Here is a 56,724-nt window from a genome sequence, read left to right as displayed (position 1 = left end):
AGTGATCAAGTGGATTTTAAAACAACATCCATCAAAATTGATCCCCGTTTTTTACAAGGAGGCGGCAAGCTCGTACCTTTCGTGTCTCAATCTACTTTTGTACCTGTACGAGGAATGAAGAACTACCTTTCTGTTAGAAATTTAAGAATTGCTGGCGATACTCTTATTTGGGAATATGGTGGGCGTCATATTTTACAGGCTTCTTGGACTATTCCAGTAATTACTGTTTTTAAGGTGATAAATAAATGAATTTATCTTTTGAGGTAGATGGAAATGAGTTGGGTATATTAAGTTCAAAATGTTACGTTTTGGAAAAAGAATACGATCTTAGTGAATATGTGCAGGGTGAATATAAAAACTATTTAGGAAAAAATGTTATACATATTCCTGAATATCCACATCTTCTGTCAAATTACTTGATTTTTTCAAAGCACGTTAAATCTGCAAAAGTAGAGAATTATTTTCACTATGAGATTAAGGCTGGAGAAATAAAACTTATGCTTATTGGTGCAGAAACGAAAGCATATATTTACCGCCCAATCCAATCTGGAGACAGCAATGATACTTATGGATTAAACATGTATAACGAAAATGGTGAGTTGTTTTATTCATCATCTAAAACACCTTTGCGAATAAAAGACTTTGTTAAACTTGAATTTGGTCACCCGCTTGCTAATCCCAAGCCTATTATGGGCTATAAAGATTGTATGGTTTTAAGTATGAATTTTGGTCATCATTATCAATATCCTCTTAAGAGTATATCTTTTCCTGCAATAAATAGCGAAGGAGGGTTATTCGTTGGTTACTTTAATCAGAATTTTGGAGGCGCAGGCATCACTTTTATAAATAATGATCATGCGGTTGTTGCTTATGCCCCTGATTCTATGCCAAGGTGGAAATGAATTGGATAAGCTGAAAACGTTTTTATACACTTCATTGTCTATTATCGCTGTTCTCTTCGCCGCCTATCACATGGGCGGCAGAGCGGCGAGAAAGTCTGTTGAAATAAAACGACGGCAGGAAGAAAATCAACGCCTGCAAACCACATTGGATGTGAAGAAAGAGGTTGAACATGAAGTTCAGCAAAAAGAAATCGGGGTTGCTGCTGCTGAACTTCGCAATGACTGGATGCGTAAATAATACCACTGGTTCGACAGCACCTACCTTTTGTGACACGGCCTCGCCTATCTATATTGGTAAAGAAGATAGCCTAACAGACCCTACGGCAAGAAATATTCTCACCCATAACCTTATCGGATATAGACTTTGTAAGTGGAAGAAATCTTCTAAAGGTTAAATGCTTTTTTAAGGTCTTGTAGCGATATCATCATTGTCATTGGGCGCAAAGGAGACTGGACAAATCCTACGCTAAAATAGAACTGCTTTGCGGGTTCAGAAATAGCGTGTGCAACAAGCGCTTTTGCACCAATGATTTCAGCAACCTGACAACAGCGAAAAGCGGCATCTCTAATTAACCATCTTCCAAAACTACGCCCCTGATAGTCGTAATGAACCGCAAGCCTTCCAAGTAACACTATAGGGATTTGGGCTGGCATGTTTCGAGAAATCCGGCTTGCGGCTTCGTTTCTCATCATTGAACCACTAGACAGACAATAATACGCAATGATCTCATTTCTTTCGTTTGTCATAACAAATGTTTTTGAAGCGTTATTGGCAGAGTTTTTCAATGCTTTTTCTTGAAGCCAAGCATCAAGCATTTTCTCTCCTGAACAGAAATACATGGTCTTATGTGTATTATTCAAAGGTTCAAGATCATTAATCATAATTTCCTCGCTAAAATGGTTTTAGCATATTTGTTGTTTTAGCAAGATTTGTGTTCACAGCAGCAGGGGCATCAAGAGCCTTCATAAACAGATCATAAGCATCGGGAGAAACAACCAAGAAAGATTGCTCTAACAAAGTGTTTTGTGCATCCGAACGCATAGTATCTAGTACATATTCGCTTAATGTTTTTCCCTTAGCCTCAGCCGCCTTTGAAATCAATTCACGGTCTGATTCATTGATCCGCAAATTCAAATTCTTTGCTTTTCGGTTACTTGTTTGAATTTCAGTCATATTCATATCACTACCTTTCGAGTACTAGTGTTAAGTTTTAATTAAGATAATAATTATCAATATTCAATGTAAACAATGCATTATCTGTTGGTGTGTCAGGGTAGTATAGTACACATGAATAATGTAATCACATTCGCGTCACATTGCAAATTGGCTTTATTTTTGTGATATTTTTATAGATAAGAAAACAATATATTTTTCACAATGAGTTTATTTATAGGTTTTCTTCACTTTTTTAAATAAGCCATGTATCTTATGTAAAATAACAATGTCGGCTGACAAACAAATAAGGCGGATGCAATGAACCGAGGTACTAAAATAATACTCGTAGGTGGCAGTAAAGGTGGTCCCGGTAAAAGCACGTTAGCTCAACAGGTTGCAGGGTATTTACTGCTGGTTGAAGGCAAAAAAGTTCACCTACTCGATATCGATGCTCAAAAAACTACCTATCAGTGGTGTCAGGACAGAGTAAGTTTGCCAACAGATAAGCCGGCAAAAGAACTTTCTTTCCACTACCGCTCAAATGAAGTCATTAAGTACCTAGACGGCATTAAAGAAAATTACGACTTCATTGTTATTGACGCAGGTGGTTTTGACTCAGAGGTTCAGCGTGAGGCTATGTTAAAAGCAACACACTTGCTTCTACCTATCCGACCAAAACGCCGTGACGTGCGTTCGTTGGCTGCGCTTGACCGCATCATTGAGAAAGCGCAAATCCTCAATGAAGACCTGAAAGTTTGTGTAGTGATGAACCAGTGCCCGTCATTACCTAACCAATTCCCTCGTATTCAATTTGCAAAAGATGTATGCGAAACATTTGCCATGACCGCTCTCGACACCAACATTTATGCCCGAAATGTTTATGATGATGCTGAAGAAGCAGGTAGAACTATTTTTGAGTTAACCGGTGCGGAAAGAGATAAAAAAGCCGAATCGGAAATTAAGCAGTTGGTAAAAGAATTTGTGTATGGAGAAAAGGTAAATGGCTAGAGATCCAATGGTAGGATTGCGTAAACAAGACAGAGAAGAAGCGGTTCAGGAGTTTTTAAGCAATTCTTCACTAAAAGAGGTTACTGTAAAGCAAAGAGGTCGCCGCAAGAACAGCGACGAGATAATCAAAAGCCGTACCGTCTCAATGGAAGATGAATATCACGAATTAGTTGACCTTCTGCGGATAGCGCCAAGACGCGCTAATCTAAGCCGTTCAGACGTGTTTAGGGCTGCTTTAGTCACTTTGGCATCGTTACCTTTTAGCGATATTAAAGCTGCATTAGAATTGAGCTTGGAGACGAAACCGGAACAGATTAAAGATTTGATTAAAGAGCTGGATAAGAAAATCCCATAAGTAAACTTAAAAGCCGCACCAGCGGCTTTTAAGTTTATAACGGAGATTTACTGATAACAACAAGACGGTGTGTGTGGATGTCACTGTCACTTCCCCAACAAAATTCTTCCCATGTTTTATAGAATTCATCAAGGTCGCCAATGGCGGTCAAAGGCCTGTCTATTTCTGAACCGTCAGATGCGTATACAGAAAATCCTACGTTCAACGCCCAAGAAATCATTGATTCCCAAAAACGTTTGCCGTCGCCAGTTTGTTGTTCGTCGGTCACTACAATGCTGTATTCATCCAGCAAATGTTTAAAGAACAATCTTGGGAAACCTGAAACCGCATGTTGATGTTGTGCTGAAATTGTACGCCACACCTTTATTTGAGTGCAGGTTGATTTGCCTATAACAATGTCGCTGCGAAAATTAAGTTCAACAAGATAAACCGTTTCTGCGTTTTCTTCGATTGTGATCATGCGAAACTGATTTTTCTTTAGAGATTTCACTAAGCGATAACCGTGAGGTATGGCGTATTCCGGCAAGTCATACGGCTTTACACCATTGGACAAGAACGCCTCAGTGTGTTCGGCATTTTTGCCAGGCATACGAAGTTTTCTATTAAAGTCTGCATCGTCAATGATTAAAGGCATACTCTGTTCTTTCCTTACACTTTTTACACTTTCCATAATTGCCCTCCACTGTTGGACAATCTATAAGTTTATTATACACCATTTTTGTGCATAAAAAACAGCCACCTTATTTATACCAACTCAACAACTTTAAATGCCGTGCTCCCATAATATATATATAAGACTTTAATTAGAGAAAAACCACAAAAAAGGCTATTATCAAGATCCTTAATTTGTTTTGTTTGTTTTATTTAAAATCTATTAATATCTTATGGGAGCACGGCATTCGTCTTGCTCTTTTTTTTCTTTCAAAAGTAGTTTCCTCACCTTTCTTAAATTTCAAAAAACCACACTGCGGATTTGATTTCTTTCTTTCTCACTGATATAACGTATTTGATTACTTACATATAATAAGGTTGTTAGTTTTTATGTGCCTAATAATGGAAGATTTCTTATCAGAAGAAGATCCGCAAATGTTTATGTTTTCATGGGCGGCACAAGATAAAGATCAATGGATTGTCGAGCATGTCGGGTTATCACGGACTAAATGTGAAGTCGATTTGTTTCAAACTAAGTGGTTCGACTATCGCCACTTGCACCCGATGGATGCAACGATCCTGTTTTCCGAAGCGTATAAGCGTGAGTACAGCCGAATAATGGGCAGTCACGGTCGAGAAGATTTCCGCAAGGCCCCGTTTAAGACAGGTTTAAAACGCTGCCCTTTTATTCAACTCTCAAAAGCTAACATCACCTCGCTTTGGAAAGCCCGTCAAAAGGCGGATGAACTGGGCGTGGAATATGGCTATTTCGTCATGACCATGTTGTCGATAGCGGCAAAGCGTGAATGGGGCGAATTACCTCGACCGCAGCATCTATGGCAAGACGATTTGCTTGAAATCTTTATTGATAAGAATGAGAAGCGCAAGAGAACACGCTTGTATGGCTCTGAGTTGGATTATTTTAAGAAAGATAGCTACGTGGGTGATGAAATTCAAGAAGCTCACAGGGCGTTTGTTATGGCGCAAATAAACAATGCTCGACCTGACAAACGTCACTTCCTGATTTTCTCGGCGGTATTCTCGCTGGAATATTTAGATCAACAAATTTTCATTGAACAGCACCCTGTCGAATACAAAAAAGCCTGCATGTTTTTGTAGTTACCCGTTTTTATGGTATCAGAATTAATCACGGAATTAAGTAAAAGGAAAAAGAAAATGAGTGATAAATATTCAATAACAAAATCTCGGCTCTCGTGGCTGAAAAGCAATAGCGTTGCGCTTGAAATTATGACAAAGAACGGCCATTTAATCTCAGGCTTAGTGAAGAAGTTTGATGATGAATCGGTGTTGGTTGATGTAAAAGGCGAAGATAATCGTAATGACTTCCAGACAGTATTTTACGGCTCTATTGAAAGTTTCCGTAATAGTGCCTCTAACGCAGTGTGGTGATTAAATGTCGGCGACAGAAATGGAGTTAGAACACACCAGCGTACCCTTGTCGGAAAAGTTCGACGAGGGTTTTCAAACTAACTTAGCGGCGTATTATTGCCGTGACTATCGCTTTGTAACTCAGGCTCACGATTTAGTTGACCCTAGCCAGTTCGATAATCAAGCTATGGGAATTCTGGTTAAGACAGCCGGTAACTATTTTAAGATGTATTGCTCACCTCCGTCTATTGAGACGTTGGTAATGTTGATTAAAACCGATATCACCAAAAAAGCGATCCGCAGTGATTATGCCAAAGATATCATCGAGGCTATTAAAGCGATAAACGCTGTTAAACTGACTGACTCGCAATTCATGGTTGATCAGGTAACGGTGTTTGCTCAATCCGTTGCGTTTGATAACGCTATGATGAAAGCTGCCGAGTTTAAAGACAAAGGTGACTTTGACAAAGCCATGCAGATCATGGACAAGGTGAAGCACTTAGGGGCAAAAGGATCATCGGAAATTTACGACTACTTTGATGAGGCATCAAAGAGATTTGAGACTCGTGAGAAGAAAGCGTCGGGTGAAGCTCCGCCACAAGGGATCACTACGGGCAACCGAGCACTTGATGCGCTTCTTTATCATCGGGGCTGGGGTCGAAAAGAAATGACTCTGTTCATGGGATTTGCAAAATCAGGCAAATCTACGGGGATGGGGGAGTTCTCTATTAACGCAGCATTGGCTGGTTTCAACGTTCTTTATATTTCTTTAGAAGTACACAAAGAAATCGTTGCCGACCGTTTTGATGCCCGTTTATCTGAAACCGAAATGGAGTCATTGATTGACAGCCGTGAAAAAGTCACGAAAAAGTTGAAAGAAATCGGTGCTGGAGAGAAAGTCGGCAAGATGTTTCTCGTTCAGCGTCCATCAGGTTCAGTCAGCCCTAATGATGTAATTCGCATCGTTGAGAGTGTTATCGCAACGGGGATCGTGCTCGATATGTTGGTCGTGGACTATGCGGACTTGATGAAGTCTAACTATCGTAGTGGTGATCCTCGTGAAGATGTGAAGTCTATTTACACCGACCTACGTGCCGTTTTCGATACTTACAATGTTGCTGGAATGACAGCATCACAGACAAATCGTGAGGGTGGTTCGTCAGAGGTTGCGACCATGATGCACGCCGCAGATAACGTTGAGAAAGTCCGTATTGCCGACTTGATTATCACCATCAATAAGACGGAAGAAGAAAAAGCCAAAGGCGAAGCCAGACTGTATATCGCTGGTTCACGTAACCAGAAAGGTGAGGTCAGTATTCGCATCGAACAGAACCTAGATCAGATGCGCTTTATTAAGAGAATCATCGATATTACATAATCGCAATATGTGACTCCCGATCATAAAAAAGTATTTTTATAAAACACACATACTTAAACAGCAGAAACAAATTAAGGTAACAACATGCTTAACCAAAGAAACATAAAACCAATTTTTATGTACTACGAACCCGAATTGGCTGCCCTTATTCAGAAGAATTTAGAAGAAAAAACTGAATCAGTTATGAACCGTTATAAACACGCTGTACCAGGTGAATCAATCGAGTTTCGTAACTTAGGCAAAAACAACGAGTGGAAACAGGCTATTTTTGTTTGTCACACAATAAGCGGTTTTGTTTTGGAATATGAGGGCGTAGAAGCGTTATTTTACAGCAAAACAACCGAACTTCGTCCGTGTCTTTCAACTGAATCACATAAGATTCAGTATTTGGAAAAAGAGCTATACGTTATATCCCAAAATCTGTTTAGTCATCTGCGTTCAAATAATTTCAATGAGCATACAGAACAGATGTTTTTCTCAATGATGAAACAGACATTTGAACAAACCTACTCAGGTGGAAAACGCCCATAACACCTTTTAAAACAAGTCACTAAATGACGGGAAAACGATTCGGCATTTAGTGGCTTTGTTATTATGAGAAAAAGCAAAAGCAAGAGTAGGTTATGAGCAAGAACAGAGAATTAAGGGAAAAATTAGAGTCGTTAGATTTTGAGCAATTTTTGCAAATTGAAGGCGTTACTTTTCGCAGAACAACCGGCAAAAGTGGTCGTGAATTGAATATCCGTGAGTGCCCGACTTGTGGAAACCACGACTGGAAAGTCTACTTCAACCCAAAGACGAACGTAGGCGTTTGCTTTGCTGGTAGCCACCCTCCAGACGAACAATTCAATACGTATCGTTTCCTGAAAGAATATTCAGGGTTGTCAGGTAGAAGCCTTAGCGATTACATCGATTCTCAGTTACTTGAGCAAGGCTGGCAACCAAATAAAAAAGAAGTACACATTGAAAGTAAGGTGGAGCTAAAGCAAGAAGTTCAGTTGCCTATGCACTACATGCTGCCATTGCCTGATGGGAGATTGCCGACTTATCTCGAACAACGAAACATATCGGCGGAGTTAGTGAAGTATTTCGACTTACGCTTTATCGTCAACGCCTCCCATGTTTACCGTGAATACAGCGGAAGAATTGCCACACAAGATTTTTCCATGCGAGTCCTGATCCCCATTTACGATCTGATAGGTGAACTCAGTACGTTTCAGGGTCGTGATGTAACAGGCGAAGCAGATAAGAAATATCTATTTCCGTCAACGCTGCCAGCATCAGGGCGTTTTCTCTATAACGGACATAACGCAATAGGGAAAAGCACGGTTATTCTGCTTGAGGGCGTATTTGACGTATTCGCAACTAAACGAGCCATTTTCAAAGAGGAATCATTGCGGGATCTGGTTGAGCCAGTAGGCACGTTTGGTATGCACTTATCAGGAAATATTAGCGAGAACGGACAAGACCAGTTAGGGAGCTTTCTCACCTTGAAAGCCGCTGGCTTGAAAAGCGTTATATTTCTATGGGACTCAGAGAAACAAGCAATTAAGAACACCGTCAAAGCAGCCAAGAAACTGCAATCCATCGGACTTAACGTAAAAATAGCCGCTTTTGAGCGTGAGGGACAAGATGCTGGCGAATCAACCGATGAGGAAATAATAAACGCCTTTTATCGTTCGAAGCCTTTTAGCCCTAAATTATCTATTGAATTGATGGTACGAGGTCATAAAGCCATCTCATGTATAAAGTAGTTATTTAAATACATACATTATTTATGTAAGATCACGAAAAACTAAAGAGGTAAAAAGTAAATGGATAAGTCAGTCTTTTTAAAAAAGGTAGAGTCTCTGGACGGCTTTATTTCAATCAAACAGGATCAACAACAAGAGGTTATTAGCGTTGGCTCGTCGGAGATGGAAAAAGAGTTTGAAAGGCTTACAAACGAAACATTCTTGTATGAAGCAGGAAAGCCTTGTCTCAGAGTTATTCACGTTCACCTCAATGATGGCGACGCAGAGTATGATTTGATTTATTTCCATGACCTAGTTTTAGGTAAATCTAAATCCCCGATCACCTATATGATTGGCTTTAACGACCGTGCTCTGTCAGCGACCGTCTCAGACGCCGAACACAAAACACCTGCGCAAATGTTCGACCAGTTCATCAAAGCCTATCAGGGACAATCTGACGAAGAATTTATTGATATGCCTTTGACTGAGTTAGCCAAAGCGTTGCAGTCAGAAACAATAGATGCCGATAAGTATGTTTCAGCCTTTTACACCGTTGTATCTGTTCCTATGCCTGAATACTCAAAAATGAAAGGTGATTCAACAACTGTTTTGCAAGCCATCAAAGATATTCAGGGACAAACGTTAATTCCGGCACTCGGTAGCGCTCTTGATATTGTGATCCACGCTAATGCTTTTTGTGACAACGTAATTAATCGCTCTGCAAGACTTACCTCTAACGCAACGGCGGAAATAGGCATGATGGGCGAACAAGCCGTTTCATACGGTTTAAAAGCCGCTTCTGCACAAATTGCCGATATTCAGATGCGTGGCTCAAAACTGGCTGGTATGGCTGGTATGTTCTAACACCGTTTAAAAACACTATCACCCCTATTTGATTACGATAATATGCATTCACTTTATCAAGTAAGTGCATATCTATCAAAAGGCTTTTAAATGTATAAATTAAAAGTAAAAGAAAGTGTAACAGACCTGCCAAACGGAACGATTTCATCAAAAACAGCTCATAACGGCTTCCGTGTCCGTTGTGATACCACAGGCAACACGCAAACTTATTTTCTTTGTCAAAACATTGTACTGGCGTTGAAAAAAGGGAATATCAAGCCGAGTCAGTTCTCTGAATGCCAGTGTGCTATGAAATCACTTTCATGTCCGGCACTTCACATGATGCTCAGCGAAACAAAAGAAGGCCGAGTGATGTATTACAAGCATTGCGACTCAACGATAGAAAAATACCCTGCTAAACCACAAGCAAAATCTAATATCAGCCGTCCGTCTTGGTACAAGCCTGAAATGAAGATTGCTGCAATCGAATTTGTTGAACCCGAACAGCCGAGCAAATTACAAGATGTTCAAACTATCGCTTCATTACCAGAACCAGCTAAGAAGCCAACTCCTACTGAAAAATCCACTCCGCTCATGCCGGAAAATATCTATGAATCTGCCATGTTGGAAGCCTACAAACAAGAGGAACAGGCAAATACACAGCTATAAAAAAGAAAAGCCGGTTTATAGCCGCCTACCTGAGCTTAATAAAGTCGAAGAAACGATTGACTGCTCGCTATGTAAAGATTCTGACGTTTCAAATCGTTTTTTTGATAAACAGGAGTTTGTTGGGGAGAGCAAAAAACCTAATCCTCAGATAGAAATCAATAATCCGGCTCCTTGCTCTAACTCAGCCTCTTAACAATAAAAACAAGTAATTTAAATAAATAACAAATTGAACAAATTAAGGTAATCATGAATATACTATCTGCTCTTAAAGCAAAATTAGATGTGATGAGCACATTAGGCACGAACCGAAAAAAAGAAATGCTGGCTGGCTTTAGCTCTTTAGACAGGAACTATATACACTACATTCTTAATCCGTTCATGATGTACGGCGTTAAAAAATACGGCACGCCTACGCCAGCCTTTGAAACTAGAGTGTCCGACTGCGAGATCGTTTCTTTGTTAGATCAGCTCAGAAACCGACTCGTTACAGGGTCACAAGCAATACAGGCAGTAGAAGATATTTTGGCTAAAATGACCGTAGATGAGCAAGAAATGTTTCGCCGAATTTTGCTCAAAACAACAAAAGCCGGCATTGGTATTTCAATGTTTAACTCAGTGCATAGCGGCAACAAAATCCCTAAATTTGAAGTCCAGCTTGCGACAAATTATCGTGCTAAAGGCGACTTGAAGCTGGAAATGAAAAATAAACATGCTAAGTTCCCGATGATTGCACAAAAGAAACTAGATGGTATGCGTATCATTTGCAAAGTGGACGGTGACGATGTTGAATTTTTGTCACGCACCGGCAATCCTGTAACTTCGCTCGAACACTTAAAAGAACAGATGATTGCCTTACGAAAAGCGTCAGGCTATGAAACGATTTATTTCGATGGTGAGGGCGTTGTTGGTTCGTTCAATGGCACAGTCTCAGCACTGCGTAAAAAGAACGTGGAGGCTGTCGGGGCAGAGTTTTGGGTATTTGATTGGTTCTTATCAGAATGGCAAGCGAAAAGTGAACAGAAAGACTATGCGACCACAGGGACAAAACAAAGTGATCGTATTATGAAACTGATTGTGTGGTTTAACGGAAATAAAGCCCTTGTTGATGTGAATCTGCTTCCATTCACCATCGTTCACAACCATGAAGAATATGTGGCGTTGTTTAAGGCACGACTGGACGCAAACGAAGAAGGTGAAATGGCGAAAGACCCTAATGCCCCTTATTACTTCAAGCGTACCCGCAATTGGTGGAAACTAAAAGACGAGAACGAAGCGGACGGTGAAATTATCGGGTATAAACCCGGAGATCCTGACGGTGCATTTAAAAACACACTAGGTTCGGTAACTGTTCGTCTTGAAAGTGGCGTGATTGTCGATGCGTTAGGCATTAAACATCAATATCTTGATGAGATCTGGAATAATCAGGAAAAATACATGGAGCGTATTGTTAAGGTTAACTTCCATGAATTTACACCAGATGGCAGTTTACGTCATCCTCGCCTTAAATGGCCGTCATGCCTGCGTGATAGTGACGACCGTATTGGTGATAAGGAATAAAGAATTGTGAACATTCATTTTAGCCATCGAGCGTATGTTTAAATATTAGTTAGGCCGTTAACAATATAGACTTATATTTATATAAGTCTATATTGACAAATATAAGCATTAATACTTATAATTAAGTCATTCTTAAAACGGAAATGCTCTTTAAAAATAGGGGAAATTGATGGTCAAAGTGGTTTGGTCTAAAGCAGCAACCAAGCAGCTGATCAGGATCGACACGAGATACCAGAAAGCGATAAAAAACAAAGTCAGTTTGCTTACTGGTTTCCCACTTGTAGATTTGGATATCAAAAAATTAGCGGAAACAGAAGCCAGATATAGGTTAAGAGTAGGTGACTACCGAATCCTTTTTGAGCTTTCTGGCAAAGAACCGAAAATTTTAGAAGTACAGGAAGTTAAGCGAAGACAAACAAATACATATTGACTGACATGGCGGGGAATACCCGCCAGCTTTTTCCTTTATAAATGTAAGGGTCAACACACTATTGGAGATAATATGGCTGGTATCCAGTTTATTACAGATGAGAACGGCAACAAGCAGGCTGTAGTGCTTCCTATTGAGGAGTATGAACGCTTGCTTGCAGCGGTGGATCGTGATGAAGATTATGTCAGCATTCCTTACACCAAAGGCTCTAATGACGATGAAACTATTCCTCATGAAGTAATCAGCATCATGGTTGATGAAGAAATTACCCTTCATGCTGCATGGCGTATGTATCGAGGTATATCACAGACAGAAGTAGCTGAAAAACTGGGAATAACACAAGCCGCGATCTCTCAGTTTGAAAAATCAGAACGTCCACGACAAGCAACATTGGAAAAATTATCAACACTTTATAATTGCAGACCAACACAACTAACATTAGATTAAGATAAATCAATTCAGATTAATCGAGGCCGCTTAATGCGGCCTCATTTACAAATTTTGAAATCTGCATTTATTTGATGCTTACTGTTAACGTTTGGCCTGATTTTAGCTTTGCGATAAATGGTTGAGACGGATCATCAGAAACATGACATGAATTACGATCTCGCCATTGAAAAACCTGAGATACTCCGTCTATTGTTACAGTTAAATCTCGTCTTATAGTGTGCGGTTTAAAAATAAGCACCCCAACCTCTCTCCAATCATCTCTGTAAAGATAAAGCTGAGTCAATCTCATTGATTCAAAAATTATCTTTCCTGATGGGCTACCGCCAAATTCCCAAAAAGCACCAAGATTCGATTCTCTGTTACTCTCTAATGAAACCCCATTGACATAAACATCATATACGTCGTAATTATATTCATCTTCCCATTCAGAACTGCCGAATGTTAATTTAAACCCTTGTGATTTCCCAATAAAATCAGACATTTTAAAAGTTGGTTTTAAACCTAATTTAGCGCCAGCTTCAAGCATTGACCGAAGACCCGTTTCTTTAACGACCTCGCTGCCAACATTTCCTCCGTTTATAGCCATTTTATCCTCCGTGATACAAGACTATATTGAAAGCGTGTTCATACGCCCATGAAATGAGATATTACTACAATCATTATTTAAAAACGTATATTCCTAACTCTTACTCTATTTTTTCCTTCGAACATATCAACAATTTCGGCACTGTTCATACCGTCAAAATTGGCAGGAACATTACCCTTTCCTTTGAGGAAACCTAATATTCGCTTAAGCTTTTCTTCTCTTTAACGGATGAACACAATATAAGTAATTTTTATTGCCAGCATGAAACATTAAACGAATGACTTTCATGCTGGGCTTTAAAAAATAATAAGCTCGACGCGAGCCGCACATTTGTTATTTGCAAAGAAGGCACAAAAGACGTTATCGGTTATTATTGTTTAAGCGCTGGTTCAATTAATCATATTGAATCTACACCATCACTTAAACGCGATATGCCAAATCCTATCCCTGTAGTGCTTCTTGGCCGTCTGGCCAGGGGAAGAAGCTCGGTGCATTGCTTCTTCAGGATGCTTGGAAGCGTGTCGCCAGCACGGCAGAACAGGTGGGCATTTCAGCTATAATCGTCCACTCACTTGATGAGAGCGCCCGAACATTCTATGCGCGTCTTGGCGAAGCCCAGTCACCGTTGGAGCCATACATGCTGATGCTTCCATTAGGCAAACAGACGTGACTGCTCTTCGCCCGCATTGGGTGAAGGTTTACGGCAATTCTTGCTAAGACAGCTTTATGTTAAAAAGCCAGTAAGTTACTGGTTTTTTCGTATTAGGGATTAGTCCAATCTTCTATTCTTAATCCATCAACTCTTTCAAACTCTCTTGTATTATTTGTTACTACAATAAGTCCTTTGCTTCTGGCATGAGCCGCTATGTGTAAGTCGTTATCACCAATACGTTTTTCCTTTTTTTCAAGAATAGCCCTTATATCACCGTAGTGAAATGCTGCTTGTTCGTCATAAGGTAAAACGGTCAAACGTGAGACAAAGTCATTAACAGTGGCTAGATTTTTAGTGGGATTCATGCTTTTTTCAGCGCCGAAAATTAACTCTGCGAGAGTTATTGCAGAAATAGCTAGTTGATTAGTGTGTTGATTAAATTTGGGTAATAGATATTCTAGTTTACGTTTAATCGTAAATATTACGATATTTGTATCTAATAAATATTTAATCATCGAAGGATTCTCTTTCGCTTGTTATCTGATCAGCTCTGTTTGGCAAAAAATCATCTGTTACAGATTGATCTGATAAGAAAAAGCTATCCCATGCGTTTTGGACGGGGGAAATTATACGTTCCTTTCCGCTAACCCGAACAATAACCTCTTTAACATTATCAGGGAAACGAGTACCTGCCGGTAAGCGAACATTTTGAGTTCGATTACTCATAAAGACTTTACCTTGCTGGATCATAGTGTTTATCCTTTTAAATTCCTGCTATGTAGCATAAGTATATGGCATTTTTAAAGATACACACAAGACCCATTATTATGGTGGTTCTGTCGTATTAACGGAACATCAGATAAACTTGCCGATTTTTGAGCGACTCCAGAACGATGCTCCAGATCCTAAAAGCCTTCAAATGCCTTCATTAATTCCGCCGATATCATTGCCCAGTGTGTTCGCCGGTATCTGGCTTATGCCCTGAGTTTGCGTAACTTACGGCTTAACGAGGATGAGATGTCATTATACTGATTCGCTTATTGAATCTGATAAACCAATCAGTTAAAGTAGCCCCGCCATTGGCAAAATCCAATGGTCAAGGCGTCGCGGCCTTGTTAAGAGCTATCCACTGGTAGGAAGTTTCTACCAGTGTGTCTGCTATCGCCCTTTCAATGGCGATTCAGGCAGGGAAGGCTAATGCCTTGCCGGAAGATAGCTCCCGGTCCGCGAACCCTGTCTTGAATCGCCACCATCAATATTAATTAGTGGAAGGGTAGCAGGAATGATCAATACCAAAAAAGACTGGCATCAAGCCGATATTATCGCAGCATTACGTAAGCGCGGTACAACCTTAGCGGCAATCTCCCGTGAAGCAGGACTCAGCTCATCAACATTAGCAAATGCTCTGACACGCCCTTGGCCTAAAGGCGAATGGATTATAGCTAACTACCTCAAATTACATCCCTCAGAAATCTGGCCTAGTCGATACACCGACATAAATGGTCAACTTATTGAACGTAAGCCTCGCAACAATTATCAGAAATAGTTATCAATTTGTTACCCTATCTCAGTAATTGTAGAGGTAAGATGTGTGTAGTAACCCTATCCCACTAAAACAAGCTGTGTACCGTGCAGGTTTGGCAACGTCTCTATTCAAATTCATTTTCGAAAAAGCGAGAAATGAGTGCTCAATAGATTTAAATAACCTGATTGCACTGGTGAGTGATATCAATCAGGACGTTCACCATGCACTGTTGAAGCATTCATCAAAACCATTGGCACTAAAATTACTGAGTTACATAAAACATACGCGACCTATCTCATTAGATCAGGCAATGCATCAGGCGGGCTTAGGAACCTCTTTATTTGAAGTTATTCTCGACAAAACCAGCAACACTTGTTCACCCGAACTACATGATCTGATTTCGGTAGCATGTGATATCAATCAAGAAATTTATCATTCACTTGTAGCTGAGGTTTATAAAAATGCTCCCGAAAATGATCTTACTTAGGAGTCATAAATTTACACCAACTCTCTCAAAACTCACTAGATAAAATCATTTTTATAGTTATATTCAATTGGTTAATCAACCATCCCTAGAATAGATGCAAAATATAAACTCGTATATTTCCCTTCTGTGACTGAGATCTCTGTGAAACACCAACCACAGCATCGATAAAAACAGCATACAAAATAGATAAAAAATTTTTGACTTTATTAGTTATGAAATTTATAGTATCACAGTACTGTATATAAAAACAGTATCTATAAGTTCATTATATACACAGCCATAACATTTTAAACGGATTTTTAATCAAAACTCATTGAGAAAAGGAGATTCATTATGAGTGGCGGAGATGGAATAGGTCATAACAGCAGTTCGAGTGGCGGCATCAATGGCGGCCCAACTGGTTTCGGCGGCGATGGTAGAAATAATGGTAATGCTGCTTATTCAGATCATTCGGGATGGAGCTCAGAAAATAACGGATGGAGTAATGGTAACTGGGGTGGTAGTTCCGGTCCAGATGGCAGCAATAGCGGTAATAGCGGTGGTAGTGGTAGATGGGGTGGTAAACAAGCGGCCAATTCATCAAGATACGCTGTAGCTGATCTCCGATTAGTCAAGCCCGGCTATCCAGTGGCGGCTTTTTCCATTGGAGGGACTATAAACGCAACAGTTTGTACTAAAGTGCCTGATAACCCTTTCAATAATTGGGGCGATTATATAGACAATGTTAAACCCTATGCCGCACATCTAGCTCGTGCAACAAGAAATACTCCAGTAGGGAAAGTTGCATCATTGCTGATGAGTCTGGAAGATGGACGAAAGGAATATGCTGCAAAATTACAGCAGCAAATGCTCGACGAGGCTAGAAAAGAAGCAGCAAAGGTTAATGTCAGTGATCTGTTTCACGTGACTACACTTCCGGTAGCAGAAATCCTTGCTGCGTCCATTTCAATGGAACGCATTCGTGAACTAGGTAAAGTGCTTACAAAGGTGGTTACTCAGCCTGTTGTTGATACAAAAAACCAACAACGACAAATAGCGATTACAAGGCAGCCTACCGAAGTTCGTGTAGTCAAAGCCGAAAAAACAAGTAAGCCTAATGTTTATTCTGCTCAGGTTATTGCTGGGATGAAGCCTATGCAGATTACTGTTGATAACTCAAGTTCTTTATCCCAACTAAATAAAACTCAAGTGAATACAGCCCCTGAGGTGGGAATATTTTCACCGACAGCGGCGGATGATACCCATCACGCCATTCTCGATTTTGATGGTAAGCATGACCCTATTTATATTTCTGTTTCCAAAGTACCTACAGAAGCAGAAGAGAAGGCACAATTAGAAGCGACGAAAAAAAGAGAACAGGAATGGTTGGCAGAGAACCCTCTATTAGCCGCAGGATTAGAATTGGATGAAGCTCAGAAAGAATTTGCAAGTATTGATAGTGTATATCAGGAAAAACAAAATCGTCTGAATCAGCTTTTGGATTCACCTGAGGGTCGAACATTAACTAACCCTGTAGAGAACCCGTTGGTATTTCAGCAAACCAAAGAACAATTTACATTTACGAAAACAGAGATAAAAATTAGTGATAAGGCATTAATTGATGTTTTATTAAAAGAAGGAATGAAACCTTATCTCAAAAAAAATTGGATGAAAATCAATAGTACTCCTGGAGCTGTTGCTACTTTAGGCGCAGGAATTGTTGGAGTATCGATGGGTTATGAGCAATTAGGAAAGAGATTAATCGAAGCTGATAAAAACATTAATAAAGCCAAACAAGAATTAGCTCCGGTAATGGAAGACCGCAATAAAGCAGAAAATAAGAAAAAAGAAAAAAAAGAAAAAGTCGAGAAAGAATCTAAAAAAGCGCGAGATAAACCCGGCATAGCAACAGGAGATGGTACAGATGTTGGTGAAAAATGGCTGGAAAATGTATCTAAACAATTAGGCTCACCTATTCCCAAAGAAATAGCAGATAAGCTAAGAGGGAAAAAATTTAGTTCATTTGATAAACTGAGGGAAGCCATATGGACCGAAGTGGGAATAACTCCTAAATTAGCACAAAACGTAAAAACAAAGGCCAATAAAAAGGCGATTGCAAAAGGAAGAGCACCATTTGCCCGTACAAAAGATCAGGTTGGTGGCAGAAAAAAACTCGAACTGCACCATGTTGACGAAATTCAGCACGGCGGTGAAGTCTATAATGTTGATAATCTGCGAGTTGTCACCCCAAAACACCACATTAAAATTCATTCGAAATAACAGAGATTGACTTATGAGCAAAAATAAACTTGAAGATTATACTGAAGCTGAATTTTTGGCCTTTGTAACAAAAATTTTTAACAGTGATCACGATACAGAACAACAAGATGTAGATGCTGTTACCGAGTTTGAACATCTTACTCAACACCCAGACGGGAGTGATGTGATTTTTTATCCAGAAGAGGGTGAAGATGACTCTCCAGAAGGTGTTCTGGCCCGCGTTAAAAAATGGCGTACAGAGAACCACTTGCCATTATTCAAGAAATAAAAACTCATCTGTTTTATCTATATAGTTATAACGTTGACACAGCCCCCTACTTGGGGGCTGACATGCTCATCTTTCAACCTCATCTCTGGGGAGTTAGTCTCAAAAAAGCCACTTTAGTGGCTTATATTTACTAATAATTCATCGGCGTAAATAACGGTGTTAATTTTGAAACATCAACCGTCTTTTCGGCTTTATCAAGGCTATAAGATTCTTGCAATTTCAACCACAACCGAGGGCTACTACCAAGAACCTTAGACAACTCCACCGGGATGGGGTGGGTTAAACATTTTCATTAGTGATAATCCTCATAGTTAACAATATATGCGTCACCATCAATAAACTCGAATGTCACACGCAAATTCCCTGACACAGTAACCGACCATTGACCTTCTCTATCTCCAGTTAACGGGTGTAATCTATATTCGGGCAAATTGATATCCCCCTCATAAAACGTTATCCCCTACCCCCCCTAGCTCAAACTCTTTGACATACTCCACCACTTAGTCATCATTACGGCTCGATTACGCCTCAGCCCCTAGACCCAACAGTTGTGTCACCAGCCGCTATTCCGATGTCGAGAAATGTCTAATCAAACAGGCTATTTTCGTTCTACTCTCTGCCACCGGAAAACAAGTGTTTTGCGACAATCCATCCAACCACAAAAAAGAAGCACCCTTTCCTTTAATAAAAGCTAACTATCCATCAAAACTCCACCTAGTGACTCCAGACGTAGTTAGTCTGGAGTCATAATAAAACTTCGTCTATATTAGCTTCATGTAATTATTAAAAATAAGGTATGCCAATGAATAATAAAATAAGTACCGACCCTTATCGTAAACATGAGCATGTAGGAATTAATACAATTAACTATCTAAATGACATAGGTAATCAATTACTTACTGAATTGGAATATAAAGACAATAATGACTATTTAATAAAAGATATTATAAAGATTTGGATAAAGGTTTCCTTATCATTGACCAGACGAAGACCTGAAATAGCTGTATCATCGCTACTTGCTCACTTAATACCTATAATTGGAGAAATAAACATAAAAAAATGCAGTAAAACTCAATTGAACCGTGTATTCAATTACCTATTAGCCGAAGGTAAGATAAATGAGGCAAAACGAGTATTTGCTTTAACCAAACAATTCTTTTCTTGGTGCGAACATCAAGGCTATATAGAGCACAACCCGCTTGCCTCCATGACCCGAAAAGACGTAGGCGGCAAAGCTCCTGAGCCAAGAAGTCGTATTCTTTCTGATGCCGAAATATGGTGTTTCTGGCACGGTTTAGATATGTGGGATTTTAGCGAACAAATTAGGTGGGGGCTGCGGCTTTGCTTATTAAGCGCAAGGAGACCTGATGAGGTTTTCAGAGCCAGAAAAAATGAATTCAATCTTAAATGTAACATGTGGAGACAGGGTTCTCGCAACAAATCCCGCCGTGACCACACAATGCCTATAAGCCCATTAATGCGGATTTGTATCGACAACTTGTTTTCCGCTTCATCTGACAGCGAGTGGCTTTGTCCATCCCGAATATCACTAAACAACCCTGTATCTAAGGGTGCTCCAGCACAGGCGGTTAGAAGAATGATCCGCAGTTACGATGAGTTCGGGCTAGATGAGTTTATGCCCCGTGACTTACGCAGAACAGCCAGAACGAAGCTGGCAGCGTTAGGGGTTCAGAATGACGTATCGCGTAAGATAATGAATCATGCACTTGAGGGTATAGACAGAGTGTACGACAGGCACGATTATTTCGACCAGATGTGTGACGCTTTGAAAGCGTATTCATATGAGATAGAAAGAATTATTTCAACTGAGTCGTACAGAGAGTTAAAACATGACTTTCAGATAGGGGGATTGTCCATCCCCCCTACATCTAAAATATACTGCTGTTAGTCTAATAAACTCGCTCGGATAGAATCAGAAACCAACTTTGCTTTGATTTTGGCAACATCGGGATCGATTGCGTTACCCTTTAAGGCACGGAATGCCTCTAAAACGACCTTTTCGTCTTCTGACAATGTTTGAGCATGTCTTTCGTAGATTGCAAAAATATCAGGGTATCTGCTTTGCATAACGATACGAAAAAGAAGGCCCTCATCTATATTTAGCGCTTTTGAAAATGCTGGAATTTTTTCAGGTGGGAATAACATTTTCCCGCTTTTCAGCATCGAAATATTATTATGGGCGGTGTAGCCAACTTCTTCTGCAATAGCAGCTTGTGACTTACCACTTGCCAAAATAGCAGCGGAGAGAAAATCGCCGATTATATTGTTGCTCATATTCATGCCTTATATAATTAATACCTTATCAATAATTTCGTTTTCTTTACAATATACACGCATACAAACTAATAAGTAAATACATATCTATTAAACAACCAGTAATGATACTATGTTTTAGTAAAATAGATAAGCAAATTTGACTTATGTTAAAGATCATAAATGTAAATAAAATTCATTGCCAAATGTGCGGCCGTATTATTATAATTACCAAACACAATTTAAAAACATTAAAATAAGTCACTAACTACATACAAGGCAGTAAAAATATGGCATCATCGGTTGAGTGTTTTGGTAAAGTAGATATGGGCAAGTCGGTGCTGTTAACTGATAATGAGTTCGGTAATGTGATGTCGGAAGTTTTTGAGAGCATTGAAGTGGTCTATTCCAGCAACTCTCTTGTTATTCATTCTATCGTAAAAGGAAAGGCGGTTTACACATTGTCAGATACAGGCTCGGAAAAAGTTTTAAGCCGCATTGTGTAAGCCAAACGCCTTTAAATAAAAAAGCGTACAGATTGACTACCTGTACGCTTTTTTTATTATCTTTTCAGCAGACCCACACAAGAAAAGGCAAATGAAGTGAGCTTATCAAAGAAACTATCCATCAGACCAGAAGTCCTCTCTTTCCGTGAATCTTTGCAGACAGTTGTCAATCTGCTAACCTCCCAGAAAATACGAGTTGTAGACTTTGGGAACAGTGCTTATTGCGCTTATGATAAGAAAACCAACGAGTTGAACTATATCAATATCCCATCAATACCAGACAATGCGTCTGATAAATTGCTATTTGCGATCCGTGGATTTATCGACCACGAAGTTGCTCACGTCCTGTTTACTAATGCGGAAATAAATAAACTATTAGGCGATACAAAATCTCATCGTCTTTGGAACGTTATAGAAGACACCTTTATCGAAAGAAAAATGTCCGCTATGTTTCAAGGCAGTCGCCAGAACTTAATCAAAGTTCAGCGTCACATTGTCGAAAGCGTTTTCGAGCCTAAAATCAAAAATTATATTCGTGAGTACGGCAAAAATACACGAGCACTTTTCTTAGATATCTTTCTAATGCCGGTTTCTCGTGCATTTTGCGGTCACACAACATTTGTCGATTTTATGGAACCCTATTGGGATATGTTCGAGAACGAACTTTCCGTACTAGACTCCATTAATTACAAAATACGAATAAATCGGATCACGAAATCCGAGGGCGCAGCCAAACTAGCCGCTGATTTGCTTCGTGCTTTCCGTCTCCATGATGAAAATAAAAAGGATAGAATACCTGATCCGTCAAAAACCGAAGAAGAAAAATCACTCGGCGACTCTGACAAATCAGCCGACAAACCAGAACCATCCGAAGAAAAAGTAGAAGTATCTAAAGATGATGAAAAGGCGTTTGATCAATATTCTGACAAAAAAAATAATACGTACTCACATACAGAAAAAAAAGAAAAAAATAAGGTCAAAGACAAACCAGAAGAAGAAAAAAAGAGCGAAAAGTCCCCTGAATTCTCAACACCTGATGAGCCTAAAATTGGTGATACTTCAAATGGTTTGAATTCGGCATCATGTGACAATGACTCATTGTCACATGATGATCGGGAGTCATACGGGACAAAAGAGATTGAAGCCCCCCCTAAAGAATTTGGTGGCAGAACTGGTGACTCTATTTACGATCACCAAGATACCTTTAAAGACGATGATATCAGTGAAGAAGATGCCTATGACTCAGACAGCCGTGATTCAGACAAAAGCAAAGAGCCAAAACCAGAAGTTCCCGACAGCGAGGAATTGTCAAAAGATGATTTAGACGAACTTAATTCAGAAGATGCGCCGGAGTCCAAAAGCATTGAAGATGCCGCCAACGAAATGATCTCAGATGAAATGAAGACCATTGCGACAGACGCATACACTCCTTTTTCTCGTGCTAATGATTTTATGGGATTGTTAGAAAACACACACGCCTTTCTCAAAAGCGAAACAAAAATACCTGACGTTGTGTGGATAGACAAATACACCGAACACTACCGCTTTGACGAAAAGGTGGGGCTTAATGCGTTCAGACGGTGTATAGAACCTCAGTTGACCAACAAATCTCACACACTGTCAAAAGACCTTGAGAGAGCTATTGCCAGCCGCAATCGTGTTCAGAAAATCGGTGGATTGCGCAGAGGTAAAATTAACCCACCGAGTCTTTGGAAAATAGCTTTACCTAACATTAATGACGACCGTGTTTTTGCTCGAAAAGAAGAAAATAGGGCCGTCAATGCTGCCGTTCAAATCGTTATCGACCTTTCTGGCTCAATGGGCGGTAAGCGAATCATGCTGGCGACCGCAGCCGCTTATGCGTTATCTGATGCACTGGATAAAATCAAAGTGCCTAACATTATTACCGGCTTTACCACGATTGGGCGACTAAAAGGCTTAATGAGAGCAAATCGTCACGAACCGCTGTTTTTGCCAACGCTTAAAAACTGGAACGAAAAGGCTAATTCAAGCGTGACTAGAGCACGACTAGGCATGTGCATTGACGATATTCCTTTACGAAACAACGTTGACGGAGAGAGTATTTTAGCTCTGTCACGTCACCATGCGGGACGAACAGAGGATAAGCAAATTATGTTAGTCCTCTCAGATGGCGCACCAGCGGCAGAGGGAGCTGGCTTCGAATCTCACTTAGTGGAAGTCGCCGACTTTATTTTAAACAAAGCGAAAATCGACATATTGGCGGTGGGGATTCAAACCAGCGCACCATCAAGTTACTACAAATATCACACAAAGGTTGATTCTGTAGATGATTTACCCAAGACCGTAATTACAGCTATCCGCAATGTATTATTAGGGAATGGGATAGCGTTTTAATTTTAATGCAAGTACCTACGTATAAGAGAATTACCGTGCTCCCATAGTATATATATAGATCTCTTATAAAAACTCACAATAAATGATAGGTACTTACTTACTGATTTAATTTTTTTATGTAAGATATACATATACAAAACACAGTAAAACAACGATACAAATTAAGGCAAATGAAAATGTCAATAGAAAAAGGAAAGCCAAAAACAATTAATTGCAAACTCTGCGGCGATTCAATCCTTTCCGTTGCTGTTCACTTGAGAGCCAGTACGGAAACAGGCAAGTGTGATTGCGTCAAGCGTCCGATAAACAAAGATGGTTCTGCAATGACTGACCAAGAGGCGTTTGAAGAATATAAGCGCATGTATCCTAGCGCACAAACAATGTCTACTGATGCGCTCAATTACATGAAAAAAGTACAGGCGGAAAAATTGAAAGAGAGTGTTGCTAAGGTTGAAATGGCAACAGCGGAAACTTCGGATGATATCAAAGTGACGCTAACTCACAGTCACTCTGGCACTACCGAGTATCGTACAGAGCGTGTTGCGGCTAATGAGATTTTAGATCTACCTCTGTCTCGCTTGTGCAACTCTACAGGGCGAGAAATCATCGTTGATACATTTATCAACCGCCCATTCCCTGAATACGTTCCTGATATTAACGAAGCGTATGTCTTTAACGATACCGAATTAGTTAAAGACGTTCTGATGATGTTCACGGCTGGAATGCCCGGTTACTTATGGGGTCACGCTGGTACGGGAAAAGCTCAACCAATCGATTCAATTATACCTACCCCAGAGGGAATGAAACGTTTTGGTGATTTGCAAGTCGGTGACAAAGTTTTTGGCTCTGATGGCAAGCCAACAACTATTGTCGAAGTCTTCCCTCAAGGAATGAAGCCTGTTTTCAAAATTGGTTTCAGAGACAAATCTTTTACTAGAGCCTGTGGCGAACATCTATGGACGACTTTATCCTCACACGATTACAAGCAGGAAACTATCGTTCGCTCAACACAAGAAATGATAGATGCAGGGCTGAAACACACCACCGGATATAAATTTAAGATTCCTTTGGTGAAGCCGGTAACGTGGTCAGATAGAGAACATTTCATTCATCCGTATGTATTGGGTGTCATGATTGGCGATGGCTATGCAGTCGGCACGATCCCGATTATTAGCATAGGTGTTGATGATATGGACATCAAGGATATGGTTGAAAAGCTTCTCCCGCTCGGAGTTAGAACTGATGTTCTTCGCAAAACTAGTGAAAATGGATGCCAGTTCACCGTGATTGATGAGACAGTATTTCATGGAAATAGAATCAAAAATGAAATTGCTCGTCTTGGCCTAAATGTTCATTCAGGTGAAAAATTTATCCCTTCAGAATATCTTTTCGACTCTGAAAAAAATCGGATGGCTCTACTTTGTGGTTTGATGGACACCGATGGCACAAGTCGAGGCAATCGTATAGGTTTCTCTACAACGTCTCGAAAACTGGCTGAGAATGTTAAATTCTTAGTTCAGTCTTTAGGTGGAACAGCAATCCTTAAAGAGCATAAGACATCTCGTCATAAAAGCGGGTATTACGCAGAAATCAATGTGAAGATGCTTGTTTGTCCATTCAAATCTAAACGCAAGTCGTCTAATTGGATGCCTAATAAAAAGAATCCACCAAGTCGATTCATTACATCTATCGTGCCTGATGGAAGTGCTGAGTGTATGTGCATCAAAGTGAAGGCAGATGACAGTCTTTATGTAACCGAGAATTTTATTGTCACTCATAATACATCATTGGTGTCACAGGTCGCAGCACGTTTAGGCCGTCCACTTATCCGCTCACAGCACACAGCGTCAACCGAAGAAGCGCACATCACGGGTCAGATTTTAGCCAAAGACGGTCGCACTTACTTTGAAGCAGGCTTGTTGTCACTGGCAATGAAGCACGGCTGGATTTATCTGGCTGACGAATACGACTTCGCCTATCCGCAAATCTTGTCACTGTACCAACCAGTGTTAGAGGGTGAGCCGCTTATTCTGAAAGAGGCGACTCCTGACTGGCGTAAAGTTCAGCGACATAAGCACTTCGCCTTTGTAGCAACCGGCAACACCAACGGCTCAGGTGATGAAACAGGGCTATATCAAGGTACTAACCAACAGAACGCCGCTAACTACTCACGTTTCGCTATCGTCTCTAAGGTTAACTATCTGCCAATAGATCAGGAAAAAGTGATCCTGATGGCATACGGCATTCCTGAACAACTGGCTAATAAACTGGTTCAGTTCGCTAAGCGCATCCGTGAAGCCTATGAAGCGCATGAAATTGCTCAACCTATCGGGCCTCGTGAACTTCTCAATGCTGGACTCGTTGGCACAATGCGTAGCAACCCTGTTCTCGGACTGCAAAAAGCCTACATAAACAAACTGCCATCTGCATCTGCAATTGCAGCTAATGAATTCGCACAGCGTATTTTCGGAATTGCTTAATGATAGGTTGCTTTGGCTCAATAACAACAGCCTCAGCAAAATCGCCTCTTTGTCAATCGTGTAACCACAAAGAGGCGTGTCACGCAGAGGCACAAGAAAGAATGATCGTGATTTTTGGAAAATTTGATGGCTTCCCTAATGATGGAGCTGGCAAACGAGGTAAGAAAAATGCAAGCACTACTAGCTAGAACTGACTTCTCATTAGGGGAATCAACCATCAAGGCAACCAATGCGGTGAAATTCGCAAAGGAAAAAGGGTACAGAGCGATAATCTCGGCTGACACGATGAACATATCATCTGTTATCCCTATGCAGCTAGAGGCTTCTGGCGAGCTTGACGTGGTATTAGGTGTTCGACTCTATATTGTGGACAATCCATTTCTTGAAGCCGATAACAAGGCACGAAAAGATGCTAGTGAGCCTGTTTTGGATTATAAGCGTGACTTTGGTTATTCGTTTGTCGCTATGGTTAAAAACGAGGCTGGCTTCACTGATATTTGCGAGTTGTGTTCTCTCGGTTACATGAGAAATCAATTCTACAAAATACCCCGTTTGGATATTGAACAAGTCGTAGCGACCTATTCAAAAGGTAATATTCTGCTCATGACGGCTGACTTCGATAGTATTTTCCGTCGCCGTGATTATCAGTCTATTATAGGTCGATTGGCAGATATCAGCAGAGACGACCTGTATGCCGCCATTTATCCTATGGCATCACCTTACTTTGACCAGATCAACATTAAATCTTCACACGTAGCGGAAGCCTTTTCTCTCAAGCGTGTAGCGTTTTACCCAGCCTATTACGAGTCACTAGAAGACGCTGATCTGAAAGATGTTGCCTACCAAGTCTGCAACAACGTGAAGTCAGATCAAGTTCACCGCATGAGAACACCTTTTGTTCGTGACAACGCTATTGTTGACCGTGTTCATCTACTTAAAAATCTAAAATCATTCAGTGACCGCATGAGTGTATCGGTAAGCCCTGAAATGGTTTCGACCATGCAAGATGAGATCGTTAATAAATGCAAATGGCGGTGGCAGAAAATGAGCGTGGTTTTGCCGAAGATGGCAGACGACGAAGCCGCTACGTTGCATACGATGGCAACAGTCGGTTTACGTAACAAGCTAACCGGAACGTCTTTTGGTCACACTCCATCAAAAGCAGGATGGCAAACCTATATTGACCGTTTGAAATACGAATTGGCTGTTCTGACGAAATTAGGTTTCTGCGGTTATTTCTTGATGGTTTCCGACTTGATGCAATATTCACGCAAAGCAAAAATACCGGTAGGTGCGGGTCGTGGTTCTGTGGGGGGGTCACTGGTAGCATGGTGCGTTGGTATTACTGACGTAGATCCTATCCGTCACGGCTTGCTCTTTGAGCGTTTCATCAACCCTGAACGTCTGGACTTGCCCGATGCCGACTTGGACTTTTCACAATCAAAACGCCACCTTGCCATTCAATACCTTTACGACAAATACGGCGAAGATTATGTCGCTGGTATCGTCAACTATTCCTACTTAGGGGCAGCATCTTCAATCCGTGATTCTGCAAGGATCTTTAACGTACCGGCAACTGACTTAGCGGTGTCTAAAGATGTCGGCTGGGCGACAAAAGAGGGTGACGATATCCCACTTGAGGAATTGCGAGAAGAACTTGCTTCGTTAGACAAGTATGCCGAAAAGCACCCACAAGCCTTTGCCGCAGCCTGTAAGTTAAAAAACATGATGCGAAGCTACGGTCGTCACGCAGCCGGTATGATTGTTTCCAGTGTGCCGATTAGTAAACGTGCAGTTATTGAATTACGTGGCGGTGAGCGTGTTATCAATTGGGATAAACGACATTGCGAAGATATGGGATTAATCAAATTAGACGTTCTAGGGCTGGCTACGCTTGATTTATTGCAGTACGCAGTGGATTACATCGAAGAACGTCATGGGGCTGGTGTGGTGAAGCTGGATGAAGTTTCCCTTAATGATCCAAAAGTCATGGCTAATTTTGCTGATGGTCGGACTAAAGGCGTGTTCCAGCTTGAATCCGCCCCAATGCGTAAGCTACTGAAAGACTTAGGCAGCGGACTTGACCCAATCACATTTGAAACGATCGTTGCGACAACAGCATTGTTCAGACCTGGGCCGATCCAATCAGGTATGTTGGACTCTTTCGTTGATGTGGCTAAAGGTTATCATGCGCCAACACCTTTGCATCCATCTATTGAAGAAGTCACGAAAGAAACCAACGGTGTCGTTATTTATCAAGAACAAATCATGAAATCGGCACAGTTGTTGGCGGGATTTTCTCTTGCAGAGGCCGATGGAGTACGTTCCGCGATCGGCAAAAAGAATATGGATAAGATGAGAAAAATCGGCATTGATTTTCTCGAAAGAGCACAAGCAGGGTGGGTCACTGTTGAGCTTGAAGATGGAAGCATGAAGAAATTTCACAAAAAAGAAAAACTACTTTGCACAGACGGCATTGTTAGAACCTACGATGAAATCATTCGAGAAGATGCGGACATAGAGATTGGGATGTAAATCATGAAAGAGATTTGGAATCGAATACCTGATTTTGAGGAAAACTATGAGGTATCCAACGAAATACAAAAGCCGAGAGGTTCTAATAAGTTGAATGAAAAAGAAAGAGCGACTGTAGTCTCGATGAGAAATTCAGGGGCTACTTTTAAAATGCTCAAGTCTCATTTCGGCATATCTTCAACGCAAATTGCAAATATTCTGAAATCAAGTAAAAGCGAATAAACGGCGGGTTAATGATGAAAATTAAAAAAGTTGTTGCCGAGCATAATGGGTTAACAGAAGAAAGAGCGCCGGAAATTTGGGATATATTTGAAAAAAGCGGCGGTTATGCGTTCAATAAATCCCATGCCGTTGCGTACACTTTAATCAGTTATCAGGCTATGTGGCTTAAAACCTACTACCCAGCCGAGTTCTTTGCTGCTGCTATTTCTATATTAGGGGAAGACAAGCATCAAGATCTTGTCAACGATGCGGCTGACTATGGCATTTCCATTCTGCCGCCTGATATTAACATTTCCAGTTTCCGAATGGAGATCCGAGATATTGACGGCCGTCCAGCGCTTTATGCGCCGTTTAGCTCAATTAAAGGCTGCTCTGAAACCGGCAGTAAAGCCATTGTAGATGCAAGAAACAAAGTCGGCGGCTCGTTCAGCAACAAAGAGCAGTTTATGGAGGTAGTAAATAAACGCTCCTGTAACACCCGTGTTGTTGAATCTTTAGATGCGGTGGGGGCATTTGCCAACATTGAAGCAGACCAATTACCGGCAATGGATGAATCACGCCGTAAGTCTCAGGCTGAATTAATGGGAAGTTTGGTTATAGAAGCGGTTAAAACAAGCCGTGAGTTCGTGATGGACGAAAAGACTAATGCCAACATCAACCTACTTATGAACCGCATTGCAGACGAAGAAGGCTTAAAAAACGAGTTAGTTCGTCCTCGCACTGGTCGTAAGCCTAAGTTTATGATCATTCTTGATGGCGCAAGCAAAGGTGATGTAAAGAGCGGCTACTTTATGGAATCAGGCTACAACGAGTTCAAGGCTATCCTGACTAACGCTGGTTTCTTGGTAGGGGATCTCTATATCACCGGCGTTATGAAGAAAGCAAAAAATGATGGCGAGAAAAGTTACGCAAAAGAAGATGTCTCCAAGTTTACCGAATATATGAAAACAGAAATTGAGTTAGCTAAACCGACTTATATATTGGCGGCTGGTAGCTTGGCGGCATCACTGTTCAACAACAAATCGAAACCGTCAGATTTGGTCGGCAGAAAAGAATACTTTGCCGTAATGGACGCAACTGTCTTTTACGCATTCAACCCTAATATTCTATACTTCCGACCAGAAGAAGACGAGAAGTTAATCAAGGTTGTTGAAGACGTAGCAAACGCTGTAAATGGTTAATTAACGCAAGCCTTTCAGATTGGGTTTACCCCCTGTCTGATTGGCTTATTATTAGATTAGTTCAGCAGTAAATGAGAAAATGTAGATGAAAAATAATACAAACAATCCCATTGTTATTACTCCAAAAATTAAAGAGAAAGCTAAGGCTATGGTTATGGCTTCCCTTTTTGGTTCTTTCATTTCAACGGCAACAAATTTCGAGATTGCTAAGGCAATGGCTGAACGTGATGGATTACGTGTCAATCGTCATATCCGAAATGTGGCGAAAGGACTAATCGGGAAGCACGATCTCGAAATGCTTGATAATTTCACCCGTAATATAGCCAGCAGCAACAACACAGAGAAAGCCTTGAATGAACTTTTAGATTACCGGAATCGCTTCTTATCAAGCGCAGAACAGCGAATCTCAGCAATGAACGAATACATAGGCGGTGATTTGGATGAGCTGAAATCGCAGGGTTTTCCACTCGATGAGTTGACAAAACGAGTGGCGGATTTTAGAAAAATTTATGCAGAACAGCAACAGGCGGCTTAAATGGAAAAGGTTACGTTAAATTTGACGTATTTCAAGCCAAGCGGTAAATACCACGCTGACGGTAAATTGGAAATAGACATAGAAATGCCGTGGAGTATGTGTATTTAGTTAGTCCAGTTTCATTTTAACGGTGCAAATTATCCAATGACTTATTCATAAATCGTAATTTCTTGATTGTTAATCATAGGTATTTATTTACTTATAATATTAAATAAATAAAAACATATGTAATAAGTCACACCACCAAAAGAAATAATATTTATTATTAATAGGCAAATAATGAGCGAAAGAACCGGTAGTATTAAAATCGCAATCATTGAGAAAATCGCCGAGGATTTGAAAATAGACCTAGGTGATCTAAACAACGTATGGACTAACCAACCGATACTCATGATGAAGTATGGCGCAAAAATGTCTGATGCTGAACGAACAGTGTCGGAAGAAAAGCGGCGCATTGATGGCTTGTCCTCAACGCTTTACAACGTAGTGCGATCAGAGCGTTCTATGAACGGCACAAAAACGTCAGAAAGCGCTTTAGAGTCAATTATTAGTCAGATAGAGCGCCATTACTCTGGCGAAGATTCAACACTTAACCTAAACAATACTTTTATCCAGAATCTTCCTGAAAAGGTTGTTCCAATTGCTCGAACCTTAGCGGCTGCACGGCGCAACTACGATCACAACAAAGAGCTATATGAGATTTATAAGTCAGCCGTAGAAGCCCTGCGACACCGCCGAGATATGGTCGTACAAGCCTCCAAGAAAGTTATTTTGGATTATGAATATTTGAACGCTGGAACGTTCGCCGGAAAGAAATAACCCAACCCTAAAAAAACATCTTTAACATAAGTAAGTACTGATCTATTATTTTATACACTGAAAATCAGTAAAAAACAGGTAACGTAATTAAATTAATTAACTAACCAAACAAATAAACAAATTAAGGATCACCTATGTCAACTCTTTTAGATCTCATTCGCGCAAAACGTCAAGATATGGTAACAAAACGTGCCGGTCGTGGTGTCGATACTGTCAAGCTGCCAATCGGTATCCGGTATCTTCGAGTTTTCCCGAACCCAGAAGACCCAAACGGTGTTTTCTATCAACAGTTCGGTATGCACTTCGTTAAAACCAAAGAAGACGGAAAAGATAAAACTGTAGCGACTGTTTGTAAAACTGCAACCTATGGCGAGTCTTGTGAGATCTGCGAAGCTGTGATGGAAGCAAAAGCCATCTACAAAGGCAACAAAGACATGGAAGAAATGATTAACGAAATTCGCTCATCACAGCGTTACCTCGTTAATGGCACAGTCACACCAACTCCTGATATGACCAGCATTTCAGCCGCACAGTTGATTGAACTGCCTCAAACAGTATTTGAAGACCTGATGAAATCCATTGAAGAAGATATGGCTGACGAAATCGGCTTACCTCTCGATGTAAAAGTGGGTTATTGCTTTAAAGTTGAACGTACAGGTGCAGGTCGTGAAACCAAATACTCAGTTTCACCAGTTCGCAAAGATGGTAAAGCGGCTATTCCTGCGAATCTGTTTTCAACCATGCACAATCTCGAAAACTTTGCTAACGGTCAAGTTGATGCAAACAAACTGGCAATTGCTTCTAAAGCGGTTAGCTCACTGACTGGCGTTTCTGTCGCTGTAAGCTCAACTCTGGCACTCCCTACTGGCACAGCATTACCGGGCTTTTCTGCACCGGCTGATGGTGGCAGTACTAAGTCTGATTCACTGATCAAAGAAGAAGCTGCGGCTGCTTCGGCTGCTGAATTCACTGGTTCGGATAGTGCAAAGGCATCTTCTGCTGCATCTACTCCTATTACGACAGATGTTCCGGTAGCTGACGATGAACTGGAAAAAATGATGGCTCAATTAACCGGTCTGTAATTGTAAATTTAGCCAACCATAAGGGCGCATTCGTGCGCCCTTATCATTAGGGGAAAATATGAACCTTTTGTTAGTAGACGCACACAGTCAGGGATATTACCACCAGCAATCAGCAGCAGAGTTGAAAGTTGGCGATATGGAAGTTCAAGCAATTTTTAACACGTTACGATCTGTTAAACGCAATGCCTCAATCATGAAAGCTCGTGTCATAGTTTTATGGGATGGCGAACCGGTTAAGCGCAACACATTATTTCCTGAATATAAAACTCGTGCGCCTAGCGCTGATATGGATGCCATGAAAGCCAAATTTAAGGCACAGCGCCCTATTATCCAACAAGCATTCTCTTATCTTGGCGTTGAACAGTTGATCGCCGAAGATGGTGAAGCGGACGATTTAGCAGGGCTTATCGTGGGTCATGAAAAGGCTAATTACGATCACATTTATCTACTTTCGGGAGATGGTGATTGGAAGCAGTTAGTTGATGAAAACGTATCGTTTATCAACCAACGGGACGACACGATTTTACGCCTCGACGGGTTCTTTGAAGATACCGGCTTTCATACGCCATTGGCATTCGTTCAAGGCAAAGCGTTACAAGGCGACTCATCAGATACTATTCCCGGTGTGGGCGGTATTGGCGACAAAGGCGCGCGAGAATTTTTAGCTGAATACGGCTCAGTTGCTGAGATCAGAAAAATTGTTCTGTCTGGTGGCGAGTTAATGAAGAATCGTGCTCGTAATAGTTTCATTAAACTGGCTAACGATGAATTTAATGAAAAGCTAGGCATGGGAATGATGGATGCGTTCAAACGCAACCTAACGCTAATGATGCTGCGGGGCTGCCCGTTAAAGCCTGACACTATCAAATCAATTCCAGCAAGCTACAATCCTGAAAAGGTTCGTCAATTATTCTTAGAGTATAACTTTCATTCAATCCTTGACGATCTGGACGTCTTTTTGACCCCGTTCCATCGTTACGGCTTAAAGGTGGCTGCGTGATTACTTCTATCATTTCAAAAACAGTAAAGATAACGCCGACTGAATTGGCGAAAGAAATTATCGCATTGCATGGACGTGACGGCTTAAGTCGCATTCGTTCCATCATAAAAGCAAGTGGAATTGAGCCGACTGAACGAGAATTAGGAGAACTTCATCGCCACTGCCTGACCATACACAACCGAGTGTGTAAAAACTTAGGCTTAGGCGTTATTGATATCGAAATATTAAAAACAATTTACCCATTAGAGACGGCTTAATCATGGCAAAGAACAGTGCATTAAAAGATTTTTTCAAAAATACCGTTAAGAAAAACGCTGAACAACAACACGTTAAAATCTGGCTAGATACTGGTATGCCTCAGTTGAATAAAGCCGTCTCTGGTAGTTATCGCAATGGTTTTCCGTGTGGTCGCATCGTTGAGATTTTCGGTTGGGAATCTAGCGGTAAAACGTATATTGCAACACAAGCCATGATTGCGGCTCAAAAAGCGGGTGGCGTGGCTATTTTTATGGATCACGAAAAGAGTTTTGATTCGGGGCTTGCCGAGAAGTGTGGCTTGAATGTTGGCACTGACGGCGATTGGATTTACCAACAGCCTGAAACGTTTGAAGAATCCATTGAATATTCGTCTTACATTGTTAAAACCCTGCGTGACAGCAAAGCGATTAAACCTGATGCGCCTATTGCCTTGGTGTTTGACTCCTTAGCTTCAATGGTTCCTTTGCAGATTTTCCAAAAATTTGAGAAGAAAGCAAACGGGAAAGCCACTGACAAAGATAACTTAAATATGAACGACAACACAGCTTTGGCTCGTTGTACGTCCTCGCACTTCCCTGCGTTAGCTCAGTGGGCGAATAAATATAACGTGTGTATGATCTTTCTAAACCAATGCCGACAAGATATCGGTGTGGTATTTGGTGATAACACAAAAGCACCGGGAGGAAAAGCACCGGCATTCTATGCTTCTGTCCGTATTCAATTGGGTAAATCGCAAATAAAGGAGGGATCTGAACGTATTGGTGACGTTGTAACTGCAAAAGTTATCAAGAACAAAGTTGCTTCTCCATTTAAGAACGCCTCTTGGAGCTTCTATTATGACACCGATATTGGTATTGATGCTATTGATTCACTAGTCGATCACATGATGAAAATCGGCTATCTCAAGAAGAACACTTCAGGCAAAATTCTCATCGGCGAAAAAACGCATTCTCGAAAAGAAGTTGTCGAAATCTTCCGACAGTTAGATAAAGCAAAAATTGTCGATTTACTTGAAAAATGGCATGGCGACAATGCGGAGTTTGCTGACGCAGCAATGGACGGTAGTAAGCCAGAAGTAGAAGAAGACGACTAATAACAGAAACAACAAAGGGCGCACCATGCGCCCTTTTCTTTCATGTTTTATTTATAGCTCTAAATTTCACTCACAATCCCTTTTGTACATTCTCCTTGGGAAAAAAGGCAAGTTTGTTTAGCTTGTCGTTTAATTCTAATTTTTCTGCCATTAGGCGTTCCATAAAAGTATTGATCATATTTACCCTTCCTTGATGAATATAAACTTATAGAAATTTCTTGTACGCCTATTTCAAATTGATACTATACACACACAAATAAGTAAGTGAATACGTATTAGGTTTAAAAATCATGTTTGAAGAAAAAATGTACCGACAAACAATAAACGCAAATATGTCTTTTCTGTCAGAAATACCCAAAGAAAAGGCGTACTTGTTGGAAAGAATGTTTTATATCCGCAGTGCAGCGCAAGCTAAACGTGCGCTTATTAAGTTAAACGAAAAGGTAATCAGTAATGACTAAACATGTAAAAGTTGCCCCAGAAATTATCAAAAAACCAAATGGTGAAACAATAAAGCGCCACCCTGCGTTCGGTATTGTCTCCATGAATATCACTAATTCAACTGGAACAGATTTATTTGCCTCTGACTTGACCCACAACGTTTTTATGCATTTCACGGTATCTCTGGCACAGGAGAATCGCCGGAGTGCCGCTGATGTTTGGTACGATAAATTACGTGACAAAGAGATCGACAATCATCTACTCGATTTCTCAATGTCAATGAGCCAGTTTGTTAATCTCATTACCTCACCAAATTTCAGCTCTGGCATTCCTTGTACGCTAAATAGTTACCGTACTGGAGATATCACTAACCCACCTGAGATTCTCAAAAAAGAAGCTTTTCATGAACGTTTGTCTGACGATGTAAAAGCGGCTGCCAATCGTGAAATTGCAAAACTGCAAGGTACGTTAGATAAACTGACCGCTCTACTGGAAAAAGGTAAAGCCGGTAAGAAAGATCTACCACAATCAATAGCTTATCCGCTGGCGGCAAAGCAATGTTGCTAAACAAAGTAACCGAAGATTTGAAAAACCAATTGTCACCAGTTGGCATTGAAATCCAAAAAGTCAGTTGGTTGGGTAAAATGGATTACCCACCAGAAGTTGTTGACGCTATCAACAAGAAAAACAAAGCTGTCCAAGAAACGCAGATGCGACAGAACGAAGTTGAAAAATCTAAAGCAGAAGCAGATAAGATTATCGAAGAAGCCCGTGGCTTGGCTGAATCAACCAAATTGAAAGCGCTGGCAGAAGCGGAAGCAATTACACTACGTGGTGATGCGTTACGTAAAAACCCAGAAGTTATCCAGTTAGAAGCGGTCAACAAGTGGAACGGTGTAATGCCTCAATATATTGGCGGTGATACTCCTATTCCATTTATTTCGGTTGATAAAAATAAGTAATTTTTATAAATAAATAAAGGTGCTTATTTAGCGCCTTTTTTAATGTGTTAAAATAACTTAAATAAATAAACATTACAATTTTCTTAATTAGGTAAATATGTTTTATTTGTGCGCAAATGAAAAGGATATGGAAGTTGTTCAACGGCTGCTTTCTCCTCTTGTTTACTCTGCTTAAATTAACTCGTAAAATAGGTATTTAAATACTTACAAAAAGGAAGTAAATGAATCATTTTTCCATTGTTTTATTTTTACTCTACATCGGCGGTGCGGGTTTAATGTTTGAATCTCTTTCTCGCAAAGGCGACAAAAACCCGTTCTTGAAATGTTGGGCTTGGGTGTTCATTTGTCTACCTAGTATCAAATCGGAAATTGCCAGAATACGGAGATAACCCTATGGCATCACCTATCTTAAAGTTTTTTGAATACAGCCACCTCCCGACGTATCTGCAAGCTGTCAGTAAGCCAATTGGCGACTTAGCAATGCAAATGGATAAATTACTCTCTAAGTGCGCTGAGAAGTCCGCAGGGTTGCGTAAACTGCTAGAAGCAAAAGACGCATTGTTAGAGCAAGATAAGAAGGCAAGGTATGAGAAAAAGAATCGCTGTCTCAAGGTTCACACCTTATAGGTAGAGTCATAGAGGAAAAAAACACGTAATTGTAATAAAACAAGATAGCTCAGAAATGATACGGAAGTTACTCTCTTTAGTGGTCGTTACTGTGATCTTTATTGGCGCTGTTCTGTAATACAGCTAAAGCCATACTATCCACCAGCAGCACAGCCCATTTCGTTAAACGGGTTATGTATTGCAAGACCGCTATGGAGAGTAAAAGTGCCGGTCATAGTGGTCGATTTCGGGAAACAGTACGTTGTTAAGATCAATGACACTGCATATTCACCACCCGAATTAAAATAGAAAAAAATTTTATGTCATATAGATATGACACAAATGACCACTATAAGAAGCACAATAACGGGTCTGTGATATTCAATGGAGAAACAATAGTTACGGCGTCACACTGCAATCAGGTTGCATAAAAAACCACTATAAGGAGCACCTACTCTTTACAGTGGTCATTTCTATTTAAGATTTTGATTTTCTTATTTTTTCAATTAATTCTAATTCTTCTCTGGTTAATTCAGCCAAAACAGTATCACCCTGTTTTACACTCCCTTTAGTAGTCTTCGCTTTCTTAACGGTTTTAACAGGCTTTGTTTTGTTTAGTTTTGGCGCTCTTTCATGAATCATGAAATAAGCTACCTTGCCCTTTTTAATTTCCGTGAAATCTAAATAACCTATCTCACGTAGCTGATCCATTGCTCGGCGAACTGTTGCGTTTTGTGTATTCACACGGGATTTAAGATTTAACCTTGCTCTGAGCCTCGCCATTGATACCGGAGCCGGATTACAAGGCAAACTCTCAATGAACGTATAAAGTGCCTGAGCGCTCTCTTTACGGGATAATTCGGTTATTGCTCGGAGTTGCAAAAGCACCTTATGGTCAAACTGGTATAGCTCAAATATCTCAGGATCAGCTTTTATCGTAACGGTGTCCGCTTCGGTATCGTAGAAAGCTGATTGAACGAGGTGAGTGTGATACGCTTTTGTATCGTTGGTGAACGATAACGTAGTAGAAACAATACGCCGCAAAGATTCATCAAGTCGCTCTCTAAGGCGTTTTGATGAACGTGTTGAGGAAATGCCACACAGTTTAACGAAATCAACAAACTTGAGTGTTACTTTGTCGCCAATTACCTTGTGTTTAGCAAACGAATGAATAATTCCTACCCATGTTTTGAAGTCATTATCCATATCAAGTCGTTCGCCAGTTATCTTGATATTGTTGTACCCCTCGGACTTGGCAAGGCTTAACTGCTTCAATTCTTCGGTAGCGTCCATCGAAGACATGAGGTTTCTCTTACTGCGATTTGTAGATTTCAGTGTGGGCACAAATAGCCCTAGCCGCATGAGAGCAACTGGCTGGACAGTGTTATTCGTGTTAGGCATCAATGTGATTAACTCGCCTGTATCTTTCCTAACTTCCGAAAAGGCTGGTATTAACTCTCCGTTTATTAAGGAATTTTCGGACAAGATGAATCCCCTTTTATTCACTTTCTAAGGTCAGTTTACTCATTATAGTGGTTTATTATTGCTGTCCATAGCGGTTATGTCACTCTCCATAGTGGTTTATTTTCTCTCCACAGTGGTCTTTGTGCTGTTTACAGTGGTCATAATATTATTTAACTAACTGATATTATGAATAAAATATAAAAAGAGTTATTTATGTACTTTTTAAACACTCTTTGGATCTTATTATTGGATCTGTCCTATTAATATGTCGAAAAGTTACCAGTGGATAAAATATTGCCCGTACTTTCTATAGTGGTCGCTATTACTCACCGCACTGGACTGTTTACTCTTTACAGTGGTCACTATTGCTTATCATAGCGGTCAATTTACTCTTTACAGTGGTCACTAATAGCGTTCTAGGCCTTTACTGACGCTTCCTACCAAGATCGGGGATCTATTGGATCTTAATATGGATCTCTTTGGTACTTATTATGGGATCTGTCCTGTTAATAACAAAAATAACTTACCTATCGAGTATTCTTTTACGCCTAACTTAATGATAAATAATATTATCCATACAAGAATATTATAGGAAAAGCTATGAATATCGGTGATGAAATTGTCGCATGTTTTGGTGTTAAATTGCATGAAGGTCAAAAATGTATTGCAATTTACGGAGTTGGTATTTACTTAGGCGAGCTAATGCCAACAGAACAACACCCATTACACCCTAAAGAACGCTTTGGATGGCCTCGCGCAACCTATGATTCAAATTAGTGATTCTATGATTACTGAATAGCAATCGCCATTTTATACTTTTGAAGAATTTGAACACATTGTTGCCAACAATCTCGACAAAAAGGTAAAACAGTTCCCCATCACCATAAAAATACCTGATAATAAATAAAAACAGGCAGATCAGCACAAGCTAAATAAATTCAGATATTATTTGCCTACAACATTAAGACAAATAAGGCAAATTCCATGAATAACAACCCTAACAAACAGAAACATAAGAGGGTCAGACGCTTGGAAACAGGCGTCTACACTATTGAGCCTGATTCACTACTCACCCGTAACGACCATCTATGCCAAATTTGTGCAATCATTTCCAACTGCCCCGTACAACGTGCGCTAAAACTTACTGAGGGTCACGCAGAAGCGATTATAAGAACCTGTGCTAGATTCGTGCCATCAATCTCCTTTCGTGCTCCCTACGTAGGTTTAGAATCTTCTGTGTTCAATACGCTAAGAGCAGGTACAACTTGGCAAAACAGGTTGATCAAAGGCAAAGTTATTGCACTAACGGATTCTAAAACTGGCGAAATCCTAAGATTCGGGCAAATTCGTAGTGTTATTAGCGGTGATATTGAAAAGATGCTGGATATACATTCTAAATTCAATCACCTAGCTATGGGCGGCAAATCCGCTGAGGAAGTCAGAGAGGTCATTAAAAAATCCTATGGTCACTTTCTAACAAAAGACTCAAAGCTCACCGCTATCTACATCGAAAAAGTTAGTCATTCACTTATTGATAAGATAGACAAAAAGCTAGGAAACACCCCAAAAGAACTCGATTCAAACGTAATTAATCTATCTTGGCATCGTAATCTGTAACCATTTTAAATGGCGTTTATTACAATGAACGCCTTATGTTTTTTCTTTCTCACCTTTCTGTTTCTGATATTATCTTTAAAGTTAAGTAAATACATACTTATTTAAAGGTAAAATGGAAATGAAAAAAGCACTATACGGCTTAATATCTGACACGCATTACCACACTTGGGATGCCTTTGCTTCAACAGCTCATGATGGTATGAACTCTCGCCTTAAAATTCAACTTGATGCTACGTGGGAAGCCGCCGTTGCCGCCAAAGAAGCAGGAGCAAAAGCCTTGTTCCATGCTGGTGATGTATTTCACGTTCGAGGCTCCATTGCACCGACCGTTCTGCACTTCACCTCTGAACTTTATAACAAGATCATAAACATGCTTGAATTGCCGATTTATATCCTCGCTGGCAATCATGATCTTGAAACCAACGATTCTGTGTTTTCGGCTAACGCATCGGCTTCATTCACCAAAATTGGTGCTGAAATTGTTTGTTCCAAAACGCCGAAGACGTTCCTTATTGATGATGTTCGGATTCACATGATTAGCTGGTATAGCGATCACAAAGCATTACTGAACACAGTTAAAGAGTTAGCGAAAACATTGGATCTGACTGTTCCTAATGACCTAATCATTCACACTTCAATTAATAAATCGATCCCCGGTATGCCAGATGTAGGCATGGAAGCAGAAGAATTCGAGGCTTTAGGGTTCCGCTACGTTCTATCAGGTCATTATCACAACCATAAAGAAGTTATTCCCGGTGTTATCTCCATAGGCGCACTAACGCATCAGAATTGGGGAGATGTAGGGACGACGGCCGGTTATATGTTGGTTAACGAAGATGGCTCATATAGTCAAAACTCAACAAAAGCTCCTGTGTTTTTAGAGTTAAATTCTGATCTGACCGAAGACATGGTAAAAGGCAACTACGTCCGTATTCGTGCTGTAATCAAAGACGATGAAGAAGGAAAAAAGCTGGAAGAAATGGCAAAGCTGTTAGGCGCAGGTGGTGTTTCTCGCAACTTCACTAAAGAGTCTTCACTTGTCGGGGCTACAGCCGCAACGGCAAGTACAGCCAAAATTGACAGCTTAAAAGAGTCAGTCGGCAATTACTGCGTGTTAATGGGGAAATCCGATCCTGAGATTGATATATCAAAACTAACAGCGACTTGTGAAGACGTACTGTCTCAAGCTGAGGGCAAAGAATAATGAAATTTATAAGTATGACAATTGAGAATTTTATGCGTATTGCCGAAGCTAAAGTTGAACTCAATGACCGTGGATTAATTTTGATTCAGGGTAAAAATACTGACGACACCTCAGCGAACAGTAACGGTTCTGGCAAATCTACATTGATGAACGCCTTGTGTTGGGGCGTGTATGGCGAAACAGCCAACGGAATTAAAGCCGATGATGTTCTGAGCACTGGCTATGAGAAAAACTGCCGTGTATTAATTGTAGTTGAAGATGAGGACGGTAAGCGTTATTCCATCATTCGCCACCGAGCGCACTCTACAAATAAAAATCGTTTGATGGTATCAAGCGAAGATGGCGACCTAACAAAAGGCACAGACAAGCTGACGCAGGAATTTATCGAAAAGTTGATCGGCGCATCAAAAGAGGTTTTCCTAGCCTCAATTTATGCCAGTCAAGAAAATATGCCCGATTTACCAGGCATGACAGATAAGAACCTGAAAGCCATCGTTGAAGAAGCGGCTGGCGTTAACCGTTTAACGGTTTCGTATGATATTGCTCGTGACCGACATAATGCGAAGTTAGCAGAGCGTGACGGTGTTGATGGCAAAATCACAGTTGCGGATCGTGCTTTTATCAGCGCATTAGAGACAGCCGAAGAAACTGACTTGTCTGCCGTCAAATGGGAAAGTCAGAGAAAAACTCGAGTCGATGAGGCTAAAAAGAGTTTTGAGTACGCCGATATAGTCATGAACGAGTTGGTGTTCAGCAACAGAGACATGTCAACCGTTGAATCCATTGACGAACAAATCAACGCAATTCGCATTGAAATTGCTGGTGTTACCGAACATGACCGTAAAATTCATGATTTAGAAGCCGCTATTTCAAGAGCCAAATCAAGCCTGACCATCAAAAGCAACGAAACTGAACGGCTGAAAACGAAAGCCAAGCGGTCAATGAAGAATGCCGAAGCTGTATCAGCTAAAGTAGGCGTTCCATGTTCTGAATGTGGCAAGCCTTACTGCGAAAGCGATTTGGAAACCATTAAGAAAGGTCACATTGATAAGGCAAAGGTGGATATCACTAAGATCACCACTGAACTTACACCAGAAATTCAGGCCATCTCTGAGCAAATCACCAAAGCAGAAACCAGTCTTGCTGCGTTGAAAACCGCACGGCCTAGCATTGATGCACAAGTTGAGCGTATCTCTGTACTGCAAAAACAACGCACCAGTATTGAACGGTCGCTATCAGAAGAGCGAGCGGCTGTGAAAGCATGTGAGTCTGAAAAAGCAAAATTAACAACGATTGAAGCGGAAATAAATCCATTTACCGGACTCATTGAAAAGACTCGAAAAGAAGCCTTGCTCCTAAAAGATAATTTAAAAAGTTTAAAGGAAGTTAAGATCGTTTTAGACGGTGAATGCATGTTATTAGAAAATGCTCGGAAAGTTTTTTCACCAGCCGGTGTCCGTAGCCATATTCTTTCTAATGTGACCCCATATCTTAATTCAAGAACGGCGGAATATCTCAATACACTATCTGACGGAACAATTGAAGCTGTTTGGTCTACGATGGAAACCACGAAAAAAGGTGAAGTTAAAGATAAGTTTAACATTGCGGTATCGAAGTCTGGCGCATCAAAAACCTTTGCTGGATTATCTGGCGGTGAAAAGCGCAAAGTGCGTATTGCGACCGCATTGGCATTGCAGGATCTCGTTGCCAGCCGTGCCACCAAAAACATTCAACTGTTTATCGGTGATGAAATTGACGACGCGCTGGATGTTGCTGGTTTAGAACGCTTAATGGCGATCCTTGAAGTGAAAGCCCGTGAACGTGGAACGGTGATGATTATTTCACACAAAGAAATGAAATCATGGTTTAGGGAGACAATTACGGTTGAATCCAAAAAAGGTCGCTCTTATGTCAGTTAAATTTAACTTTGAAACGGCCTTTGCTTCGGCAATAGCCATCGCTGATTCAATCAACCTTACTCGTATTTATACAACTCAGACAATATCGACGACACCGACTGTTTCGTTTGATATGTCCAATGGTGTTAATAATGAGATTATTGATTTAGCCAAAACTTTTTTAAAAAATGATCCGACTGGCTGTTTCAAACTTACGTCTCAAAAATGGTATGAGTGCAAGCCGAAACTTAAAGACTTAATTTCTTTTTCATCAATTGAAAAGGTTGATGAATGGCTTTCGATGAAAATGTTAGAAGGTATAGAGCATGATGATTTGCTGATCTGCTTTAGCCGCATTCATTCTAAACTGGATGGCAAAAGCGAATATATCATTATGCCAACCGTTATCAATTCAGCCGACTTTCGTTTACTGGAAGATCGCCGAATTATTTATGGGGAAATTAACCACTTGGACTTAGCCTGTGCGCTGAACCTAAGTTCAGATTATCACTCAGCTATTTTTAAGCTCATAGATAAGCTGCAAAGGCTCGGTTATGAGTTTGGTAAGGGGTTAGCGTCTTTTATTCAGAAAAAACGCTCTCTATGCGTTTCAGAGAGTATTTACGGGATGGTTTGTGGCGATCTCTATTTCAAAACCAAAGTTGAGTTTAAAGACAAAGAAATCGGGGAGGATTTGAATCTAGTAGCGTCTGTTTCACGGTATTACATGCAATCTGCCGATTTTGATTCTTTGATGGTGGAAGTTGGTTCTCCAAGCGAGCCGAAAGTTGTTTTGCCGATGGCTGGCAACGTGCCTTCTGAGATAGTGGATAAAAGATTAATTGTTGTTAACGGTAATTCATTCAATTTTGGTTCATTTTAATTAACAACACAAAGGTAACACAATGAATAAAACCATCAAAATAGCGGGACTCGATCCATCAATGAGCAATTTTGGTATCGTTTTCGGTGAATTAGATATCACCACAAACACGGTCGTTAAAATTGAGCGTATGGAACTGGCGCAAACATCGGCTAGCAACACAAAGAAATCCGTCCGTGTTAACAGCGACGATCTACGCCGTGCTAATGAGATTTGGAAAAAGGCGAAGCCAATTATCGATCAGGCTCAGTTAATATTCTGCGAGTTGCCAGTGGGCAGCCAATCAAGCAGAGCGCAAACCTCTTATGGCATTTGCATTGGTGTTCTGGCGTGTATCGATAAGCCATTAATTCAAGTCACGCCAATTGAGATCAAGAAATTTGTTGCCGATAAGAAAACGACCTCCAAAGAGGAAATTATCGAGTGGGCGACAGCCAAGCACCCCGAAGCCCCGTGGATAACTCGTAAAGAAAAAGGCGAAGTGAAGTTTGCGAATAAAAACGAACACTTAGCAGATGCTGTAGCCGCTATCTATACCGGCATGGAAACCGACCAGTACCGTCAAGTTGCCTCAGTGCTTTCCTCTTTAATGTAACTCCATATATAGAACACTTATAAATCAACCGCACAATATATTGTTTTGTGCGGTTGATAATAGGTAATCACTTACTTATTATTATGCCAATTTAAACCTAGTAACGGATTTTTTAAATGACCTTACTCGTAACAAAACGTGACGGAACACAAGTACCTTTTAATGCTGAAAAGTTTAATCGTGTAGCAGAATACGGTACTCATGGGATTGACGGTGTTAGCGCATCAGCGATTGCAATGAAAGTGCATATCAGTGCACAGAATGGCGTTAAAACAACAGATATTCATTCGCTAATGGTTAAAGCTGCGGCTGATTTGATTTCAGTAGAATCACCGAATTACAGCAAAGTAGCTGCTCGTTTAAATGTTGGCTTGATCCGCAAAGAAGCCTTTGGTAGTTACGAATATCCTGACCTGCTTGAGCATATTCAGCGTATCGTTGGCATTAAAAAATATGATAGTGGTTTGCTTACTAAATACACGACTAAAGAAATAAAAGAGCTTGGGAAATATCTCAAAACAGAACGTGACGACTTATTCGGCTATGCGGCAACTGTTCAACTACGTGGCAAATATCTTGTTCAGAATCGTGTTACTGGTCAGCTTTATGAAGCCCCTCAACACGTTTATCTGTTATCCGCAATGTGCTTTTTTCAGAACTGGAATAAAGACACCCGTTTGCAGATGGTGAAGGACTTTTATGACGCAACCTCAACGTTCAAACTTTCACTGCCAACGCCAATCATGGCGGGGGTTCGTACACCAACTCGTCAATTCAGTTCCTGTGTTGTGATTGAGTGTGGTGATAGCTTGGATTCAATCAATGCGACATCCAGCGCAATTGTTAAATATGTTTCCCAACGTGCCGGTATCGGTATGGGCTTCGGGCGTATTCGTGCTCTTGGCAGTGAAATTCGCGGCGGTGAAGCGAACCACACTGGGGTAATTCCATTTCTTAAATTGTTCCAAGCGGCGGTTAAGTCCTGTTCTCAGGGCGGTGTTCGTGGTGGTGCGGCAACGGCATTCTATGCGTTATGGCACCGTGAAGCAGAAAGCCTGCTGGTACTGAAAAACAATCGAGGTGTTGAAGAGAACCGTGTTCGTCACATGGATTACGGTGTGATGATTAATGGCTATCTGTATAAACGTTTGATTGACGGCAAGAACATTACGTTGTTTAGCCCTAATGATATTCCCGGTCTTTATGAGGCGTTCTTTGCTGACCAAGCTGAGTTTGCCCGTTTATATGAAGCGGCGGAAGCGAACGATAGCATTCAGAAAATCAGTGTGCCGGCAGTGGATTTGTTCTCATCTCTGATGCAAGAACGAGCATCTACTGGTCGTATTTATATTGCCAATGTGGATCACATGAACACGCACGGGGCATTTAATCCACTGGTTGCGCCTGTTCACCAATCAAATCTGTGCATGGAAATCGCATTGCCGACTAAGCCATTGGAATATGCGGACGATCCTAACGGTGAAATCTCACTGTGTACTCTATCAGCATTTAACTTAGGCGCAATCGACAATATCAATGAGCTTGAACACCTGTCTTATCTGCTTGTCGCCGCTCTTGATGCGCTGCTGGATTATCAGAACTATCCCCTGAAAGCGGCAGAACGTTCTACAAAAGGTCGTCGTAGTTTAGGTGTTGGCGTGACTAACTTTGCTTATTACCTTGCGAAGAATGGATTTAAGTATTCAGACACAGCAGGCGATCAGTTTGTTCACGACACCTTTGAGGCGTTCCAATACTATCTGCTTAAAGCCTCTAATCGTTTGGCAAAAGAATATGGCGCATGTTCCCTGTTTGGTGATACTCGATATGCTAATGGTGAACTCCCTATCGACCACTATCGCCAGCAATTAGATAAGTCATGCGTTGGTGTCACAGAACCCCTGAAAATGGATTGGGAAGCATTACGTGCGGATATTAAAGCGCATGGACTCCGTAACTCTACCCTGTCTGCTTTGATGCCATGCGAAACATCTAGTCAGATTACCAACAGTACAAACGGTATTGAGCCACCTCGTGGAGCGGTCTCCGTGAAGATGAGTAAAGAGGGGGCTGTGAAGATGGTTGTGCCTGAATATGAAGTACTAAAAGACCAGTACGAGTATTTGTGGCATATGGGAGGCAATAAAGGCTATTTGACTAAAGTGGCGATCATGCAGAAGTTTGTTGACCAGTCTATCTCGGCAAACACCAACTACGATCCTGACATATTCCCTAACGGCCGTGTCCCGATGAACGTGCTGTTGCAAGATCTGCTTCTCGCTTACTCAATGGGCGTTAAGACGCTGTATTACCACAATACTCGTGACCGTTCTGGTGAAGAAGACGAGAAAGAAACGCCAACTGCTCCGGCAGGCGACGACTGCGGTGATTCTTGCAAGATTTAATCACTCAACATCATCAATTAAAGGTGGGCTTTGGCTCACCTTTTTATTCGCATTGAATCCCTATTTGGCTGCCCCACAATGGCAGCGGAATGTTAATTTTAAAGGAAAAAGTATGTCCGGCTATTCCACTTTCCGACAAGCTAAAAATGATGCAACCAAAGAGCCTATGTTTTTTGGTTTGAGCGTGAATATCGCTCGTTATGATCAGCAGAAATACCGTTTATTTGAAAAAGCGATTGAACGTCAGTTAAGCTTCTTCTGGCGACCTGAGGAAGTTGACGTAACTAAAGACCGCATCGATTACAACAAAATGCCTGAGCATGAGCGTCATGTCTTCTTGTCGAACCTGAAATATCAAACGCTGCTTGACTCTGTTCAAGGACGTGCGCCGAATATTGCATTTCTGCCTATCTGCTCTATTCCTGAATTAGAAACATGGATTGAAACATGGTCTTTCTCTGAGACGATCCACAGCCGCAGTTATACGCATATTATCCGCAATCTGGTTAATGACCCTGACACTATCTTTGACGGCATTGTTGAGGATGAAGTGATTCTGGCTCGTGCAGCTTCTGTTTCTGAAGAATATGACCGTCTAATTAAGATGTTCGTGGCTCGTGAATATCTTGGTGTCAAAGCGTTTGAAGAAAAGCACGGTGATTCAGCTATTCAAGAACAGGTTTTCCGTACACTGGTATCGGTTAATGCACTTGAGGCGATTCGCTTTTATGTCAGCTTTGCTTGTACGTTTGCTTTCGGTGAGCGTGGAATTATGGAAGCCAATGCTAAGATCATGAAGTTTATCGCTCGTGATGAGGCTCTGCATTGTCATGTTACCCAAGAAATGATCAAGCTAATGTATACCGGTCGTGAGGGTGATTTTTGGAAAAAAATCTCAGAAAGAAATCGCCCGTTTGTAATTGGCACAATGAAAGCGGTCGCTGAACAAGAAATGGCATGGGCGGATTATCTGTTTAAAGACGGTTCAATGATTGGCTTGAATGCGGATATGCTGAAACAGTATGTAAAACACCGTACTAATATCTCTATGAGACGTATGGGGTTTGACCTGATATTTCCCGAAGTGAAAAGCGATCCGCTGCCGTGGATGAATAGCTGGTTATTATCTGACAATGTTCAAGTTGCCCCGCAAGAAGCCGAGAAGTCTGATTATCTTACCGGTCAGATTGACTCTCAAGTCAGTGCCAGTGCTTTTTCAGGGTTTGAGATTTAATAGAAAGCAGTTTGTTAATGAGTGGCAGCCTATGTCACTCTTTTATTATTATCAATATATAAACAAGATATATTATTAAACTAGGAAAATAACTTAATGAAAGACAATAGCCAAACAATCAGTTTGAAAGCGACTAGCCAACCAGTACTACTTGTTAATGCGCATATCAATGAGCTGTACGAAATGGTCAAAGAGTTTCATCAGGTGTTTGGCCACTCGATTGACAGCACTGAAATCACTCCGGCAATGTTACGTTTACGAGCAAATTTGATCCGTGAAGAAGCGGATGAGGGGTTAAAGGCTATTGATGAAAGCGACTATACGGAAGTTTTCGATGCGGTTGGCGATACAGTTTATGTACTTTCGGGTACTTTGGTTATGATCGCAAACTCAATGAGTCATGCTCTTTCTTTCGACCACATAGCCGCAGGTTCGATGTATAAAACTGTAATAGCTGATTTCACCGCAAGTTTCTTCGATGATCTGAAAGCAGGATTTAACCTTTCCATTGCAACGGCAGAGTACCTTGAAGAAATAGCTAACTGTTTAGAATCAAAGAAAGGCATTGCAGCTTGCGAAACACTGTCTTCTCTACCCTATTATATTTCAGATTGTCTGGCTTTGTTTAATCATGCGTTGGATGCGAACAACCAGTCATTGCCTGAACTTACGCAGGTTATCCACGAATCTAATATGTCAAAACTTTGGTCTTCTGATGCCGAAGAACGTAAGCGTCAGGTTGAGAATTGCAAATACGATCCTGCTGACTTGGCATTCCGTCCTTGTCTAACTCGTGATGGTGTGATCGGTTATCGTATTTCAGACGACAAAATCCTTAAATCACCAAGTTACACCCCTGTTGATTTGTCTAAGTTTGCGGATAAATGGGATTATTAATATAAAAATAAGTATTGATAAGTATTTAAATACCTAATATTATTCTCTCGCCTTATTTTTTATTAATACTTTGATTGAATGGTGTTATCAGATTTTTTTATAGCGTGCCTTTGACGGCGCGCTTTTTTTTTGTTTACTGCTGCATTTTCTTATATAGAATATAATAAGTAAACACTTAACTAAGGTGATCATTTAAAATGAATTTTCCAGAACAAGAATCACTAACCTCCATGAGCAATCTGCCTTTAGGTAATGACGAGTCATTCCGCAGTGTCGTTGAGATGGTAGCATCAGATGGTTTTGACTCAAGCCATAACAGAACGGGTGTATCAACGACGGGCTTGTGTTTTATCTCTAGCTTTTATCGTCTTGATGGCGGCATTGTGCCAATGATCTCTGGTAAAGCTGTGAATAAAAAGCCGCTTATTGTTGAGCTTGAGTGGTATTTGAGAGGAGAGACTAATATCAAATTCCTGAGCAATAACGGCGTGAAGATTTGGGATCAGTGGGCTGATGAAAATGGCGACCTAGGACCCGTTTATGGCAAGCAATGGCGTAAATGGCGTGACACCCGTGTCGTGACTTCTGAGCAATACGAACTGATTAAAGATCGTGGCTATACTATCGAGGGGACGCTAACAGACGGACGTTTGGCTATTACCCGTGAAATCGACCAGTTGCAGCGCATCGTAGACAATTTACGCCACGATCCAGAAAACCGCCGCAGTATTATGTCAGCGTGGAATGTTGGCGAACTGGAAGACATGAATCTGCCACCTTGCCACTTTGCTTTCGGGGTTTGGAGTCGTGGTCTTGATCCTGTTAATCGCCTGACAATGGCATTCCATATCGGCATAAACCATATCGACCATGACATTGATTCAAAATATGCGAACTTTGCGTTAGCTATTAAGCCTGTCATGGAGAATAACAACGACAATTATGACCGCTTCATGAGCGGACTGACTCATGAATGGCTGGATCACCACCAAATCCCTCGCCGTGTTCTTAACACAGGCATGGTACAGCGTAGCGTTGACGTTTTTGTCGGTATGCCGTTTAACATTGCAGGCTATGGCATTCTTACGCATTATTTGGCTCACATCACCGATCACATGGCTGGCAATTTCACTCACTTCGGTTTTGACGTTCACTTATATAACAACCACGAAGACGGTGTTGCCAAATATCTCGAACGGGAAGATATCTCTGAAAGCAACCCTACTGTTTCATTTCCTGAATCATGGAAAGAGCTGTCAGATTTTAATTGGCAGGGAATCGAAATTCACGGTTATAAGTCTCATCCGTGGATCAAAGTTCCTGTTGCGAAATAAGGACGTTAACACATGCAACCACTGGTTATTTGTACCCTTGATGGGGTGCTTTCCGACAACACTGATCGTCTTCATTTAATGAAAGATGGCAGTGTTATTGAATACCACGAGAGACATAGCCGTGATGAGGCGATTATTTCGTCTATCCGTATGCTCAAGGGTTTTCAGCGTACCGGCTGTGACATTGTTATTGTTGACGACCGCCCCATAGAGTATCAGGAGGAAACCGAAGCGTGGCTGAAAGAGTACGGTGTTTTCTTTGATTACCTCTATCTGCCAAAACCTAAAGAAGCTGGACGAGCATTTAAAATGAAAGCGATCAGAGAACACCTCAAAGAGAACGGCGGTCAGATCTTAGCGGTGATTTGTCATGAGCGTCAAGATGAACACGATTTCAGAAACCATCCTCACCGCCCCGTTGTTTATTCTGTATCGAGAGGCGCAGTGTGATTTCTATTATTGCTGCTGTTGCTAAAAACAATGGTATCGGGGTTAATAATTCTTTGCCGTGGCATTGCGCTCGTGACTTAAAGCTATTCAAGCAAAAAACACTAGATGAGATTGTCGTCATGGGTCGTAAGACGGCTGAAAGTTTAGGTAAGCCATTGCCGGGTCGTCTTAACTTCGTGTTGTCTCGAAACCCTGACCATGTTCCGGCTGGCTTTTCTATTATCCGTGATATTGGCGAAGTGGTCGCTTTGGCAAATTTCCATTCGGTTTACATCATCGGTGGAGCGGAAATTTATCGTCAATTTATTGACGTTGCTAACCGAGCTTTCATTTCTCACATTGAAATCGATGCACCAAACACTGATACCTTTTTCCCAATGGACGAACTGGAAGCCTCGTTTAATCGTCGCATGACGCTTAATTATTACGACGCGCTGGAAAACGAGCCAGCTTTTGATCATGTTATGTATTGGAAAGAAGACTATGAGTAAACCTATTTTCCAGCTTGGACTTACCGGGGCGCAAGGCACGGGCAAAACAACACTTGCTAAAAACTTTTCTGAGTGTACCGGCATTCGCTACTTCGATGCCGACGTGCGTGGAATTTTAAAACGTAACGGCTTTGATTGTCGGGCTTCAATGTCGCCATTCGAACGCTTCAAGATGCAAGAAGTGATCGCTAAAGAGTTATTTAACAGTTATCCCGATGATAACTTTGTGACGGATAGAACGCCTGTTGATGTGGTGTCTTATGCGTTGGCTTATGTACCGCCTGATTTGGTCGAAGGCTCTGAGTTGGAGAATGAAATTTCACTTGCTCTGTTTGATCTCATTTCTAAGGCGAGAAAGACACTGGCTGAAAAATTCTCGCATGTTGTTTTGGTTAGGAGCGGTTTTGCGACAAACGGCAAAGATGCGGAGCGATTAGATCGTGGCTCAATGAGCTTAGCTTATCGCTTAAAGATTGAAAGTCTGATGGAGGGTGAGCTTTTCCGTTTCGCTAACTTCCCAAGTATGGAGGGCATTGAGTGGCGTTGTATACCGAGAGACATGACTGACCTTAGAAAGCGACAAAAATCTCTATTCGGGCTTTACGAAAAGTCCTTTGATTCATTTGGCTACACAACAGATACCGCTCATTAATCCTTTTATGCCTGTGTGGTTAGTTAAAAATGGACTAATCACACAACGGAGATTTAAAAATGTCAGATATGGTTGACTATGAAGAATATGGCACAGAAGTCGAGCTGATTGATTTACGTGACGAAATTGACCGCAAGGCACTCATTGCAATTGAAAATGTGGTTGAGCGTTTAGAGAAACGTTTGATTACTCGCCGTGAGGCTCTGATCGGTATTAATGCAATTTTTGATTCTATTCAAGGCTTGGTGAGTTCTGAAATTAGTGAAACGTTAAATACGGTTCTTACTGAGATCCAAAAGTCAGAAAAGACAGACATGTTCCCTATAGTGTTTGCACACAAAGGAACGGTGGTGATCTTGAAACTGGATTTATTTAGTCTCACTCTCACAACGCTGATGGTCACAGGCTCAGGACAGAAAATAGAAAAAACTGAGACTTTAGAAAACGAACCTGATGCTCTCAAGGTAGCAATTTCTAAGGCTATGACGTTCAGTAAAAATGGAGCGATAAGACTATGATGATTGCCGTTGGACTTGACCTTGAAACAACAGGTTTAGACTACAAAGACGGGCATCGTATTATTGAAATTGCTTTGTGCGCCCGTAATATGACAACTGGTGCGACTATCAAAGATTTGGTATTACGCTTTAATCCTCGCCGTGAAATTTCAGTCAAAGCGTATGAGGTTCATGGCATTAAGTTGTCTGATCTCGTTACAGAGCCGTTATTTTCGGCTAAAAGCTCTATGATAGCCAGTATATTAAACAACGCTGCGGTAGTTGTGGCGCATAACGGCTTGGGATTTGATAAGCCTTTCATGGAACATGAAATGGCGTTAAGCGGCGTGAAACTAAGGCAGGATCTGATTTGGCTTGACACCATGCTTCATGGCTTATGGGCGACACAAGACGGAAAACGCCCTACGCTGCGAGAATTAGCATTCTCGCTAGGTTTTGAGTATGACGAAGAAAAGGCACACGGTGCTTTGTATGATACGCAATTGATGATGGATTGCTTTTTTTCCGCACGTAAGCGTTACGGTCTATTCCAATTGCCTAATGAAGAAGAAATTACAGCAGACGGTTGGGACGATGCAAGAGCTGAATTGTCTAGTGTGGCGGGGTGTTTTTAATGATAAACGAACGTTTAATTTTTACGGAAACTGAGTTGAGCGAATTTAATGATCTTATGATTAATTCTTTCCTCGCACAAAAACTTAATTTGCCTTTGAGCGGAAACGCTCGAATCTGGTTTGCCGGCGAAGTTGATGTTCAGCTTAAAGACGGTACTAAATTTGATTTTAACGATCCCAATATTGCATTACCGTTAATCGTAAAAAACAAAATAAACATTGATCACCGTGAGTCGATAAAGGTGGGTGCGTTGGCAAGCTTGTCTGGCTTTCAGCATATATCTGCGGTTGATAAAGCTCCTGTAAGGGCAGCAATGAAAGTGCTGCTCATGATGGATCGTATCGAGCTTTAATATCAAAGGCTGGTTGATTTTCTTCCAGCCTTTCCTTATAGCCTGTTTAATAAACTTCCTCGCCTATCCCATTCAGTCATAATCATTTCATCAAGCAAATACGCAATTTAAAAAGTAAAGGAAAAAGCAAATGACTATGACTACCGAAGTATCTGTAACCGAATCCAACACAATGACTTTAGAAGCTATGTTGTCAGCCCTTGACGCTTCAACGCAAGCAACTTCACCTGTTATTGAGCCAAATCCTGCCGAAACTGAATTGTCTGGTTTAAGCGAGCTTGAACTGATGGCGGCTGAATTAGAAAAGATTGGCGGCGATAGTCTGGAATATATCCGAAATGCTGGTGTTGTTGAATTAACACCTGTTCTGGTGGTTGGGTCTGAACCTGTTCTCGAATCGGTAGAAGTCGTCTCTGTTGAGGAATCGGTGTTGGATGCAGTCTTGATGGAATTGTCTGCAACGGTCGATCCAAAAGCGGGAGCTGTTGAAGCAGAAGCCCCCGAATTGATTGATCCACCTGCCAAAGAAGCGAAGAAGGTAAAAAAAGCGAAGAAAGAGTCGGTTCGACCACGTTTTCAGCTAATTGATTTAACCAATGAGGACTGTGAAAAACTTGGTCTGGTTAAAGAGACAATGATTGAAGCTATTGCTAAATGCCCATTGAAAGCGCAAGACAAGGCACTGAATATTGCTCAGTGGGCGTTGCGTAGCAATGAGCTATCGGTTTATACGCAATTAGGCATTGAGTGTTTGATCAAGAATGGAACGGCTACTTCCGAATCATTCCGCCTGTACATGATGAGCAACCCATCCAATCCTTATCCAACGGGCACTGCTGGCACACAGGCGGGTCAATTAATGGCAGTTTTTCCAGCTATGGGGATGGCAACTCGTGACGGTCGCACTGTTACGCTTAGTCCTGAAAGTCCTTTGGTAAAGCTATTCCAAACACAATCGGGTGAATAACGTCAGAACGCATCAAGGGGGCGTATTGTCTTGAAGCAATACGTTTCCTTATTGTTTTGATTAAATCGTCTCAGAATCGCATACAGACAACTTCTCGAAGATACCATTCAGTGCTTGCAGATAGAATTATGTGATATAAAATTAATGCTTTAAATAGGTATTCTTTTACTTATGATAATGACTAAAACAGGCAGTAGACTAAAACGGGATAAATCACTAAAGGACTTTTGGCGAACACCTCAATGGACCGTAAAGGCAACACAGATCGCTTTATCCATAGAATTCAATGTTGATGTCGCCTGCAACAAAGATAATGCGTTGTTCCCGCAGTTTATCGGTGCAGAGAAAGATGCTCTGAAATGCAGTTGGGGAGAATCTGGTACTAAGGCATTCCTTAATCCGCCTTACTCCAAGATTGAGCCGTGGATTGATGCCGCTATTCGAGAACAAAGTTATGGTGTAACTACAGTAATGCTAATCCCGCAGTCTATTGATACAAAGTGGTATCTGAAAGCCAGAAAGTTTGCCAACGAAGTCGTACTAATTATCGGTGGGCGAATTGCTTTTCTTGAGCCTGATGTGAATTTAGGCTTCAAGGAAAGTAGAGAGAACACAGGCGGTAGTATGCTGGTAGTTTTTCGTGGACATTCCGGCGATGTTGGTTGCGTTGTTCGAGAAATACCTATCACTGTCATGAAAGAAATCGGTGGTTATGTTCCGCCAGTGAGAGCAAAACGTACTGCCAAAACTAAACCTAAAAAAGAGTACCGGAGCTTAGTTTAACAACCTTACTCCCACATATATAAATTTATTAAATTTTTACTAAGAGTTTTTAAAGAAATTAATATAAATATATTGGGAGCAAGGCATTGGAAAAACATTGCGGAAATGATGATATCTGCGGAGATAAAATAATGTCAGAACCTGTTAATGTAATTGCTTTCGTTGAAACTGATTTCACCGCCCATGTCCGTGAACGGCTTCAAGACAAGGGGCGGTCTTTTGAACTGGCGGAGTGGGCGTTTCGCTGTATCCAATCTGGCGAGAACAAAGAAGAAATGCTGCAAATGGTTGGCGTTTTGGTTAATGAGGTGTTTTTTCAACGGAAAATTATTGCTGATATGGAGAATTGTGTAAGAAACAAATGAATGGAAGCGCCGTTTGAAGTTTGAGTGGGCGTACTAACCGATATAAGATCAAACTTAAATCGTCAGGATATCGTTTGGTTTATGAAGTAAATGATAATAAAGTGGTACTTCTTGTCATCACTGTTGGTAAACGTGCCGGTGATGAGATTTATAAATTAGCAGACAAACGATAAGCGAGTCTGAAAATCAATCTGAAGCGCTAACTAAATGGCGCTTCATTTTCTAACGGCAATAAAAGTCTAATGACCTTATGGTGGCATAGGATTACGGAGCTTCCCGTTTAAGGGTTTCCAAACCTTTCATACCAACATGAAGAATCTATCTTAAAATACGGGCGTCAAATATGCAGAACCTCATTTAGGAGAGGTCGTCCCCGGCATCCATGCAGCTTTTACGATAAATCGTAGTGTATGGTCTTGATTGATCCGAAAGGTAACATGGATCTTTTCAAGGACACTGGCTTTATAGCATGGGTAGTTATTAGATCGCTGCCACCTTAAACCTGCTTTATCCTCGGTCAAAAAGTCATTCGTCCGTAAGTTTCCGCCTTTGTCGTTGGTCTTGAGCGTAATTTGTTTGTTTTCAGGGGAGGAAACGCTACCACCTAACCATCATCACCACTTACTGAATAATAGGCGGTATTTATTCAGTCGTTGGGTGATTACCAACGGTTGAGAATGATAAATACATATTTAAATGTAATCAATAAGTGAATACGTACAATTTGGGCGTTAGCTTATAAATAGACCGATAAAGTCTTTTTACTAAACTGGTAAAGTAGATTGTGCTATGTATAACCAATGAAATCATTTGGAGGTTGCTATGAGTGTAACAATCAAAAAATGGGTTAATAGTCAGGGCATTATAATTCCAGTAAATATTCTGAAAAAAATTGGTCAAGTTATGGACTTGACTGTAGATGAAGGGAAGATTGTTTTGTCCCCTAGTAAAAGAAAAGCTATTTATTCAGAAAGTTATTTACTTTCCAATTTAAATGAGCATACCGCTCATTCCTATGAGATCGCAAGTGTTTCCAGCACAGAGTTATATGAATGAGGTTGTAAGCCGGACAATGGCATTCGGTTAAATCCTTATCGGCGCATCAAAAGAATTCCATCGTGTTCTGGGTTTCATCGATTTCCGTGGGTAGTGCCTCTCTGGTCTTACCCGTTGTATCATTCTTGCCATAAGTGCATGAAGCGTGTAATAAAATGATTTTAAATGCTTTTTTAGCTTACCTTGTATTAGTAGAGGGAGATGTTTGACGACAAAAAACAAACAGTTTTTTGAATTCAGCTTCTGTTTTTTATCCAGGCTCTCCTTGTTATCGAC

62 protein-coding genes and 6 pseudogenes (1 of these 68 only partly in view) are annotated in these 56,724 nt (G+C 40.9%); 58 read left to right on the top strand and 10 right to left on the bottom strand.

The genetic code is table 11. The annotated features are described in order from the left end of the window. The 3 genes in view from Xhom_RS22160 to Xhom_RS22150 are tightly spaced (at most 1 nt apart) and all read left to right on the top strand, a layout consistent with a single transcriptional unit that may run on beyond the window. Positions 1-249, top strand: the 3' portion of a protein-coding gene (locus tag Xhom_RS22160) for a hypothetical protein (protein ID WP_099139899.1). The gene continues 75 nt to the left of window position 1, outside the view; only the last 249 of its 324 coding nucleotides appear in the window; its start codon lies beyond the left edge, outside the window; it ends in the stop codon at positions 247-249. Then, positions 246-902 carry a hypothetical protein gene (locus tag Xhom_RS22155; RefSeq protein ID WP_099139898.1) on the top strand — a complete coding sequence of 219 codons (657 nt, stop codon included), beginning with the start codon at positions 246-248 and terminating at the stop codon, positions 900-902. The genes Xhom_RS22160 and Xhom_RS22155 overlap by 4 nt, the downstream gene beginning before the upstream one ends. A gap of 1 nt (position 903) precedes the next feature. Further along, positions 904-1,140: a hypothetical protein gene (locus Xhom_RS22150; RefSeq protein WP_244590805.1), complete on the top strand. Its 237-nt coding sequence runs from the start codon at positions 904-906 to the stop codon at positions 1,138-1,140. A gap of 146 nt (positions 1,141-1,286) precedes the next feature. Here Xhom_RS22150 and Xhom_RS22145 read toward each other — a convergent pair whose 3' ends face one another. After that, complete coding sequence (locus Xhom_RS22145) at positions 1,287-1,784, bottom strand: GNAT family N-acetyltransferase (RefSeq protein ID WP_099139896.1); 498 nt, start codon at positions 1,782-1,784, stop codon at positions 1,287-1,289. Between the two features lie 10 nt (positions 1,785-1,794). Further along, positions 1,795-2,082, bottom strand: coding sequence for a type II toxin-antitoxin system TacA family antitoxin (locus Xhom_RS22140; protein WP_099139895.1), 288 nt, complete (start codon positions 2,080-2,082; stop codon positions 1,795-1,797). A 294-nt stretch (positions 2,083-2,376) separates the two neighbouring features. Here Xhom_RS22140 and Xhom_RS22135 point away from each other — a divergent pair, with 294 nt between their 5' ends. Continuing rightward, on the top strand, positions 2,377-3,066 hold the full coding sequence (locus Xhom_RS22135; RefSeq protein WP_099139894.1) for an AAA family ATPase: 690 nt from the start codon (positions 2,377-2,379) through the stop codon (positions 3,064-3,066). Further along, positions 3,059-3,421 (top strand): hypothetical protein, encoded by a 363-nt coding sequence (locus Xhom_RS22130; RefSeq protein ID WP_099139893.1) that lies wholly within the window; start codon positions 3,059-3,061, stop codon positions 3,419-3,421. Before Xhom_RS22135 ends, Xhom_RS22130 begins: the two co-directional genes overlap by 8 nt. Before the next feature lie 34 nt (positions 3,422-3,455). Here Xhom_RS22130 and Xhom_RS22125 read toward each other — a convergent pair whose 3' ends face one another. Continuing rightward, positions 3,456-4,091 carry a hypothetical protein gene (locus Xhom_RS22125; RefSeq protein WP_099139892.1) on the bottom strand — a complete coding sequence of 212 codons (636 nt, stop codon included), beginning with the start codon at positions 4,089-4,091 and terminating at the stop codon, positions 3,456-3,458. Between the two features lie 383 nt (positions 4,092-4,474). On the opposite strand from Xhom_RS22125, the gene Xhom_RS22120 reads away from it, so the two are divergent. From Xhom_RS22120 to Xhom_RS22075, 10 genes are all read left to right on the top strand, one after another. After that, positions 4,475-5,191 (top strand): hypothetical protein, encoded by a 717-nt coding sequence (locus Xhom_RS22120; RefSeq protein ID WP_099139891.1) that lies wholly within the window; start codon positions 4,475-4,477, stop codon positions 5,189-5,191. A 57-nt stretch (positions 5,192-5,248) separates the two neighbouring features. Next, entirely contained in the window at positions 5,249-5,482 is a 234-nt protein-coding gene (locus Xhom_RS22115; RefSeq protein ID WP_099139890.1) for an RNA chaperone Hfq, read from the top strand. A 4-nt stretch (positions 5,483-5,486) separates the two neighbouring features. Beyond that, on the top strand, positions 5,487-6,839 hold the full coding sequence (locus tag Xhom_RS22110) for a DnaB-like helicase C-terminal domain-containing protein (RefSeq protein WP_099139889.1): 1,353 nt from the start codon (positions 5,487-5,489) through the stop codon (positions 6,837-6,839). Between the two features lie 84 nt (positions 6,840-6,923). Further along, the gene (locus Xhom_RS22105) at positions 6,924-7,370 is read left to right on the top strand and encodes a hypothetical protein (protein ID WP_099139888.1); all 447 of its coding nucleotides are present in this window, start codon (positions 6,924-6,926) and stop codon (positions 7,368-7,370) included. Positions 7,371-7,462: 92 nt separating this feature from the next. Continuing rightward, the gene (locus Xhom_RS22100) at positions 7,463-8,593 is read left to right on the top strand and encodes a DNA primase (protein WP_099139887.1); all 1,131 of its coding nucleotides are present in this window, start codon (positions 7,463-7,465) and stop codon (positions 8,591-8,593) included. Between the two features lie 60 nt (positions 8,594-8,653). Continuing rightward, on the top strand, positions 8,654-9,436 hold the full coding sequence (locus tag Xhom_RS22095) for a hypothetical protein (RefSeq protein ID WP_099139886.1): 783 nt from the start codon (positions 8,654-8,656) through the stop codon (positions 9,434-9,436). A 90-nt stretch (positions 9,437-9,526) separates the two neighbouring features. Next, entirely contained in the window at positions 9,527-10,084 is a 558-nt protein-coding gene (locus tag Xhom_RS22090) for a hypothetical protein (protein WP_099139885.1), read from the top strand. Between the two features lie 246 nt (positions 10,085-10,330). Next, positions 10,331-11,641, top strand: coding sequence for an ATP-dependent DNA ligase (locus Xhom_RS22085; protein ID WP_099139884.1), 1,311 nt, complete (start codon positions 10,331-10,333; stop codon positions 11,639-11,641). 169 nt (positions 11,642-11,810) lie between these two features. Further along, on the top strand, positions 11,811-12,071 hold the full coding sequence (locus Xhom_RS22080) for a type II toxin-antitoxin system RelE family toxin (protein ID WP_099139883.1): 261 nt from the start codon (positions 11,811-11,813) through the stop codon (positions 12,069-12,071). A gap of 72 nt (positions 12,072-12,143) precedes the next feature. Next, complete coding sequence (locus tag Xhom_RS22075; RefSeq protein ID WP_099139882.1) at positions 12,144-12,518, top strand: helix-turn-helix domain-containing protein; 375 nt, start codon at positions 12,144-12,146, stop codon at positions 12,516-12,518. 67 nt (positions 12,519-12,585) lie between these two features. Here the strand turns inward: Xhom_RS22075 and Xhom_RS22070 are convergent, their stop codons facing one another. The 3 genes from Xhom_RS22070 to vapB all read right to left on the bottom strand — a co-directional run bounded on the left by Xhom_RS22070 (position 12,586) and on the right by vapB (position 14,509). Then, positions 12,586-13,107, bottom strand: a complete 522-nt coding sequence (locus Xhom_RS22070) for an invasion associated locus B family protein (RefSeq protein WP_099139881.1) — start codon at positions 13,105-13,107, stop codon at positions 12,586-12,588. Between the two features lie 762 nt (positions 13,108-13,869). Further along, the gene (gene vapC, locus Xhom_RS22060; protein WP_099139880.1) at positions 13,870-14,274 is read right to left on the bottom strand and encodes a type II toxin-antitoxin system tRNA(fMet)-specific endonuclease VapC; all 405 of its coding nucleotides are present in this window, start codon (positions 14,272-14,274) and stop codon (positions 13,870-13,872) included. Continuing rightward, positions 14,267-14,509, bottom strand: a complete 243-nt coding sequence (gene vapB, locus Xhom_RS22055) for a type II toxin-antitoxin system VapB family antitoxin (RefSeq protein ID WP_099139879.1) — start codon at positions 14,507-14,509, stop codon at positions 14,267-14,269. Before vapB ends, vapC begins: the two co-directional genes overlap by 8 nt. 143 nt (positions 14,510-14,652) lie before the next feature. Here vapB and Xhom_RS34665 point away from each other — a divergent pair. The 5 genes and pseudogenes from Xhom_RS34665 to Xhom_RS22030 all read left to right on the top strand — a co-directional run. After that, positions 14,653-14,758: pseudogene (locus tag Xhom_RS34665) on the top strand (IS6 family transposase); the annotation flags it as partial. 283 nt (positions 14,759-15,041) lie between these two features. Further along, positions 15,042-15,305 carry a helix-turn-helix domain-containing protein gene (locus Xhom_RS22045; RefSeq protein WP_099139878.1) on the top strand — a complete coding sequence of 88 codons (264 nt, stop codon included), beginning with the start codon at positions 15,042-15,044 and terminating at the stop codon, positions 15,303-15,305. 43 nt (positions 15,306-15,348) lie between these two features. After that, complete coding sequence (locus tag Xhom_RS22040) at positions 15,349-15,771, top strand: hypothetical protein (RefSeq protein WP_099139877.1); 423 nt, start codon at positions 15,349-15,351, stop codon at positions 15,769-15,771. Positions 15,772-16,104: 333 nt separating this feature from the next. Continuing rightward, positions 16,105-18,030, top strand: coding sequence for a colicin-like bacteriocin tRNase domain-containing protein (locus Xhom_RS22035; protein WP_099139876.1), 1,926 nt, complete (start codon positions 16,105-16,107; stop codon positions 18,028-18,030). A gap of 13 nt (positions 18,031-18,043) precedes the next feature. Next, positions 18,044-18,298, top strand: a complete 255-nt coding sequence (locus Xhom_RS22030) for a bacteriocin immunity protein (RefSeq protein ID WP_099139875.1) — start codon at positions 18,044-18,046, stop codon at positions 18,296-18,298. A 292-nt stretch (positions 18,299-18,590) separates the two neighbouring features. Here the strand turns inward: Xhom_RS22030 and Xhom_RS22020 are convergent. After that, positions 18,591-18,737 (bottom strand): annotated as a pseudogene (locus tag Xhom_RS22020) (type II toxin-antitoxin system RelE/ParE family toxin); the annotation flags it as partial. A gap of 363 nt (positions 18,738-19,100) precedes the next feature. Between Xhom_RS22020 and Xhom_RS22015 the strand changes: the two are divergent. Continuing rightward, entirely contained in the window at positions 19,101-20,207 is a 1,107-nt protein-coding gene (locus tag Xhom_RS22015; RefSeq protein ID WP_099139873.1) for a tyrosine-type recombinase/integrase, read from the top strand. Here the strand turns inward: Xhom_RS22015 and Xhom_RS22010 are convergent. Further along, on the bottom strand, positions 20,204-20,593 hold the full coding sequence (locus Xhom_RS22010) for a helix-turn-helix domain-containing protein (RefSeq protein ID WP_099139872.1): 390 nt from the start codon (positions 20,591-20,593) through the stop codon (positions 20,204-20,206). The genes Xhom_RS22015 and Xhom_RS22010 overlap by 4 nt on opposite strands. A 269-nt stretch (positions 20,594-20,862) precedes the next feature. On the opposite strand from Xhom_RS22010, the gene Xhom_RS22005 reads away from it, so the two are divergent. The 16 genes and pseudogenes from Xhom_RS22005 to Xhom_RS21935 all read left to right on the top strand — a co-directional run bounded on the left by Xhom_RS22005 (position 20,863) and on the right by Xhom_RS21935 (position 36,689). After that, positions 20,863-21,078 (top strand): hypothetical protein, encoded by a 216-nt coding sequence (locus Xhom_RS22005; RefSeq protein ID WP_099139871.1) that lies wholly within the window; start codon positions 20,863-20,865, stop codon positions 21,076-21,078. Positions 21,079-21,174: 96 nt separating this feature from the next. Further along, positions 21,175-23,454, top strand: coding sequence for a cobaltochelatase CobT-related protein (locus Xhom_RS22000; RefSeq protein WP_099139870.1), 2,280 nt, complete (start codon positions 21,175-21,177; stop codon positions 23,452-23,454). Between the two features lie 170 nt (positions 23,455-23,624). Further along, positions 23,625-25,055, top strand: a pseudogene (locus Xhom_RS44020) (LAGLIDADG family homing endonuclease); the annotation flags it as partial. Positions 25,056-25,226: 171 nt separating this feature from the next. Then, positions 25,227-25,934 (top strand): annotated as a pseudogene (locus Xhom_RS44015) (AAA family ATPase); the annotation flags it as partial. Positions 25,935-26,102: 168 nt separating this feature from the next. Then, positions 26,103-28,469, top strand: coding sequence for a DNA polymerase III subunit alpha (dnaE, locus tag Xhom_RS21990; RefSeq protein WP_099139943.1), 2,367 nt, complete (start codon positions 26,103-26,105; stop codon positions 28,467-28,469). 216 nt (positions 28,470-28,685) lie between these two features. Beyond that, positions 28,686-29,872: pseudogene (locus Xhom_RS21980) on the top strand (helix-hairpin-helix domain-containing protein); the annotation flags it as partial. 85 nt (positions 29,873-29,957) lie between these two features. Further along, positions 29,958-30,407: a hypothetical protein gene (locus tag Xhom_RS21975; protein WP_099139868.1), complete on the top strand. Its 450-nt coding sequence runs from the start codon at positions 29,958-29,960 to the stop codon at positions 30,405-30,407. A gap of 279 nt (positions 30,408-30,686) precedes the next feature. After that, positions 30,687-31,226 carry a hypothetical protein gene (locus Xhom_RS21970; protein ID WP_099139867.1) on the top strand — a complete coding sequence of 180 codons (540 nt, stop codon included), beginning with the start codon at positions 30,687-30,689 and terminating at the stop codon, positions 31,224-31,226. Positions 31,227-31,360: 134 nt separating this feature from the next. Beyond that, entirely contained in the window at positions 31,361-32,308 is a 948-nt protein-coding gene (locus tag Xhom_RS21965) for a regulator (RefSeq protein ID WP_099139866.1), read from the top strand. Between the two features lie 58 nt (positions 32,309-32,366). Beyond that, on the top strand, positions 32,367-33,308 hold the full coding sequence (locus Xhom_RS21960) for a 5'-3' exonuclease family protein (RefSeq protein WP_099139865.1): 942 nt from the start codon (positions 32,367-32,369) through the stop codon (positions 33,306-33,308). Further along, a complete protein-coding gene (locus Xhom_RS21955) occupies positions 33,305-33,565 on the top strand; it encodes a hypothetical protein (RefSeq protein WP_099139864.1) in 261 nt (86 codons plus the stop codon). Before Xhom_RS21960 ends, Xhom_RS21955 begins: the two co-directional genes overlap by 4 nt. Before the next feature lie 2 nt (positions 33,566-33,567). Beyond that, a complete protein-coding gene (locus tag Xhom_RS21950) occupies positions 33,568-34,659 on the top strand; it encodes a recombinase RecA (protein ID WP_099139863.1) in 1,092 nt (363 codons plus the stop codon). A gap of 290 nt (positions 34,660-34,949) precedes the next feature. Next, a complete protein-coding gene (locus tag Xhom_RS31540) occupies positions 34,950-35,120 on the top strand; it encodes a hypothetical protein (RefSeq protein ID WP_169928514.1) in 171 nt (56 codons plus the stop codon). Continuing rightward, positions 35,113-35,667, top strand: coding sequence for a hypothetical protein (locus Xhom_RS21945; RefSeq protein ID WP_099139862.1), 555 nt, complete (start codon positions 35,113-35,115; stop codon positions 35,665-35,667). The genes Xhom_RS31540 and Xhom_RS21945 overlap by 8 nt, the downstream gene beginning before the upstream one ends. Continuing rightward, positions 35,658-36,062, top strand: coding sequence for an SPFH domain-containing protein (locus tag Xhom_RS21940; RefSeq protein WP_099139861.1), 405 nt, complete (start codon positions 35,658-35,660; stop codon positions 36,060-36,062). The genes Xhom_RS21945 and Xhom_RS21940 overlap by 10 nt, the downstream gene beginning before the upstream one ends. Positions 36,063-36,455: 393 nt before the next feature. Next, entirely contained in the window at positions 36,456-36,689 is a 234-nt protein-coding gene (locus tag Xhom_RS21935; protein ID WP_099139860.1) for a hypothetical protein, read from the top strand. A 456-nt stretch (positions 36,690-37,145) separates the two neighbouring features. On the opposite strand, the gene Xhom_RS21930 is transcribed toward Xhom_RS21935, so the two are convergent. Beyond that, positions 37,146-38,153, bottom strand: coding sequence for a RepB family plasmid replication initiator protein (locus Xhom_RS21930; protein ID WP_099139859.1), 1,008 nt, complete (start codon positions 38,151-38,153; stop codon positions 37,146-37,148). Between the two features lie 579 nt (positions 38,154-38,732). Here Xhom_RS21930 and Xhom_RS31535 point away from each other — a divergent pair. The 21 genes and pseudogenes from Xhom_RS31535 to Xhom_RS34660 all read left to right on the top strand — a co-directional run bounded on the left by Xhom_RS31535 (position 38,733) and on the right by Xhom_RS34660 (position 56,448). Continuing rightward, positions 38,733-38,909: a hypothetical protein gene (locus Xhom_RS31535; RefSeq protein WP_169928512.1), complete on the top strand. Its 177-nt coding sequence runs from the start codon at positions 38,733-38,735 to the stop codon at positions 38,907-38,909. Between the two features lie 207 nt (positions 38,910-39,116). Further along, positions 39,117-39,749, top strand: coding sequence for a hypothetical protein (locus Xhom_RS21925; protein ID WP_099139858.1), 633 nt, complete (start codon positions 39,117-39,119; stop codon positions 39,747-39,749). A 118-nt stretch (positions 39,750-39,867) separates the two neighbouring features. Further along, the gene (locus Xhom_RS21920) at positions 39,868-40,953 is read left to right on the top strand and encodes a metallophosphoesterase family protein (RefSeq protein WP_099139857.1); all 1,086 of its coding nucleotides are present in this window, start codon (positions 39,868-39,870) and stop codon (positions 40,951-40,953) included. A 32-nt stretch (positions 40,954-40,985) separates the two neighbouring features. Then, positions 40,986-42,872, top strand: a complete 1,887-nt coding sequence (locus Xhom_RS21915) for an AAA family ATPase (RefSeq protein ID WP_420855273.1) — start codon at positions 40,986-40,988, stop codon at positions 42,870-42,872. Then, a complete protein-coding gene (locus Xhom_RS21910) occupies positions 42,862-43,734 on the top strand; it encodes a hypothetical protein (RefSeq protein WP_099139855.1) in 873 nt (290 codons plus the stop codon). Before Xhom_RS21915 ends, Xhom_RS21910 begins: the two co-directional genes overlap by 11 nt. A 22-nt stretch (positions 43,735-43,756) precedes the next feature. Further along, positions 43,757-44,329: a RuvC family protein gene (locus Xhom_RS21905; RefSeq protein ID WP_099139854.1), complete on the top strand. Its 573-nt coding sequence runs from the start codon at positions 43,757-43,759 to the stop codon at positions 44,327-44,329. A gap of 116 nt (positions 44,330-44,445) precedes the next feature. Further along, on the top strand, positions 44,446-46,734 hold the full coding sequence (gene nrdA / locus Xhom_RS21900) for a class 1a ribonucleoside-diphosphate reductase subunit alpha (RefSeq protein WP_099139853.1): 2,289 nt from the start codon (positions 44,446-44,448) through the stop codon (positions 46,732-46,734). A gap of 112 nt (positions 46,735-46,846) precedes the next feature. Continuing rightward, complete coding sequence (gene nrdB / locus Xhom_RS21895) at positions 46,847-47,968, top strand: class Ia ribonucleoside-diphosphate reductase subunit beta (protein WP_099139941.1); 1,122 nt, start codon at positions 46,847-46,849, stop codon at positions 47,966-47,968. Between the two features lie 96 nt (positions 47,969-48,064). Next, complete coding sequence (locus tag Xhom_RS21890; protein WP_099139852.1) at positions 48,065-48,865, top strand: nucleoside triphosphate pyrophosphohydrolase family protein; 801 nt, start codon at positions 48,065-48,067, stop codon at positions 48,863-48,865. Positions 48,866-49,095: 230 nt separating this feature from the next. Beyond that, a complete protein-coding gene (locus tag Xhom_RS21885) occupies positions 49,096-50,199 on the top strand; it encodes a thymidylate synthase (protein WP_099139940.1) in 1,104 nt (367 codons plus the stop codon). A gap of 12 nt (positions 50,200-50,211) precedes the next feature. Then, positions 50,212-50,649: an HAD family hydrolase gene (locus tag Xhom_RS21880; protein ID WP_099139851.1), complete on the top strand. Its 438-nt coding sequence runs from the start codon at positions 50,212-50,214 to the stop codon at positions 50,647-50,649. Beyond that, a complete protein-coding gene (locus Xhom_RS21875) occupies positions 50,646-51,140 on the top strand; it encodes a dihydrofolate reductase (protein WP_169928510.1) in 495 nt (164 codons plus the stop codon). The genes Xhom_RS21880 and Xhom_RS21875 overlap by 4 nt, the downstream gene beginning before the upstream one ends. Further along, positions 51,133-51,792, top strand: coding sequence for an AAA family ATPase (locus tag Xhom_RS21870; RefSeq protein WP_169928508.1), 660 nt, complete (start codon positions 51,133-51,135; stop codon positions 51,790-51,792). Before Xhom_RS21875 ends, Xhom_RS21870 begins: the two co-directional genes overlap by 8 nt. A 59-nt stretch (positions 51,793-51,851) precedes the next feature. Beyond that, positions 51,852-52,310 carry a hypothetical protein gene (locus Xhom_RS21865; protein ID WP_099139848.1) on the top strand — a complete coding sequence of 153 codons (459 nt, stop codon included), beginning with the start codon at positions 51,852-51,854 and terminating at the stop codon, positions 52,308-52,310. Then, a complete protein-coding gene (locus Xhom_RS21860) occupies positions 52,310-52,924 on the top strand; it encodes a 3'-5' exonuclease (RefSeq protein ID WP_099139939.1) in 615 nt (204 codons plus the stop codon). The genes Xhom_RS21865 and Xhom_RS21860 overlap by 1 nt, the downstream gene beginning before the upstream one ends. Continuing rightward, the gene (locus tag Xhom_RS21855; protein ID WP_099139847.1) at positions 52,924-53,277 is read left to right on the top strand and encodes a hypothetical protein; all 354 of its coding nucleotides are present in this window, start codon (positions 52,924-52,926) and stop codon (positions 53,275-53,277) included. Before Xhom_RS21860 ends, Xhom_RS21855 begins: the two co-directional genes overlap by 1 nt. A 130-nt stretch (positions 53,278-53,407) precedes the next feature. Further along, on the top strand, positions 53,408-54,244 hold the full coding sequence (locus tag Xhom_RS21850) for a hypothetical protein (RefSeq protein WP_099139846.1): 837 nt from the start codon (positions 53,408-53,410) through the stop codon (positions 54,242-54,244). 171 nt (positions 54,245-54,415) lie between these two features. Further along, positions 54,416-55,027 (top strand): DNA N-6-adenine-methyltransferase, encoded by a 612-nt coding sequence (locus Xhom_RS21845; protein ID WP_099139845.1) that lies wholly within the window; start codon positions 54,416-54,418, stop codon positions 55,025-55,027. A gap of 131 nt (positions 55,028-55,158) precedes the next feature. Then, positions 55,159-55,392 carry a hypothetical protein gene (locus tag Xhom_RS21840; RefSeq protein WP_099139844.1) on the top strand — a complete coding sequence of 78 codons (234 nt, stop codon included), beginning with the start codon at positions 55,159-55,161 and terminating at the stop codon, positions 55,390-55,392. 20 nt (positions 55,393-55,412) lie between these two features. Then, a pseudogene (locus Xhom_RS21835) lies at positions 55,413-55,565 on the top strand (type II toxin-antitoxin system RelE family toxin); the annotation flags it as partial. 649 nt (positions 55,566-56,214) lie between these two features. Next, entirely contained in the window at positions 56,215-56,448 is a 234-nt protein-coding gene (locus tag Xhom_RS34660; protein ID WP_211287902.1) for an AbrB/MazE/SpoVT family DNA-binding domain-containing protein, read from the top strand. A gap of 27 nt (positions 56,449-56,475) precedes the next feature. On the opposite strand, the gene Xhom_RS34655 is transcribed toward Xhom_RS34660, so the two are convergent. Continuing rightward, a partial coding sequence (locus Xhom_RS34655) for a hypothetical protein (RefSeq protein ID WP_211287901.1) occupies positions 56,476-56,724 on the bottom strand: 249 nt, incomplete at its 5' end.

The sequence above is a fragment of the Xenorhabdus hominickii genome (assembly GCF_002632725.1).
Taxonomy (GTDB): domain Bacteria; phylum Pseudomonadota; class Gammaproteobacteria; order Enterobacterales; family Enterobacteriaceae; genus Xenorhabdus; species Xenorhabdus hominickii.
The sequence above is the reverse complement of the archived record's forward strand: the minus strand, read 5'-3'. Positions and strand labels throughout refer to the sequence as shown.

What these genes read in the sequence shown, in the direction of transcription:
- Xhom_RS31540 (WP_169928514.1), top strand. Translation starts at nt 34,950, where the DNA reads ATGTTTGAAGAAAAAATGTACCGACAAACAATAAACGCAAATATGTCT.
- Xhom_RS22135 (WP_099139894.1), top strand. Translation starts at nt 2,377, where the DNA reads ATGAACCGAGGTACTAAAATAATACTCGTAGGTGGCAGTAAAGGTGGT.
- Xhom_RS21920 (WP_099139857.1), top strand. Translation starts at nt 39,868, where the DNA reads ATGAAAAAAGCACTATACGGCTTAATATCTGACACGCATTACCACACT.
- Xhom_RS22140 (WP_099139895.1), bottom strand. Translation starts at nt 2,082, where the DNA reads ATGAATATGACTGAAATTCAAACAAGTAACCGAAAAGCAAAGAATTTG.
- Xhom_RS22115 (WP_099139890.1), top strand. Translation starts at nt 5,249, where the DNA reads ATGAGTGATAAATATTCAATAACAAAATCTCGGCTCTCGTGGCTGAAA.
- Xhom_RS21855 (WP_099139847.1), top strand. Translation starts at nt 52,924, where the DNA reads ATGATAAACGAACGTTTAATTTTTACGGAAACTGAGTTGAGCGAATTT.
- Xhom_RS22030 (WP_099139875.1), top strand. Translation starts at nt 18,044, where the DNA reads ATGAGCAAAAATAAACTTGAAGATTATACTGAAGCTGAATTTTTGGCC.
- Xhom_RS22090 (WP_099139885.1), top strand. Translation starts at nt 9,527, where the DNA reads ATGTATAAATTAAAAGTAAAAGAAAGTGTAACAGACCTGCCAAACGGA.
- Xhom_RS21950 (WP_099139863.1), top strand. Translation starts at nt 33,568, where the DNA reads ATGGCAAAGAACAGTGCATTAAAAGATTTTTTCAAAAATACCGTTAAG.
- Xhom_RS21925 (WP_099139858.1), top strand. Translation starts at nt 39,117, where the DNA reads ATGAATAACAACCCTAACAAACAGAAACATAAGAGGGTCAGACGCTTG.
- Xhom_RS21965 (WP_099139866.1), top strand. Translation starts at nt 31,361, where the DNA reads ATGTCAACTCTTTTAGATCTCATTCGCGCAAAACGTCAAGATATGGTA.
- Xhom_RS22080 (WP_099139883.1), top strand. Translation starts at nt 11,811, where the DNA reads ATGGTCAAAGTGGTTTGGTCTAAAGCAGCAACCAAGCAGCTGATCAGG.
- dnaE (WP_099139943.1), top strand. Translation starts at nt 26,103, where the DNA reads ATGCAAGCACTACTAGCTAGAACTGACTTCTCATTAGGGGAATCAACC.
- Xhom_RS21935 (WP_099139860.1), top strand. Translation starts at nt 36,456, where the DNA reads ATGGCATCACCTATCTTAAAGTTTTTTGAATACAGCCACCTCCCGACG.
- Xhom_RS22130 (WP_099139893.1), top strand. Translation starts at nt 3,059, where the DNA reads ATGGCTAGAGATCCAATGGTAGGATTGCGTAAACAAGACAGAGAAGAA.
- nrdB (WP_099139941.1), top strand. Translation starts at nt 46,847, where the DNA reads ATGTCCGGCTATTCCACTTTCCGACAAGCTAAAAATGATGCAACCAAA.
- vapB (WP_099139879.1), bottom strand. Translation starts at nt 14,509, where the DNA reads ATGATCCAGCAAGGTAAAGTCTTTATGAGTAATCGAACTCAAAATGTT.
- Xhom_RS21885 (WP_099139940.1), top strand. Translation starts at nt 49,096, where the DNA reads ATGAGCAATCTGCCTTTAGGTAATGACGAGTCATTCCGCAGTGTCGTT.
- Xhom_RS22010 (WP_099139872.1), bottom strand. Translation starts at nt 20,593, where the DNA reads ATGAGCAACAATATAATCGGCGATTTTCTCTCCGCTGCTATTTTGGCA.
- nrdA (WP_099139853.1), top strand. Translation starts at nt 44,446, where the DNA reads ATGACCTTACTCGTAACAAAACGTGACGGAACACAAGTACCTTTTAAT.
- Xhom_RS21940 (WP_099139861.1), top strand. Translation starts at nt 35,658, where the DNA reads ATGTTGCTAAACAAAGTAACCGAAGATTTGAAAAACCAATTGTCACCA.
- Xhom_RS21845 (WP_099139845.1), top strand. Translation starts at nt 54,416, where the DNA reads ATGATAATGACTAAAACAGGCAGTAGACTAAAACGGGATAAATCACTA.
- Xhom_RS22105 (WP_099139888.1), top strand. Translation starts at nt 6,924, where the DNA reads ATGCTTAACCAAAGAAACATAAAACCAATTTTTATGTACTACGAACCC.
- Xhom_RS21945 (WP_099139862.1), top strand. Translation starts at nt 35,113, where the DNA reads ATGACTAAACATGTAAAAGTTGCCCCAGAAATTATCAAAAAACCAAAT.
- Xhom_RS22120 (WP_099139891.1), top strand. Translation starts at nt 4,475, where the DNA reads ATGGAAGATTTCTTATCAGAAGAAGATCCGCAAATGTTTATGTTTTCA.
- Xhom_RS22070 (WP_099139881.1), bottom strand. Translation starts at nt 13,107, where the DNA reads ATGGCTATAAACGGAGGAAATGTTGGCAGCGAGGTCGTTAAAGAAACG.
- Xhom_RS34660 (WP_211287902.1), top strand. Translation starts at nt 56,215, where the DNA reads ATGAGTGTAACAATCAAAAAATGGGTTAATAGTCAGGGCATTATAATT.
- Xhom_RS21905 (WP_099139854.1), top strand. Translation starts at nt 43,757, where the DNA reads ATGAATAAAACCATCAAAATAGCGGGACTCGATCCATCAATGAGCAAT.
- Xhom_RS22110 (WP_099139889.1), top strand. Translation starts at nt 5,487, where the DNA reads ATGTCGGCGACAGAAATGGAGTTAGAACACACCAGCGTACCCTTGTCG.
- Xhom_RS21890 (WP_099139852.1), top strand. Translation starts at nt 48,065, where the DNA reads ATGAAAGACAATAGCCAAACAATCAGTTTGAAAGCGACTAGCCAACCA.
- Xhom_RS21915 (WP_420855273.1), top strand. Translation starts at nt 40,986, where the DNA reads ATGCGTATTGCCGAAGCTAAAGTTGAACTCAATGACCGTGGATTAATT.
- Xhom_RS21840 (WP_099139844.1), top strand. Translation starts at nt 55,159, where the DNA reads ATGTCAGAACCTGTTAATGTAATTGCTTTCGTTGAAACTGATTTCACC.
- Xhom_RS22145 (WP_099139896.1), bottom strand. Translation starts at nt 1,784, where the DNA reads ATGATTAATGATCTTGAACCTTTGAATAATACACATAAGACCATGTAT.
- Xhom_RS22075 (WP_099139882.1), top strand. Translation starts at nt 12,144, where the DNA reads ATGGCTGGTATCCAGTTTATTACAGATGAGAACGGCAACAAGCAGGCT.
- vapC (WP_099139880.1), bottom strand. Translation starts at nt 14,274, where the DNA reads ATGATTAAATATTTATTAGATACAAATATCGTAATATTTACGATTAAA.
- Xhom_RS21970 (WP_099139867.1), top strand. Translation starts at nt 30,687, where the DNA reads ATGAGCGAAAGAACCGGTAGTATTAAAATCGCAATCATTGAGAAAATC.
- Xhom_RS21860 (WP_099139939.1), top strand. Translation starts at nt 52,310, where the DNA reads ATGATTGCCGTTGGACTTGACCTTGAAACAACAGGTTTAGACTACAAA.
- Xhom_RS22100 (WP_099139887.1), top strand. Translation starts at nt 7,463, where the DNA reads ATGAGCAAGAACAGAGAATTAAGGGAAAAATTAGAGTCGTTAGATTTT.
- Xhom_RS22155 (WP_099139898.1), top strand. Translation starts at nt 246, where the DNA reads ATGAATTTATCTTTTGAGGTAGATGGAAATGAGTTGGGTATATTAAGT.
- Xhom_RS22095 (WP_099139886.1), top strand. Translation starts at nt 8,654, where the DNA reads ATGGATAAGTCAGTCTTTTTAAAAAAGGTAGAGTCTCTGGACGGCTTT.
- Xhom_RS21850 (WP_099139846.1), top strand. Translation starts at nt 53,408, where the DNA reads ATGACTATGACTACCGAAGTATCTGTAACCGAATCCAACACAATGACT.
- Xhom_RS22085 (WP_099139884.1), top strand. Translation starts at nt 10,331, where the DNA reads ATGAATATACTATCTGCTCTTAAAGCAAAATTAGATGTGATGAGCACA.
- Xhom_RS22005 (WP_099139871.1), top strand. Translation starts at nt 20,863, where the DNA reads ATGGCATCATCGGTTGAGTGTTTTGGTAAAGTAGATATGGGCAAGTCG.
- Xhom_RS31535 (WP_169928512.1), top strand. Translation starts at nt 38,733, where the DNA reads ATGAATATCGGTGATGAAATTGTCGCATGTTTTGGTGTTAAATTGCAT.
- Xhom_RS22035 (WP_099139876.1), top strand. Translation starts at nt 16,105, where the DNA reads ATGAGTGGCGGAGATGGAATAGGTCATAACAGCAGTTCGAGTGGCGGC.
- Xhom_RS21880 (WP_099139851.1), top strand. Translation starts at nt 50,212, where the DNA reads ATGCAACCACTGGTTATTTGTACCCTTGATGGGGTGCTTTCCGACAAC.
- Xhom_RS22045 (WP_099139878.1), top strand. Translation starts at nt 15,042, where the DNA reads ATGATCAATACCAAAAAAGACTGGCATCAAGCCGATATTATCGCAGCA.
- Xhom_RS21870 (WP_169928508.1), top strand. Translation starts at nt 51,133, where the DNA reads ATGAGTAAACCTATTTTCCAGCTTGGACTTACCGGGGCGCAAGGCACG.
- Xhom_RS22015 (WP_099139873.1), top strand. Translation starts at nt 19,101, where the DNA reads ATGAATAATAAAATAAGTACCGACCCTTATCGTAAACATGAGCATGTA.
- Xhom_RS21960 (WP_099139865.1), top strand. Translation starts at nt 32,367, where the DNA reads ATGAACCTTTTGTTAGTAGACGCACACAGTCAGGGATATTACCACCAG.
- Xhom_RS21910 (WP_099139855.1), top strand. Translation starts at nt 42,862, where the DNA reads ATGTCAGTTAAATTTAACTTTGAAACGGCCTTTGCTTCGGCAATAGCC.
- Xhom_RS21865 (WP_099139848.1), top strand. Translation starts at nt 51,852, where the DNA reads ATGTCAGATATGGTTGACTATGAAGAATATGGCACAGAAGTCGAGCTG.
- Xhom_RS22125 (WP_099139892.1), bottom strand. Translation starts at nt 4,091, where the DNA reads ATGGAAAGTGTAAAAAGTGTAAGGAAAGAACAGAGTATGCCTTTAATC.
- Xhom_RS21975 (WP_099139868.1), top strand. Translation starts at nt 29,958, where the DNA reads ATGAAAAATAATACAAACAATCCCATTGTTATTACTCCAAAAATTAAA.